The sequence below is a fragment of the Streptomyces sp. SS7 genome (genome assembly GCF_037993025.1).
Classification (GTDB): domain Bacteria; phylum Actinomycetota; class Actinomycetes; order Streptomycetales; family Streptomycetaceae; genus Streptomyces.
On the sequence record NZ_CP141223.1, the window covers coordinates 5,181,480 to 5,239,150 of the forward strand.

The window sequence follows — 57,671 nt, forward strand, 5'->3', positions numbered from 1 at the left end:
CCGGTAGCGGCGTTCCTTCGACGGCCTCAGGGAGAGGGGAAGTTCGGCGGCCACGACCCGTTTCTCGGTCAGCACGTCCGTGGCTCGGGTGAGAGTGGTGTGGGCGATGCCGCCGGCCGCGCGCGCGATGTTGGTGAAGGTCCGCTCCCCGGATCCGATGGCCCGCAGCACCTCCCTGCTCATCGCCTGTGGTGGAAACTCCGCGGCCAGTGAGCGTTCGGCGGATACGAGCAGGGCCGAGACGGGGTTGTCCAGCGAGTCGCGGAGGAACTCCCAGACGTCGGCCCCGGGCCGCCACTCCGCGCAGATCAGGGGGAGACCCCCGGTGACCGGCGCGGCGTCGAACGCGGCCGCCGGAGACAGGGCGAGCATCTCGCCGATGTCGGCGGGGTTCAGGGGCCCGACGATCATTTCCCGCCCCCGCTGGTGAAAGGGACGGTCGTAGCTGTTCAGCGCCTCCATCATCGACAGATCGGACCCGACGAGGAGGAGAAGTACCGGCTTTCGGCCGAGTAGCCGGTCCCATGCCCGCTGGAGCATGCCCTCGAAGGCGTCGATGCGGTCCATGAGATACGGAACCTCGTCGATGACCACCACGCTCGGGCTGTCGTCGGGAAGTATCTCCGCGAGCAGCCGAAAGGCGGTGTTCCACTGCGCCGGGGTCTCCTCGGAGAACAGTTCCCGCTCCGGCAGCGTGGATCGCCGTCCGGGATCAGCCCGAGAGCTCGCTTCCGGCCTCCAGCTGGTCAAACAACTGATCGACGGCGCCGGGGCGTGCCCAGTTCCGCGCCGACGGCAAAGGCCCGTCCGCCGTCCTTCTCGATAAGGTCGACGGTCTGCTGGGCGGCCTGCTTGTCGCGCCCGTAGTGCACGGCGGCCAGGGCCCATGTCAGGCATGTGGGTTCCTCCCTTGGCGCCGTGGGCGGCGCCGTCCGGCGCCGCCCACATCCTGTTGTTCACCTGCTGCGGGTCACTGTCACTGCTTCCAGAAGCCTTCGAGGTGGTAGGGGTCCTTGACCTCGTCGAAGCCGGTGGGGCGGAGTGTGTAGTCGCAGGTGAGGGTGCGGTAGGGGCCGGTCAGACCGCGTGCTTCCCACTCGGCGGGGTCCTCGTGGAGTTCGGTCTTGTGGATCAGCTCCCGGGCGATGGCGCCCTCGCTGACCGTGTCGACGAGCGGATCGCCGTCGAAGTGGATCTGGTGGGTGAGCATGTGATGGTCGTCGTGGGTGATGTGCGCGTGGATGTGCCTCGCGCGCGAGTTGGCCCGTCCCAGCATGAGCAGGAGGCCGTCGAACAGGCTGCCCGGCACCGCTGCGGTCTCCACGCCCGGCACGACGGTGCGGTACTCGTAGCGGCCCTCGGCATCCGTGACGATCTTGCCGCGCAGGTGGTACTTCGGCAGGTCGAAGTCGACGACGTCGAGGCCTTCCAGGGGGCCCGCCTGCTCGGGCGTCAGACCCGCGTAGCGGCCGTCGGCGGTGGTCTGCCAGAGATCGATGACCGCGCCGGGCAGCGGCTTGCCCGAGGTGGAGCGTACGGTGCCGGAGACGAACAGGGTCTCGCCGGGCTCGTCGGGCGCCATCGGCAGCACGCCGGGGTTGTCGATCTCCGGTGCCCCGGGCACGTAGGCGGGCCCGGTTGGGATCCAGGTGGAGGCGCCGTCCTTCTCCGGGTGGGCGTAGGCCCTGCCGTAACTGACTTCCATCGGGCGGATGCCGAGGAGCGAGATCGTCGCCAGCGGGAACTCCCCTGACGCGACCAGCTTCGTCACGTAGGTGATGGCCTGGCCCAGCTCCTCGAACGTGATGCCGTGCCTGAGCGCCACGTCCCCGAACGTCTTCTGGACATCGTCGAACACGACGCGCAGGCGCGGGTCGAACGCGATGTCGGTGTGGGGGGTGTCGGTGGTGGTCATGTCACTCCAGTCCGGCGTCGCCGTCGAGGGACGGCGCGCCTAAGGTCGGACAGCTGCTGTGCATGAGACGGGTGTGGATCATGAGAGGGGTGTGGATCAGGGGGTGGGTCATCCCCGTGTGTTCCAGACGAGGGGGGCCTTGCGGATCCAGGTGTCGTCCTCGATCGTCTGGACGAGGAACCGGGCGAGGTCGGCGCGGTTGATCCGGGCGCCGGGCTTTTCGGTGCCGGCCTCGGCGGCCCGTACGGGACCGCTGAGGGGCTTGTCGGTGAGGGCGACGGCGCGTGCCAGGGTCCAGTCGATGCCGGACGAGGCGCGGACCACCTGGTCGAGGCCGGTGTGGTCCGCGAAGCCCACCTTGACGTTCGACAGGTTGATGAACGCCTTGACCAGCGGGTTGAGCCGGGCCCAGTCGTCGCCCGCGCCCTGCGTGGACGTCAGCACGATGCGGCGGATGCCCTGCTCGCCCATGACGGTGAGCGTGTTGCGGGCGGCGTCGGTCATGAACATCGGCGGGCTGACCGGCTTGGCCCACGGGTTGTCGGAGGCGCGGGCGTTGGCCAGCGCGCTGATCACCGCCTCGGTGCCTTCGGCGGCCTTGCGGATGTCGTCGATGTTCGCCGGGGTGCCCTGGATCAGCTCGACGCCGGCCGGTGCCTGCACCTTGTCGGGGTTGCGGACGAGGGTGCGGACGTGGTGGCCGCGCCGGGCCGCGTGCTCCAGCACGTGGGCGCCGGTGCGGCCGCTGCCGCCGAGGACCAGGAGGCTACTCATGGTGATCAAACGCCTTTCGGGCAGGGGAGTGACCGGTGGGGGTCAGCTGTGGGCCGGTACGGCGCAGCCGTCGGGGCCGCAGACCGCAGCGTCGGCGCCGGTGCCGGGGGTGAGTGGGTGGGATGCGTTCCAGGCCGTGCGCAGCACGTCGAGAAGGCCGTCGCTGTCCTGGGCGCCGGGGATGCCGTACGTGCCGTCGACGACGATGAAGGGCGCGCCGGTGGCGCCCAGGCGCTGGGCGCGGGCGGCATCGTCGCGGACGTGGCGCCGGTAGCGGTGCTCGGTGAGCGCCCGGCGGGTGCCCTCGCGGTCCAGGGCGATCTCCTGGCCCAGGTCGACCAGGTCGTCCATGCTGAAGACGGGGCGGGCCTGGCCGAAGTAGGCGCGGAAGATCGCGTCCCAGGCTTCGCGGTTCTTGCCCTCGGCGGAGGCGTGGGCGAGGAACTCGTGCGCCAGGTCGGTGTTGGCGACCAGGTTGTCCAGCACCCGGTAGGGGGTGAGTCCCTCGGCCTCGGCCAGCGCCTCGATCCGACGGGTGGACGCCTCGGCCTGGGAGCCGCCCATGCCGTGCCGGCGCAGCAACGCGTCACGGACGCTGAACGTCTCATCCACGGGGAAGGAGCTGCTCAGCGGGAACGAGTGGTGGACGACCTCCACCTCGTCGCCGTGCTCGAACCGCTCCACCGCCCGGTCCAGACGGTGGCTGCCCAGTCCGCACCAGGGGCAGGTGACCTCGGCCCAGATCTCGATCTTCATGACGCGCTCCCAGTGCCTGCGCTGGACTCCTACGTTTTGTTCGTAGCGCCATGATGGGCCAGTATGGAAGCCGATACAAAAGGCACATGGCTGTTCGTGCCGGAGAGGAATGTGCGTCATGGAGGTCACCGGCAGTTCGGGCGGCGCGGCGGCGGTGGGGCCCTGTGCCCGCATCCCCGCCGAGCACATGGAGTTCATCCGGCAGGTCCTCGACCGCGTCGGCGACAAGTGGAGCCTGCTGCTCATCGCGGTGGTCGAGGCCGGCCCGCTGCGCTACACCGACCTGCAGCGCCAGGTCCCCGGAATCTCCCAGCGGATGCTCACCCTCACGCTCCGCCAGCTCCACGAGGACGGTCTGATCACCCGCACCGCATACGCGGAGGTTCCACCGCGCGTCGAGTACTCCCTCACCCCGCTGGGGCGCGGCCTCCACGAGATCGTGACATCCCTGATCGGCTGGGCCACCGACCACCACGACGAGATCCGCGAACACCGCGCCCGCGCCGCGGCACCAGCAGCCCGGTCCTGACCGCGGGATCAGCGACCGGCCGTCGACGCCGGGTGCAGCGCGGATGCCCGACGCATCGTCGAGCTTGCAACTCGTCACCTACCCGTCGGACAGGCCCTGGGCGCCGCTCATTTGTTCCCCCCTGGCAAGCTCGGATCGCCATGGGGCACCGCCCAAGTTCACCCGTTGAACTCGCACGGCGTGCCTTCCGCGGCCTCTCCGAAGGGCAGCGGCGCGACCTGACCATCCGGCTGGCCCGTGTTGAGCGGCAGAGTCTCTTGTACGAGCCTGGGCGCGAGTCGGCCCGCCGCGAGCACAAGTCGACCAAGTCCCGAGCCGGACGGCGCACCATCGGCCTGCCCGATCCGCTGATCAAGATTCTCCGCCAGCAGCCCAGGAAGCCCAGGAGCGGGAGTGGACCGCGGCGGGTGCCGACGGGGAGGGCAAGGGGTACGTCTTCGCCTCGCCGGTCGGCGGACCGCTGAGCCCCGACACCGACTTCCATGTCTGGAAGAGGCTTCTCCGGGACGCTGGCGTACGGGACAGCCGTCTCCAGGACGCTCGCCACACCGCCGCGACCGTCCTCCTGATCCTCGGCGTTCCTGACGTCGTGATCGACTCGATCATGGGTTGGGAGCCTGCGGGAGCGGCCCGGATGCGCGCCCGGTACATGCACGTGACCGGGACCATGCTTCGCAAGGTCGTACACCAGGTTGGCGACGCGCTCTGGGGCGACGTCTGACGCCCTGGGGACGCCGGCTCAGCTGGTCGCGAGGATCAGACTCAGTGCCAGCAAGGCAAGTCCTGCCACGGCTATGACACTACCGATGATCTTGAAGAATCCGGGGCTGAGGCTCTCGGTGTCCGCGAGGCTCAGATTGCCAGTGCGCTGGCTCTTCAGCTCCAGAGCGGCTCGTCGACGCGCCAGCGTTGTGTCAACGGCACCGCGCAGGTTGAACGCCCACCTCGCTCCGATGTAGACGGCTGCGGCCCCCAGGGCTGCGAGGAAGATCAGGACTGCTGTCGGGTCGGACGAGTCTGCGGCCGATGTAGTGGCGATCATGAGCATGACGTGCAGCATCGCAGGCGGCTGAATCGGATGTCACCGGATCGGCGAACTGAGACGGACAACGTCGAAGGGCCCCACCGCGAACGGTGGGGCCCTTCGACGTCGTGCCCGGTGAGGCACTGGCGGAGGATACGAGATTCGAACTCGTGAGGGGTTGCCCCCAACACGCTTTCCAAATGTTCGTCCGGGGTTCCTGGGCGTACGGGAACGTCCTGACCTGCGGTGGGGCGGGTAGAGGCGGAGCTTCGGAACGGTGCTGTACGCCGGTGAATGCAACCAGAACTGCAACCACGGAAGTGGAGCAGCGTGAGTGCGTCCAGTTTCTGCTCGTGGCTGCTGGTCAGCGGGGACTGGCCTCCTTACTGCCCGGTCTGCGACCAGGCCGCGGTGAGCGCGGTGACCGGGTCACTGTCGGCCTGTGCCGCGGGCCACCATTCGCCGTCGTCGTCCTGGAGGTAGGGGTACCAGCGGGCGTCGGGGCCGAGACGCAGCTGGATGCCGTGGTGGGTGAGGGTGAGGCGGTTGCGCCAGGCTCTGAGGTGTACGGGGGAGTCGGTCATCTCGACGAGGGCCGCGTCCAGGGCGGCGCGGGCGGCCTTCATCACCGTCGGGTCGGGAGTGTGGGGCTGTTCGGCGACGGTGATGCCCGTGGGGCCGCCGTGGCGCCAGGCGCGGGTGAGGCGTGCGAAGGCAGTGGGGTTGGTGCCGGTGTTCTGGATCAGGTGGTGGAACCACTCGGGTCCAGGGTTGCTTGCGGCGATGCGGACGGCGTCCTGGTGCTGGGTCAGGTGCAGGTCGGCGGTGTCGCCCGCGAGGAGCCTGGCGGCGCGCGCGGTGGCGTCGGCCATGAGGCGTTCCAGGTCCGCGGCGGCCAGGCCGGTACCGGGTGGCGGGGCGACGGGCAGTGCTGTGGTGTGGGCGGCGGGTTGCGGGAGTTCGGGCAGTTCGGGGGGCTCTTCGGCCCAGTGGGCGTACGCGGCGGTGGCCGGGATGCCGGCCGGTGCCGGTGGGGCGGCGGTTTCCTGTGCTGCCGTACGGAGTGCGCGCAGCCGGGCGAAGACCTCCTCGCGACCACGGCCGCGCAGCGCGAAGAGCACGAACGGGTCGGCGTCGATGGTGGCCGCGATGGCGTAGCAGAGCGCGGCGGCGTGCTTGCAGGGGTGTCCCCAGTCGGGGCAGGAGCACTCGGGGTCGAGTTCGGTGGGTTGCGGGAGGAAGGGGACGCCTGCCTGGCAGGCGTCGTCGACGAGTTCGGCGGGCATCTCGCCGTCGAGAAGTGCTGCGAGATGCCCGGCGCGGGCCGCGATCGTGTCGAGCAGGGTGTCCCACTGAGGGCCGGTGAGGACGGGCAGGTGGACCGATGAGCGGTACGGGCGCGGGCGGCTGCCCTGGACAGCGGCCTTGACCTGGCCCGGAGCGACGGTGACCGGGCCGACCATGCCTTTGCGGGCGTAGGTGCGTCCGCGCGAGAGCCGTCCGGCGTCCAGGGTGGAGTCCTCCAGGGCGGCCACCCACGCCTGGCCCCACCAGGTCGCGGCGAAGGCCCGCTTGCCGCGGGTGGGCGCACGGCGCGGGCCGGGGACAGCGGGGCTCATGACTACCTTCCCAGGGCGACGAGTTCGGCGAGGTCGGCGTCGGACAGTTCGGTGAGGGCTGCCTCGCCGGAGCCGACGACGGCGTCGGCGAGGGCGCGCTTGGCTTCGAGCAGCTTCGCCACCTTGTCCTCCACCGTTCCCTCCGCGAGGAGCTTGTGCACCTGGACGGGTCTGTCCTGGCCGATGCGGTAGGCGCGGTCGGTGGCCTGGTCCTCGACGGCTGGGTTCCACCAGCGGTCGTAGTGCACGACGTGAGTGGCGCGGGTGAGGTTGAGTCCGGTGCCCGCCGCCTTCAACGACAGCAGGAACACCGGCACTTCACCGCGCTGAAAGCGGTCCACCATCTCCTCGCGCCGCGCGACGGGGGTGGCACCGTGCAGGAAGAGAGTGGGGACGCCGCGCTCTGAGAGGTGCTTCTCCAGCAGAGCCGCCATCTGTTTGTACTGCGTGAAGACCAGCACGGATTCGCCTTCGGCGGTGATGGTGTCGAGAAGCTCGTCGAGCAGGTCGAGCTTGCCGGAGCGGCCCCGCAGAGGAGTGGACTGCCGCAGGTACTGGGCGGGGTGGTTGCAGATCTGCTTCAGCGCGGTGAGCAGCTTGAGCACCAGTCCGCGCCGGGCGATGCCCTCCGACTCCGCGATCTTCGCCATGGTCTCGCGGACCTGTGCCTCGTACAGGCTGGTCTGTTCGGCCGTCAGCGGGACGACGCGGTCGGTCTCGGTCTTGGGCGGCAGTTCGGGCGCGATGCCGGGGTCGGACTTCTTGCGGCGCAACAGGAAGGGACGTACGAGACGGGACAGGCGCTCGGCTGCCTCGGGGTCCTCGCCTGTCTCGATGGCGCGGGCATGCCGGTCACGGAAGGCGGTGAGGGTGCCGAGGAGCCCGGGGGTGGTCCAATCGAGCAGTGCCCAGAGCTCGGAGAGGTTGTTCTCCACGGGGGTGCCGGTGAGGGCGACGCGGGCGCGGGCGGGCAGGGCGCGCAGTTCGCGGGCGGTGACGGCGTAGGGGTTCTTGACGTGCTGTGCCTCGTCGGCGGCCACCAGCGACCAGGCTGGCTCGGCGAGCACTTCGCGGTCGCGGCGCAGCACCCCGTAGGTGACCAGGACGATCTCGTCGCCGGCCAGGCTCCCCAGGTGGCGGTCGCCGCCGTGGTAGCGGCGTACGGGGGTGAGTGGTGCGAATCTGGCGGCCTCGCGCTGCCAGTTGCCGAGCAGGGAGGCCGGGCAGACGACAAGGGTGGGGCCCGCGGTGGTGGGGTCGCTCTGGCGGTGCAGGTGCAGAGCGAGCAAGGTGATGGTCTTGCCCAGGCCCATGTCGTCGGCGAGACAGCCGCCGAGGCCGAGTGCGCACATCTCGGCCAGCCAGGCCAGGCCCCGCTTCTGGTACTCGCGCAACGTGGCTTTGAGGGCGGCGGGCTGGGGTACGGGGGTGCGGGACTCGGGGTCGCGGATACGAGCGACCAGGTCGCCGAGCGCACCGACCGCCGCACAGGGGACCCGGTCACCGTCCCGCTCGACCTCACCGGTCAGGGCGGCGCTCAACGCCTCCATGGGGGTGAGCGGTTCCATCCGGCGGCGCTTGGCGCGGGCCACCAGCCTCGGGTCGGCGACCACCCACTGGTCGCGCAGCCGGACGAGGGGGCGGCGTGATTCTGCGAGGGCGTCCATCTCGGCCTCGGTGAGCGGCTCGCCGCCGAGGGAGACCTGCCAGCGGAAGTCGAGGAGGGCCTCGGTGTCCAGCAGGCCGCCCGCGGTGGAACCGGGGGCGGTGCGCTGCCCGATTTCAGCGGTCGCGGTGAGTGCCTTGACCAGTTCGCGCGGCCAGTGCACGTCGACACCGGCCGCGCGCAGTGCGTCCGTGGCGTCACCGAGGAGTTCGAAGGCTTCGTCGTCGGTCAACCGGAGCTGATCGGGAGCGGCATCGTCGAGCAGCCTGCGCAGTGGGGGCCAGGCGCGGGCGCCGCGACGCAGGGCGAGCAGGGTCTCGGTCTCGGCGCGCGGGCCGAGTAGCCGCTCCGCTTCGGTCGGTTCGCTCCACAGCCGTGCGGCCTCGATGACGAGCGCCGGGTCCGCAGCGGTGTGCAGTTGCAGGACGGCCCGGAACTGCCGTCGGCGTCCTTCGGGTACGTCGACGCGCAGGGAGACACTGACATCGGCGGTGAGCGCAGCCTGGGTTTCCTCGGCCCATTCCCGCAAGGTGGGCACGGCACGGGCCTCGCGCCAGGCGTACGGCAGCGCTCCCATGGCGAGCGGCGCGGCCGGCGTACGGACCAGATCATCGGCGACGGCGTCGCAGAACTGGCGTACCAGCGCAGCCGGTTCGGCGATCCGTACCGGCGCAGGACCTGGCTCGGGCAGGCAGTGGGCGTGCGGCGGGAAGGCAGCGGCCAGGGCGTCCAGCGTCTGGCGCTGGGCGGCTGTGAAGGGACCCACCTGCCAGGTGTCGTAACCGGCGGGGGTGATGGCCGGGTGAAGGCGGCTGTCGGCTAGCAGCCGCAGCGCGAAGCGAGTGGCGGCCTGCCAGGCGGCGCCGGAGGGATGCGTCGGCTCCGCATTGGCCAGGGCGGAGACAGCGACGGCGACAGGCAGCGCGTAACCCTCGACCCTGCGCCGCCTGACCGAACGGCCGTGCGGCAGGACGAGCTCCACCGCCTCGGTCTCGAGGCCGGTGGGCGCCATACTGTCCCCGGCCGCTGCCTCGGTCGGCTTCCACAGCAGCAGCCGACCGAGGCGGGCGGGCTCACCGGGCAGGAACACCGCCGCCCAGCCGGCGCCGAGCAACTCCCTCACGAAGGCGGATGTTTCCTGCCGGGCCAGCGGCGGTGTGCTCCTCGCGCCCGTACCCGGCTCTCGTACGACGACTCGTGCCACTCTCTTCCGCCCTGTCGCTTGCCGGACCCTCCCCAGGCCCGCTCACTACCGAACCCCACCAGGCAACGTCACACGCTGGCAACCGTGGGCCTTAGCTTGACCGCTGGCGACGGCGCCACGGCGGATATGCCGCTGCTGAACACACCGGTCCTCAACCGGACGGTGCGGCGCTACGGTGAGGCCATGAGCACCTGGGAACCAGCCGCGCTGGAGGCGTTGATCGAAGAGGCCACCGTCGACGCCTATGGCCAGGACGAGCAGCTCACCGGCTTCTTCGCGATGATCGAGGAGAGCCTTGCCGTGCCGTTCACCACGACTGTTCTCGGCGTCGAGGTGAACGTGGTCGGTGTCGACCTGACCGACGACGGGCGCGTGGTCGCACGCTGTGCCCGGGGGTCGGTCCGACAGGACATCGGAATTCTGGACCTGCCGCTGCCGGAACCCGCCCCCGAGGGCTCGCGATGGATCGAGGCATACCGCTACTGGGCCCGCTGAACCGGCGCGTCGCACAAATGCCCAGCTGAGCTCCTGCTCGAACGGACAGTCGTCCCTACTGCCGCTGACCGGACCGACTGCGGGAAACAGAGAGCACTTAGCGCGCATACCGCAGTATGCTTGCCGCTATGGCTGACACCACACGTATCACGGTGACACTTCCCACCGAGCAGGTGGCGGAGCTGAAGAAGATCACGGACAACATCTCCGGCTACGTGGCCGAAGCGGTCGCCAGGCAGATCCGGCATCAGCTTCTGGGGGCTGACCTGCGCAGCCACACGGACGAGCACGGGGCCTTCAGTGAGGAAGAGCTGGCCGAGGCGCGGGCGCGGATCTTCGGTACCGCGCAGGCCGCCGGTGGCGCGAGCGCCGCGTGAGCGGGCACATTGAGACTGTAGTCCTGGACAGCGAGGGGCTGTCGGCCTGGGTGGCGCAGGACCGGAAGGTTCTGGCGATGTTCCAGGTGTTCCACGACATGGGAGCGGACCTTGTCGTCAGCGCCAACACCATCGTGGAGGTGAGCCACGCCAGGGTGAACCTGCCCCGACTGCAATGGGCGCTCTCCCGGGTCAAGGTGGAGCCGGTCACCGAGGCGGCGGCCAAGGCGGCGGCACAACTGCTCAAGGGCGCCGGCCTGCACGGACACAAGTACGCGATCGACGCCACCGTCGCGGAAGCGGCCTTGCGCCAGCCTGGCCCGGTCGCCATCCTCACCTCGGATGTCGATGACATGACCCGGCTGTGCGGCAGCAAGGTCCGGATGATCGGGTTCTGACCGCTGCCGTGACTCCGTCACGGAGCCTGCGTCGGTCGCCCCATGGATGCGCGCATGCGCCGCTCCCGCTTGACGGGTATGCCCCAAATGTCGCCTATAAATGCAACCGAAACAGCCGACTCGCGGTCTCGCCTGAACGGCCGTGAACGGGGCTGAATGAGAGGGAAACTGAGACGGAGACCGTGCATAACTCGGGTGACGGTTGGCTGCGGTCGGCGCTAGCGTGCGCCGGTGATCAGCAATGAGGGAGTACGGCTGGGTGCGGAGGCCGCGCATCGCCTGGCACAGACGGGCCTCTATGAGTTCGAGGCGGGGCTGACGGAGGCCGAGTTCACGCGCATCGAGCGCGAGTTTGGCTTCGAGTTCGCGGACGATCACCGGGCATTCCTTGCGGCTGGGCTACCGATCAACGTCCCTCCCGAGGACGGGCAGACCTGGTCCAGGCCCTGGCCGGAGTGGCGCGGCGGCGATTTGGACAGCTTGCGTCGACAGCTCGACTGGCCGGTCGAGGGTGTTCTGCTCGACGTTGAGCACAACGCGTTCTGGTACGAGGGTTGGGGTGAGCGTCCAGCCGACGCAACGGCGGCACTGGATACGGCGCGGCGTCATCTGGCGGAGGCGCCGGTGATGGTGCCCGTGTATGCCCACCGATACCTGCCTGCCGACCGGGGAGGCTTCGGGCATCCGGTGCTCTCGATGTGGCAGACCGACATCATCTATTACGGCCTGGACCTGGCCGACTACATGCACCAGGAGTTCGACGAGGCCCGGGGCGAGGTCGACGACAGCTGGAACCCGCGAGCGACGGCCCCCTTCTGGCGGGACCTTCTCTGACTCTTCGAGGAGCCCGGGCAGGCGGCGGGCGCCCTCAGCTTGGGAAGCTGCGAGCATTTGGGGCTGGCTTGGGTGCTGACCTGGGCGAACGGTGGATGCTTGGTCCCGCTGGGTTCTGCTGCTTTCACCGTGGTTCACCGTGGTTCACCGGTGTTCCCCGCCCCATCTGGTGCGTTTGTGGTGCGGTGCTGAGGATCGATCTGGTGCAGTGCGGGGCGTGGCCGCCTACTCGTAGACGACTGCGGCACTCAGGGCACGAGCGAAGAGAGTCCAGTCGCCGTTGGGGGGCATTTCCTGGTCGAAGTTCCTGTACCAACCAGGGGAAGCATCGATCCAGGCGGTCAGCGCATCCAAGAAGCGGTCCAGAGTGGCGTTCTCCCACTGGTCGCCCCGCTCCACGAAGTCGTCCCGGAGCTGGGCGATGAAGGCCACCAGCTCTTCCCTGCTCGTGACTTCGTCCTCAGGGTGGCCGGGCGGTAGCTGCAGCATGGCGCCACCCTAGCCATCACCTGAGGATCTTCGCCGATGGTGCTGCTGCAGGGGCCCATTCACACTGACGTGAATGGGCCCCTGCCCCGCGCTGCGCAGCGGGATTTGAACCCACGACCTCTTCGTCCCGAAGCAACTTGGGCGGGGGCTCTGCCTTGGGCTGGACTGCCTCTCACCTGCGCCGACAGTCCGTGGGTGTCCGTGCTTGTTCGCCGCTGTCTGTCGGCGTTGTCACGCAGTTAGACACTCACCTGAAGCTGGCCGCTGAGCCCGCCCTCAGGGGCCGAGCACGCCCAGCGCGCCGAGTATGAGGCAGACGGTACCGAAGAGAAAGAGCCCACCTGCGCCGATCATGGCTGCGCCGAGTCTCCTGGCGCCGGCACTCTTGCCTCTTTGCGGCACCAGCGAGCCCAATGCCTTCTGCCCGAAGTCGAGATACGCAGGTAGCTGTCCGGTCCGCCGCAGCATCCGCCCGACGCTGATGAGCGCTATACCAAAGATCAGCGTGAGCAGGCTCGTCTGGAGCTGATAGGCCGGTTCGTACCCGTCCGAAACAGCGGTGATCACGGAATTCCCCCCAAGATGTGCCGGGCGGCACTGCTGTCCGGCGGAAAGAAGCGCCCCATCTTGCCGGACGGCTACCCCTGGGGGAAACCCGTTCGGCCGGGGGGCTCTGACCTGGGGTTCGGGGTTGACGGCTGCGGCTCATCTGTCGTTGTCGGTCACTGTCGAGTGGCCTCGGGGAACGTCGGACGGCCCAGGGACGGCCCAGTATTGATCATCGCGGTCCGGTCGCGTTCTGGTGGCTGGGCGGGTATCCGCTCGTCGCGCTGCGGGTGCTCACCACCTACCGGGCCACGATGGACGCCTGCGGTCTGACGGTCCCGGCCTCGGCCGTCCGTCGGGCCACGGCTCGGCTCGTCGGGCGGGAAGCGGCTCCCGTACCGCCGCGTCGGTCGTTCCCGCTGCCGACCGGATCCGGGCTCGTCATGCGGCTCCGCATGGCAACCGGGCAGGCTCCGGAAGACTTCCTCGCCTCGGCCGACCGCTTGCGGCACGCCTGGGCGGCTCACGCCGTGCACATCCGTCCGACCAAGCCGGGGCGGCTGGAACTGCGGCTGATCGGCTGGGATGTCCTGGCAGACGTACGGCGTCCGCTCCGGTGGCAGAAGGGCGGCGGGCTGCTGTCCCTGCCGCTGGCGCTGCGGGATGACGGGCACTGGCACGTGCGGGACTTCCGCGCCGTGCCGCATGAACTCATCCTCGGCGCCACGCAGTCCGGCAAGTCCGTCTACCTGCGCAACCTGCTGTGCGGCCTCGCCCGGCAACCGGTCGTGCTCGTCGGAATCGACTGCAAGTGGGGCGTTGAACTGGCACCGTTCGCGCCCCGGTTGTCGGCGCTCGCCGACTGCCCGGACCGGGCGAACGACCTCCTTGACGTCCTGCTGGAAGAGATGGAGGCGCGGTTCCGACTGATCGGGCTCAGCTCCACGATCGGGCCGGACGCCGTCCTCACCTCGGACGTGTGGGGGCTGCCGGAGAAGGTACGGCCAGTGCCGGTCGTGGTCGTCGTCGACGAGGTGGCGGAACTGTTCCTCGCCGCGAGCCGGGACGACGAGAAGCGGCGCGACGCCATGGTCACCAAGCTCATCCGCATCGCCCAGCTCGGCCGCGCGGCCGGCATCTACCTCGAAGTGTGCGGACAGCGCTTCGGCTCTGAGCTCGGCAAGGGCGCGACCATGCTCCGGGCCCAGCTCACCGGCCGCATCTGCCACCGCGTCAACGACGAGTCCTCGGCGAACATGGCGCTTGCTGACATCTCCCCGGAAGCCGCGCTCGCCGCCACCGCCATCCCGGCCGAACGTCCCGGCGTCGCCATCGTCGGCGACTCCTCCGGCGGCTGGTCCCGCGCCCGCTCGCCCCATCTCACCCTCGACGAAGCGGCGGCTGTCTGCCGCGCCACCGCCGCCCTTGTGCCGCTGTTGCCCCGCCTCGACGCCTTCCGGCCCGCCATCGCCGCCGAGCCCTCTTCCGCGGCTGTTGCGCCCCTCGCCCGCCCGGTGACCGAGTAGCCGTAACTCCCTCCCCACGGTCGGCGTGACCGCCTCACGCCAAGTCCCTACCCCCCCATGCCTCGAACCGGAAGGAAGACGAGCCGATGCGTGCCCACTTCGCTCGCGTGGACGCTGTGATCGTCCAAGCCGTCATCGCAGGCGCCCTGTCCTTCTCCCACCTGCACGACCTGGCGGAGGCGGCCGGACAGGGTGGCTGGAAGGCGTGGGCCTACCCCGTCAGCGTTGACCTGCTGCTCGTCGCCGCCTGGCGCCGGATGCGCGAGCAGCAGCGTGCCGGACGCCCGGCCGAGGGACCGCGGCTGTGGTTCCTGGTCGCCCTGGCCGCGTCCCTCGGCGCCAACATCGCCACCGCCGGACTCCTCGACCTGGACCACGTACCCGCCTCGCTCCGCGTCGTGGTAGCTGGGTGGCCGGCCGTCGCCTTCTTCGGCGGAACGCTCCTCGCCCACACACCTCGCGCCCCGGACGCGTCAGCGGTCTCGGTGACTCCGGAGACGGACACCGAACCGCCCTCCGCCCCGGCTGCGGTCGACGAGCCACACCGTAACGCGGTCCCGGCGCCGTCCCCGCCACCGGCAACCGCCCCCGAGTCGACTCCCGAACCGGTCGCCGCCCCGACACCCGCCCCCACTGTCCTCCTCCCACCCGCCCTCGTCGACCGCGTCCAGGCGCTCGCCGAGCAGCACCGCGCCACCACCGGCGAACCGGCCGACCCCGACACGGTCCGCGCCCGGCTCGGACTGCCCCCGTCCATGACGCCTTCCGTCGCCGCCCACCTCTGAGAAAGGGACCCCTGTCATGCGCCCGGCCATCCGTTCCGCCCTGGAGTACGCCGCTGAGCTGACCCGCCGCAATCGGCTCGTCGAAGCCCTCGCCGTCGGCGAAGCCGCCATCAACCAGGCCACCGACGACGAACACCCCGAGATCCGCCAGTGGCTCGCCGACCACACCCACGACTTCACCGGAGAGGACACCCTGCGATGACCGGCCCCCGGTTCCGCAACGTCCGCCGCATCGGCCCCGTACAGGTCGCCTCGTAGCTCGCCCGCGGCCGCAACCGCCACCTCGCCGCCTGCACCGCGCCCCGCTGCACGTTCTCCGCCGAGTACGACAGCCGCACCGCCGCCGAACTCGCCGCCCGCACCCACCGCTGCAAGGCCTGAGGAGGAGATCACCGCCATGGATGTCCCCCTCTGGTTCGCCGTCCTCGTCGTCGCCGTCCTCGGCATCCAGCTCGCCCGCCCGCCCTGGTGGCTGGTCGCCCTGCTCCTCCTCGGCGGCTACCTCGTCGCCAACAGCGTCCTCGCCCCCGCCGTCGCCACCCTCCTCCGGAAAGTCGCGCAACAAGTCGGCGATGCGCTCTGGGTTCCGCCCGGAGCTCCCGATGCCGACGGAAAATCCAACTGAGACGGAAAGTGAGACGGACAACGTCGAAGGGCCCCACCGCAAGCGGTGGGGCCCTTCGACATCGTGCCCGGTGAGGCACTGGCGGAGGATACGAGATTCGAACTCGTGAGGGGTTGCCCCCAACACGCTTTCCAAGCGTGCGCCCTAGGCCTCTAGGCGAATCCTCCGCTGGGAACATTACATGACCGAGAGGAGTGCTCGCGAACTCGTTCCCGGCCGTCGGCATCGGGTACTGTTTGGGCAGCCCCTCACGCGGCGCTATCTGACTGAACTCCCCCAGGGCCGGAAGGCAGCAAGGGTAGGTCGGCTCTGGCGGGTGCGTGGGGGGCGCTCGCGTTGTCCCGGGGCGGGACCCGGGGCCGGTTGTCGGTGGGCGCCTATAACCTCGTAAGCGTGTCGTCTCTCGCGCTGTACCGCCGCTATCGCCCGGAGTCGTTCGCCGAGGTCATCGGGCAGGAGCATGTCACCGACCCGCTGCAGCAGGCGCTGCGGAACAACCGGGTCAATCACGCGTACCTGTTCAGCGGTCCGCGTGGCTGCGGGAAGACCACCAGCGCGCGCATCCTGGCCCGCTGCCTGAACTGCGAGAAGGGCCCCACGCCGACCCCGTGCGGGGAGTGCGACTCCTGCCGCGACCTGGCGCGCAACGGCCCGGGTTCGATCGACGTCATCGAGATCGACGCCGCTTCGCACGGTGGTGTGGACGACGCCCGTGACCTGCGCGAGAAGGCCTTCTTCGGGCCCGCGCGCAGCCGCTACAAGATCTACATCATCGACGAGGCCCACATGGTCACGTCGGCCGGTTTCAACGCGCTCCTCAAGGTCGTCGAGGAGCCCCCGGAGCATCTGAAGTTCATCTTCGCCACCACCGAGCCCGAGAAGGTCATCGGCACGATCCGGTCGCGGACGCACCACTACCCCTTCCGGCTCGTGCCGCCCGGCACGCTGCGGGACTACCTCGGCCAGGTGTGCCGGCAGGAGGCCATCCCCGTCGAGGACGGCGTGCTGCCGCTCGTCGTGCGCGCGGGTGCCGGCTCCGTGCGTGACTCGATGTCCGTCATGGACCAGCTGCTCGCGGGCGCGACCGACGTCGGTGTGACGTACGCCATGGCCACCTCCCTCCTCGGTTACACGGACGGCTCCCTGCTCGACTCCGTCGTCGAGGCCTTCGCCACCGGTGACGGCGCGGCCGCCTTCGAGGTCGTGGACCGGATCATCGAGGGGGGCAACGACCCGCGGCGGTTCGTCGCCGACCTGCTGGAGCGGCTGCGCGACCTCGTCATCCTCGCCGCCGTGCCGGACGCCGCCGAGAAGGGGCTCTTCGACGCGCCGGCCGATGTCATCGAGCGGATGCAGGCCCAGGCCGGCGTCTTCGGCGCCGCCGAGCTGAGCCGCGCCGCCGACCTGGTCAACGAGGGCCTCACCGAGATGCGCGGCGCCACCTCGCCCCGCCTCCAGCTCGAGCTGATCTGCGCCCGCGTACTGCTCCCCGCCGCCTACGGCGACGAGCGCTCCGTCATGGCCCGCCTCGACCGCATCGAGCGCGGGGTGAACTTCGCCGCCGGCGGCGTCCAGGGCATGCCCGCCATGGGGTACGTCCCCGGGCCCGAGGCCCATGCCGCCCCGGCCGCGCCCGGGGGCGCCCCTGTCCCCCCGGGAGGCGGAGCGGCCGCCGCGCGGGCGGCGGTACGGGGTGGCGCCGCCCCCGGGGGAGCGGTAGTGGGTGCGGGTGCGGCTCCCGGTTCCGGTGCTGCCGCCGGTGCGGCTGCCGCGGCGCCCTACGCCGGGCAGCCCCCGGCTCCCTTCCAGGGCCGGCCGCCCGCTCAGTCGCCGGCTCCGCCCGCCGCCGTGCCCCAGGCCGCCGCTCCCGCCCCGGCCCCGGCGCCCCCTTCCGCACCTCCCGCGCAGGCCCCCGCCGCCGAAGCCGCTCCCGCACCCGCCCCCGGCGCCTGGCCCACCGCCACCGCCGCCGGCAGCGGACGCCGGCCGGGCGGCTGGCCCACGGCCGCCCCCGCGGGCGGTGGAACGGTACGTCCCCCGGCGGCATCCGCTCCCAGCACCGCCCAGGCTCCCGTGGCCCCGCCCGCCTCCGGGGCCGGCCCCGCCGCGTACGCACCCCCGGCCGGCGGTCCCGACCCCCGCACGCTCTGGCCCAACATCCTGGAGGCGGTCAAGAACCGCCGCCGCTTCACCTGGATCCTCCTCAGCCAGAACGCGCACATCGCCGGCTTCGACGGCACCACCCTCCAGCTCGGCTTCGTCAACGCCGGGGCCCGGGACAACTTCGCGAGCAGCGGCAGCGAGGAGGTGCTGCGCCAGGCGCTCGGCGAGCAGTTCAACGTCCAGTGGAAGATCGAGGCGGTCATCGACCCGTCCGGCGGCTCGGCCCCCGCTCCGACCGGCGGTTACGGCGGTGGCGGCACCGGCGGCCCAGGCGCACCCGGCGGGTACGGCAGCCCGGGCGGTGGGTACGGCAGCCCCGGCGGCGCAGGCGCACCCGGCGGGTACGGCAGCCCCGGCGGCGGGTACGGCGGCGGCGCGCCGTCCGCTCCCTCACCGGCCTCCGGCGGCCCCACCTCCCAGGCCCAGTCCCCTTCCGCACCCCCGTCCCAGCCCGGCTCCGCGGCGGGCCCGGCGCCCGCGTCCCCGGCGCCCGCCCCGCCCCCGGCCCCGGAGCCGGTGGCCCCCGAGGACGACATCCCCGAGGACGACGACCCCGACCTCAACGAGTCGGCCCTCTCCGGCCACGAGCTGATCGTGCGCGAACTGGGCGCGACCGTGGTGGAGGAGTACACCAACGAGTAGGGGGTCCGCGGGGGTCCGGACCGTCGTCGTTCGTCGGATCCTATGAACTCGCCGCCCCTCGCCCCTCGGGCTCCCGCACAAGGGCGCCCGCCCCCTGCCGTTAGGCTGACCCCTGTGAACGTCCTCGTCATCGGTAACGGCGCCCGCGAACACGCCCTGTGCCGCTCCCTGTCCCTCGACCCCGCCGTGACCGCGCTGCACTGCGCGCCCGGCAACGCCGGCATCGCCGAGGTCGCCGAGCTGCACCAGGTCGACGCCCTGGACGGCGGCGCCGTGGCCGCGCTGGCGCGGGAGCTCGGCGCCGAGCTGGTCGTCGTAGGCCCGGAGGCGCCGCTCGTGGCCGGGGTCGCCGACGCCGTGCGGGAGGCGGGGATCCCGGTCTTCGGACCGTCCCGGGAGGCCGCCCTTCTGGAGGGGTCGAAGGCCTTCGCCAAGGAGGTCATGGCCGGGGCCGGCGTCCCGACCGCCCGCTCCTACGTCTGCACGACCGCCGAGGAGGTCGCCGAGGCCCTCGACGCGTTCGGCGCGCCGTACGTCGTGAAGGACGACGGTCTCGCTGCCGGCAAGGGCGTCGTCGTCACCGAGGACCTCGAGGCGGCCAAGGCGCACGCCGCGGCCTGCGACCGTGTGGTCATCGAGGAGTTCCTCGACGGGCCGGAGGTCTCCCTCTTCGCGATCACCGACGGCGAGACGGTCCTCCCGCTCCAGCCAGCCCAGGACTTCAAGCGCGCGCTCGACGGCGACGCGGGCCCCAACACCGGCGGCATGGGCGCGTACTCGCCGCTGCCCTGGGCGGACCCGAAGCTGGTCGAGGAGGTCCTGGAGACCGTCCTGCAGCCGACCGTCGACGAGATGCGCCGCCGCGGCACCCCGTTCTCCGGGCTGCTCTACGCCGGCCTCGCCATCACCTCCCGCGGGGTCCGCGTCATCGAGTTCAACGCCCGCTTCGGCGACCCGGAGACCCAGGTCGTGCTGGCCCGGCTGCGGACCCCGCTCGCCGGCGTGCTGCTCGCCGCCGCGAACGGCACCCTCGCCGACCTGGAGCGCCTGCGCTGGAGCGAGGACGCGGCCGTCACCGTCGTCATCGCCTCGCACAACTACCCCGGCACCCCGCGTACCGGCGACGCCATCACCGGCCTCGACGCGGTGGCCGCCGAGGACGCCCCGCACGCGTACGTCCTGCACGCCGGGACGAAGAAGGACGGCGAGAAGGTCGTCAGCGCCGGCGGCCGCGTGCTGTCCGTCACCGCGACCGGCACGGACCTCACCGAGGCGCGCGAGCGGGCGTACCGGGCCGTCACCCGCATCGGCCTCGACGGCTCCCAGCACCGTACGGACATCGCGGCGAAGGCGGCGGCGGGCGCGTAACACGCCCGCGACCGCACCGCATGCGCACCGCACTCCCAGCGCACCACCCAGGCCCCGGGCCCCTGGGGAACCCCTCGTGGGCTCCCCCGGAACCCGGGGCCTGATCGTTGCCCACCGTCCTTCACCTTTCCCCAAAGCCATTCCATCGAGTGAGCGCTGAGCCATCCGGCTGACGGAGGCCGGAGCGCCAACTAGGGTGCGGCGCAAGCATTCCGGCACTTGGCCCACCGGCATTGCGATGTCAGTCGCGGGTGCCACAGTGGGGGAGTGAGCAGGAGCAGGCCGGCCAGGACGGCGAGACGGTGAGGGGGTGAGTTCCGGTCGTGATCGGTACGGGAGGAGCGGAGGCGGGCGCGCAGAGTGCGCGGGCCCGGGCGCTGGCCGTGCTGCGGGTCCGCAGCCGGGCGCTCGCCGTCGCGCTGCTGCCCCCGGCCGCCGCCGTGATCCTCTTCGCCGGGGGGTCCACCGGACACCTCGTGGGCCCGGGCTGGGACACCGCCCGCTGGGTGGTCGGCGTGGTCGCGCTGGTCGTCCTGCTCGCCGCCGGTGTCGTGGGCCTGGTCGTCGCCCGCGCCCGGCCCGCCGTCAGCCCCACGGTCGCCGTCGCCGAGGAGGCGGCCCCCGATCTGTACCGGCTGGTGCGCGACCTCGCCGACCGTCTCGACGTCCCCGCGCCCTCCGCGATAGCGCTCACCCCGGACTGCGACAGCTGGCTGGAGGACCGCACCCACCCGTCCCACGGCCCGCCCGCGCCCCGGCGCGGCGACGAGATAGCCGGCGCGGGCCCGAGCCGCCACCACCTGTACCGTCGTACGGCGACGGCGCCGGTCCTGGTCATCGGCTCCCCCTTCCTGTGGTGGATGCGCGTCGGTGAACTGCGTGCCGTCCTCGCCCCGGTCGTCGCCGGTACGGGTCCTTCGGCGCACCCCGACATAGCTGCGGCCCGGCGCTTCGTGCGAGGGCTGGACGCCGCGGTGGCCGTCTCCGCCGACCGCGGACGCTGTCCCGCCGCCCGTCTGGTCTGCACCGGCATCGGCTGGGTCAGCCGGCTGATGCTGCGCGGCTGCCAGGTGCACGCCGCCGAGATGGAGCGGGGCGTGGCGGCCGCGGCGGCCGAACGCGCCCAGGCGGTGGACTACGGACTGCGGATCGTCGCCCAGGAGCAGGTCGGCCTCGCGTACGCGGGCTGGGACCGGCTGCTGACCCGGGTCGCGCTGCCGGCCTGGCGGATGGGCCGCTGGCCGTCCCGGCTGGACGCTGGTGTCGTGGCCGCGCTGACCGAGCTCTCCCGCCGGGACCGCCTGGCCGAGGGGTTCGCCTCCCGCCTCGGTGAGCGCCCCGCCTGTGACCTCCTCGAAGAGCCCGGCGCGGTGGACGAGGCCGCCTCCCTGCTCGCCGCCCGCCTCTTCCACGGCGGGCCCGCCGAGTGCGGCCCGGACTGGGCGCCGGTGGACTGGCAGGAGTACCCGGAGGAGGTCGTCGACCGTAAATGGCGCACCGACGCGGCCCGCCTCCACCGTGTCCTCGACGCCCTCGGCGTCCGCCCCGCCCCCGACCACACCTGCCCCCATCCGTCCGGCCCCACCCTGGCCCGCGTCCTGGACCACCTGACGTCCGCCGCCCCCGACCTACCGCCCTCCGGCGGCCTCCCGGCGGGGACAGCCACCCCTTCGGCGGCCGCCGCTTCCTCCACCCCAGGCGCCGCGTCCGTCACCCCACCCGACGGTGGCCAAAACGGCGCCGACCTCGGGCACGCCCAGCATGGCGCCCACCGCGGCGACGAAGACAGCCCCCACGGCGGTGGCCAAGGCGCTGTTCAGGACGGCGACGAGGAGGCAGGCGACGAGGCCGACGGCGGAGACGGTCTGCCCACCCCCCATCCCCATTCCTCCGCGCTCGCCGCGCGGCTCGGTTCGGAGGTGGCGCGGGAGGAGGCGACGGCGACCGCGGCGAAGCCCCCCGCGCCCAGCGGCGGCCAGGGCGGCCCCGACGGTCCGCTCTGGGAGGACGGCGCGCTTCCGCTCTTCCCGCTCCAGCCCCCACGCACCGACCGTGAACTGCTCGCCGACCACGTCACGGCGATGGTGTGCTGCGCCGCGATGGACACCGTCGGGGCGACCCCCGGTCTCGACTGGCTCGACGGCCCCACCCTCCTCGTCGACGGCGAGCGGGTGGCCGATCTCGCCCCCCGGGTGCTCAGCCTGGTGGAGGACGGTGACGCGAGCCCCCTGCGCGCCTGGCTGGTGGAACTGGGCATACGCCCCGAGAAGCCGGTACGCCTCGGCTGACCGCCCGACCCGCACGGACAACCCCGCCCGCTCGGAACGGACCCCCCGGTTCCACTTTCGGCCAATTCGCAACGAATAGTGACTGTCTGCGCGCGTTATGTGATGTGCTGGGATCGAACGCGCCCATGGCATGGGCGGGCGACATAGGACAGCCGACCAGCGAGAGCGACCGCACCGCCGGACGATCACGGGGGCACCAGGGAGGGGAGCGCCATGGCACCGGGACCGGACCACATCCGCCGCTGGGAGTCGGGAGCACTGGCCCACGCCGTGACGGATCCCTTCGGCCAGGGCCCCGTCCCCTGGCTGCGCGGCAGCGAGACGTACTTCGACGACACGGGCCAGGTCGTCCCCTGGTACGTCGACCCGGCCCCCGCGCCCGGCCCGGGCGGCGAGCGCGGGCCCAGGATCCCGGGCCCGCGCACCGCGCCCGGCCCGGCCTCCGCGTCCGGGGTCCCCCGCTCCGCCGACGACGTCCGCCGGCAGATCAAGGGCTTCACCTCCACCGGAGCGGTCGCCCCGGGCGAGGCCGTCGACTTCCACATCACGGTCGACCCGCCCCAGGAGTTCAGCGTCGACATCTACCGCATCGGCCACTACGACGGGGCCGGCGCCGCGAAGATCACCACCAGCCCGCGTCTCGCCGGCATCGTCCAGCCCCCGCCGCTGACCGCCGACCGCACGGTCTCCTGCCACCACTGGTGGCTCTCCTGGCGGCTCCAGATCCCCTCGTACTGGAATGTCGGGGCGTACGTCGCCGTCCTCACCACGGCCGACGGCTACCGCTCCCACATCCCCTTCACGGTCCGCGACCAGCGCCCCGCCGACCTGCTGCTGCTCCTGCCCGACGTCACCTGGCAGGCCTACAACCTCTACCCCGAGGACGGCCGTACCGGCGCCAGCTTCTACCACGCCTGGGACCGCGACGGCCGGCTGCTCGGCGAGGCCGACGCCGCGACCACGGTCTCCTTCGACCGGCCGTACGCGGGCGCGGGCCTGCCCCTGCACGTCGGCCACGCCTACGACGTCATCCGCTGGGCCGAGCGCTACGGCTACGACCTCGCCTACGCCGACGCCCGCGACCTGCACTCCGGCCAGGTCGACCCCACCCGCTACCGGGGCCTCGTCTTCCCCGGCCACGACGAGTACTGGTCGGCGACCATGCGCCGCACGGTCGAACTCGCCCGCGACAGCGGCACCTCCCTGGTCTTCCTCTCCGCCAACAGCCTGTACTGGCAGGTGGAACTGGGCCCGTCCCCGTCCGGAGTCCCCGCCCGGCTGCTCACCTGCCGCAAACGCAGGGGCCCCGGCAAGTCCGTCCTCTGGCGGGAGATCGACCGCGCCGAGCAGCAGCTGGTCGGCATCCAGTACGCCGGCCGGGTCCCCGAGCCGCATCCGCTGATCGTGCGCAACGCCGACCACTGGCTCTGGGAGGCCACCGGAGCCCAGGAGGGCGACGGCATCGAGGGCCTGGTCGCGGGCGAGGCCGACCGCTACTTCCCGCGCACCCCCCTCCCGCCCCACGAGGACCGCATCCTCCTCGCCCACTCCCCGTACACCGACCACGACGGCGTCCTGCGCCACCAGGAGACCTCCCTCTACCGCGCCCCCTCGGGCGCCCTCGTCTTCGCCTCCGGCACCTTCGCCTGGTCCCCCGCCCTGGACCGCCCGGGCCATGTCGACCCCCGCATCCAGCGCGCCACCGCCAACCTCCTCGACCGCATCTGCAAGCGCGACTGACACCTCCCCCGCCCCCTCCCGCCCCGGCCTCCCTGCCAGGGTCGGCGGACCCTCCGTCCTTGATCTGTCCCGACGTACGGGACAATCAAGGTTCAGGACGAAATCACGGGGAGGAACCGTGTCCGGATTCGTAGAAAAGCCCGAGCCCCTCCAGGTGCCGGGCCTGGTGCATCTGCACACCGGCAAGGTGCGCGAGCTGTACCAGAACGAGGCGGGCGACCTCGTGATGGTCGCCAGCGACCGTATGTCCGCCTACGACTGGGTGCTCCCGACCGAGATCCCCGACAAGGGCCGCGTCCTCACCCAGCTCTCCCTGTGGTGGTTCGACCAGCTCGCCGACCTGGTCCCCAACCACGTCCTCAGCACCGAACTGCCCCCCGGCGCCCCCGCCGACTGGGCCGGCCGCACCCTGGTCTGCAAGTCCCTGCGGATGCTCCCGGTCGAGTGCGTTGCCCGCGGCTATCTCACCGGCTCCGGCCTCCTCGAGTACGTCGAGTCGCGCACGGTCTGCGGCCTCGCCCTCCCCGAGGGCCTGGTCGACGGCAGCGAACTCCCCGCCCCGATCTTCACCCCGGCCACCAAGGCCGCCGTCGGCGAGCACGACGAGAACGTCTCCTACGAGGAGGTCGCCCGCCAGGTCGGCGCCGACACCGCCGCCCAGCTCCGCCAGGCCACCCTCGCCGTCTACGGCCGCGCCCGCGACATCGCCCGCGAGCGGGGCATCCTCCTCGCCGACACCAAGTTCGAGTTCGGCTTCGACGGCGACACCCTCGTCGTCGCGGACGAGGTCCTCACCCCGGACTCCTCGCGCTTCTGGCCGGCCGACTCCTGGCAGCCGGGCCGCGCCCAGCCTTCGTACGACAAGCAGTTCGTCCGTGACTGGCTCACCTCGCCCGAGTCCGGCTGGGACCGCAAGAGCGAGCAGCCCCCGCCGCCGCTGCCCCAGCAGATCGTCGACGCGACCCGCGCCAAGTACATCGAGGCCTACGAGCGCCTGACGGGCCTCACCTGGTCCTGACCCGGACGGCCCCCGTGACCTGCGGGGGCCACCGGTCCACCCGGACCGCCTCCCCCCGCAGGTCACGGGGGCGGACGAAATCCCGCACCCGAAAACGGCAAGCAAAAACCCCGGCCCACCGGACCGGGGTTTCACTGGAGCGGACGACGAGGCTCGAACTCGCGACCTCAACCTTGGCAAGGTTGCGCTCTACCAACTGAGCTACGTCCGCACTGCGCCGTGGCGCGAGGCCAACTATACCCAACCCCGCTCCCGAGCGAGACGCACCGCCGCGTGCCGGTTCTCCGCACCCAGCTTGGACACCGCCGACGAGAGGTAGTTCCGCACGGTCCCCTGCGACAGCCCGGCCCGCTCGGCGATCTCCGCGACCGGCGCCCCCTCGGCGGCGAGTTCGAGCACCTCGGCCTCACGCGAGGTCAGCGGCGAATCCCCGGCCGCTATGGCGTCGGCGGCCAACTCCGGATCGACGTAACGGTTTCCGGAGTGCACGGTCCGGATGATCTCCGCCAGCCGCTGAGCGCTCACCGTCTTCGGGACGAACCCCCGCACACCCGCCGCGAGCGCCCGCTTCAGATGCCCCGGCCGGCCATGGCTGGTCACGATCAGCACCCGGCAGCCGGGCAGTTCGGCCCGCAGCGATGTGGCGACCTTCACACCGTCCGCGCCCGGCATCTGGAGATCGAGCACCGCCACATCCGGTGAGTGCGCCCGCGCCATCGCCAGCGCCTCCGGTCCGGTGGCCGCCTCCGCGACGATCAGCAGATCGTCCTCCAAGGACAGCAGCGCGGCCAGCGCACCGCGGATCAGATGCTCGTCGTCGGCGAGCAGCACCCGCACCGTCATGAAGTGACCTCGCTCACCATGTGAGTTCTCTCCAGGGGGACCTCGGCCATGACCCGGAACACCCCGGGCCGGACGAACCCGGTCTCCAGCGTCCCGTCGACCTGCCGCAGCCGCTCCCGCAGCCCGGCGAGCCCCGAACCGCCCCCGCCGGCCCCGTCGCGCACGGCCTCGGCCCCGTCGTTCTCCACGGTCAGCACCACGCATCCTTCCGTGATCCGCAGCTCCACCGCACAGCGCCGGGCGTCTCCGTGCCGCAGCACGTTCGTCGTCGTCTCCCGCACCACCCAGCCGAGCGCCGACTGCACCTCACCGGGCAGCCCGTCCGCCTCCCCCCGCATCTCGCAGTCGATCCCGGCGGCCGCCAACACGCCCTGCGCCCCGGTCAGTTCCACCGAGAGATCGGCCTCCCGGTACCCCCGTACGACCTCGCGCACCTCCCGCTGGGAGTCCTGCGCTATCCGCTGCACCTCGATCATCTGCTCCACCGCCTCCGGCCGCTCCCGCCGGGCCAGCTGCACCGCCAGCTCCGCCTTCAGCGCTATCACCGCGAGGTTGCGCCCCATCACGTCGTGCAGATCCCGCCCGAAGCGCAGCCGCTCCTCGGCGACGGCGAGCCGGGCGCGGGTCTCGCGGGCCTCGTCGAGCTGGTAGACGGCGTCGAGCAGCCACACCGAGAAGAGCGCGGTGAAGGCGAGGAGTCCGGAGCCGAGGAACACGGCCACCACGCTGAGGACGGCGGCGGGCGGCGGCACGTTCAGCGGGAGGGAGACGACGCCCGCGCCGAGCGAGAAGCCGAACACTGTCGCGTACACCCGTCGCCGGTCCCGCACGCCGAGCGTGAGGACCCCTGTCCCTATGATCAGGACGACCCCGAAGACGGCACCCGCGGTGGTGTCGACGCTCTCACGGTGCGGACCCCGTTGGGCGATCCAGAGGGCCGCCACCGCGATGGCGGCGGTGAGCGAGCCGAGCGTCCAGAGCAGCCGCACGGGCTGGGGACGCCGGCCACGCGTCCAGTCCAGCCCCCGCGACACCATGAACATGCAGAGCACGGCATGCACTGTGACCATGGTCATCAGCGCGCCGCCGAGCCCGGGCCCCAGGGAGCCGAAGGCCGGCAGACTTATTCCGAGAATCTCGCTCACTCCGAAGAAGTGGAACGACCACCGCGTGTACGTCTCGAACTTCGCCGGTGTGCTCTTCCCCCGCCACCAGCGCCCCGGGCCGCGCATCTCTTCCCCTCGTCCCCCGTCTCAGCGCCGTGGTTCCCACCGGAACCACCGCCGTACAGCAAACACTGCCAGCACCGTCCAGGCCAGGCCTGTGGATATCGCCCCCAGCGCCTCGTAGGCGGAGAGGTCGCCGGTCCAGCCGCCGCGTATCAAGGTGATCGTCGGGGACAGCGGCAGCAGTTCGCAGAGCGAGGCGACCCGGTCGGGCAGCATCTCCAGGGGGACGGTCACCCCGGAGCCCATCATCGAGACCAGCAGGAACGGCATGGGGGTGACCTGGGCGCTCTCCACGGTCCGGGTCAGGGCCGCCGTGAGCGCCCCCAGCGCCGCACAGAGGGCCAGGCCCAACAGGAGTCCCAGGACGGCGAGATGCGGAGCCTTCGGCGCGGGCACGTCCAGCACCGCGCTGGAGGCCGCCACCAGGACGATGGACTGCACCAGCCCCGTCACCAGGACCGGCAGCGCGGTCCCGCCCAGGATCTCGGTGTCCCGCAGCTCGCCGGTGCGCAGTCGCTTCAGCACCAGTTCCTCGCGCCGGACGGTGTAGATGGCGGTCAGTGCCGAGTACACCCCGAACAGCAGGGAGAATCCGATCGCCGCCGGCAGCAGCACCAGACCGGTCGTCAGACCGACGTCCTGCACGTTCATGCTGTCGATCAGGGGCCCGAAGCTGAACGGCAGCGCGAGCGGCACCAGCACCGCCGTGAGCAGTGTGCTCCTGCTGCGTCCCAGCAGGGTCAGCTCGGCCCGGGCGAGGGCCGCCATCCGGCTCACCGGGGTCGTCACCGCGGCCCTCGACGCGGGGCCGGCCTGCGTGCCCCCGCTCCCGGCGCCCAGGGCCGTGCTCTCACCCGTCCCGTTGTTCACCGTGTTCCCGCTCATGCCACAGCCCCCTCGGTCCTCGTGCGCTCCGACGCCTCCCGGGCGATCCCCAGGAACGCCTCCTCCAGCGATGCCGACCGCACGTCCAGCCCCCGCAGCTCGACCCGTGCCCGCTCGGCCCACACCAGCAGCGCCGTCGCCGTCCGCTGCAACTCCCTGGTCCGCAGCCGGACCAGGCGTCCCTCGACCTCGTGACCGCACACGCCCAGCTCGCCGAGCGGGGGCAGGTCGCCGATGAAGTACCCCTCGGGCAGCTGGAAGACGATCCGGGAGGGCTCGGCCGCGGTCACCTCGGCCGGTGTCCCCGACGTGGCTATGCGGCCCTGGTGCAGGATGGCCAGCCGGTCGGCGAGCTGCTCGGCCTCCTCCAGGTAGTGCGTGGTCAGCAGCACCGTCGTACCGGAGGCGCGCAGGGCGCGGACCAGGTCCCAGGTGTCGCGGCGCCCCTCGGCGTCCAGGCCCGTCGTCGGCTCGTCGAGGAACAGCACCTCGGGGTCGCCGAGCAGCGCCAGCGCCAGGTCGAGGCGGCGCCGCTCGCCGCCGGAGAGCTGCTTGACCCGGATGTCCGCCCGGCCGGCGAGCCCGACCAGGGCCAGCGCCTCCCCGACGGGCCGGGCGCCGCTCACACAACCGCCCCACATCCGCGCGGTCTCGGCGACGGTCAGCTCGGAGGGGAAGCCGCCCTCCTGCAGCATCACGCCCGTGCGCGGCCGGACGGCGGCCCGCTCGGTGTACGGGTCGTGGCCGAGGACACGGACGTGTCCGGCGTCGGGGCGCGCGAGGCCCTCCAGCAGTTCGACGGTCGATGTCTTGCCGGCGCCGTTGGTACCGAGCAGCGCGAAGATCTCACCGCGGTCGACGTGGAAGGAGATTCCACGGACCGCATCGAACCCGCCCCCGTACACACGCCGGAGGCCGGTGACCTCAATCACGTGTTCATTCGTGTCCATGCCTCAAGGCTCCCGCCGGACAGGGCCCGACAGCAGTGCGAGCTGTCATCACTCCGTATGACAAATGTCAGGTGACGGCGGCACACGCAGGGGAACACATGATGACGAACACACGAAAAGACCCCGGTCCGATGGACCGGGGTCTCATTCCCGAGCGGACGACGAGGCTCGAACTCGCGACCTCAACCTTGGCAAGGTTGCGCTCTACCAACTGAGCTACGTCCGCATTGCCTCCGACCGGCTCTCACCGATCGGCGCGAGCACCAGCCTACCTGATCCACAACCGTGGTCAGGACGGCGATGCAGAGCGGGTGACAGGAATCGCACACTGCGCCTTCCCCCTGGAAGGGGGATGTTCTACTACTGAACTACACCCGCGTGGCCTCCGTGAGCTGGGCTTTTCGGCCCTGCCCGGCGGCGTGCTCCAGACATTAGCCGACCATGTGGGGGGTAACGCAAGTCGGTTGCCCCCGGGCCGTGCTGACGGACCCGGGGACGACCGCGGGAGCGGCTCGGACGGGCGCCGGGCTACTGCGCCTCGGCGAACGCCTCGTAGACCTTCTTGGGGATGCGGCCGCGGGCGGGCACCTCCATCTTGTTGGCCTGGGCCCAGGCGCGCACGGCCGCCGGGTCGGGCGCGACCTCCGTCTGCTTGTACGCCTTGCCGGACTTCGACCGCTTGCGGCCGGCCTCCACGTAGGGCGCGAGCGCCTTACGCAGTTTCTTGGCATTGGCTTCATTCAGGTCGATCTCGTACGACTTGCCGTCGAGTCCGAAGGCGATCGTTTCCGCCGCTTCCGAGCCGTCGATGTCGTCAAAGAGAGTGACCACGACCTTCTGCGCCACGAATATCGGTCCCTTCGTGCGACAGCTCTGCGGTGACGTGCCAAGACGTCACGGAGATGTCGACTGTCCGCCAGTTATGGGGCAAAGTATCGGCTATTGCCAATTCATTTGTACAGTGCCCGGCAATCCAATGTGAAGCCCGACTAAATCTGCCCGCGTGTCCCGGCGCAATAGGGAACACGGGTGCACCCCGGATCTTTCCCTGAACTTTTCGCGACAGCACTGGTCCGATACCTGATCGTGATGACGCTCACGTAGATTCCTACAACTCTATGCGCGTAGAAATTTTGTGCGGGTAGTCTGAAGGCACCTGTCGGAGACACCGCAGGAACCTGCTCAGCACCACACCACCGGGAGTGCCAGTGGCACGCGTCGTAGTCGACGTCATGCTCAAGCCGGAGATCCTCGACCCCCAGGGCCAGGCGGTGCAGCGCGCACTGCCGCGCCTGGGTTTCGAAGGCATCTCCGACGTACGTCAGGGAAAGCGATTCGAACTGGAAGTGGACGGCCCGGTCGACGAGGCCGCCCTCGCCCGCATCCACGATCTTGCGGAATCCTTCCTCGCCAACACCGTGATCGAGGACTTCACCGTCAAGGTGGAGGAAGTCGCGGAGGCCGCGAAGTGACCGCTCGTATTGGCGTCGTCACTTTCCCGGGCAGCCTCGACGACCGGGACACGCAGCGTGCGATCCGCCTCGCGGGCGCGGAACCGGTCGCCCTCTGGCACAAGGACAAGAACCTCCACCAGGTCGACGCGGTCGTCCTGCCCGGCGGTTTCTCGTACGGCGACTATCTGCGCGCCGGTGCGATCTCCCGCTTCTCGCCGGTGATGGAGACCGTCATCGAGCAGGCGAAGGCCGGTCTGCCGGTCCTCGGCATCTGCAACGGCTTCCAGATCCTCACCGAGGCCCATCTGCTGCCCGGCGGGATGCTCGGCAACGACCACCTCCACTTCATCTGCCGCGACCAGAAGCTGCGGGTGGAGAACGCGGAGACCGCCTGGACCGCCGACTACACGGCCGGCCAGGAGATCCACATCCCGCTGAAGAACATGGACGGCCGTTACGTCGCCGACGCCTACACGCTCGACAAGCTGGAGGCGGAGGGCAGGGTGGTCTTCCGGTACCTGGACTTCAACCCCAACGGCAGCCTCCGTGACATCGCCGGCATCACCAACGAGGCCGGCAACGTCGTAGGCCTCATGCCGCACCCGGAGCACGCCGTCGAGCCCCTCATCGGGTCCGGCCGCACCGACGGTCTCCCGTTCTTCACCTCGATCCTCAAGAAGCTGGTCAACGCATGAGCCGGACGCCTCTGGACACGGTCGAGCACGCGGCCGCGACCCCCGACGTCGAGCTGCCCTGGGCCGAACTCGGCCTGAAGAAGGACGAGTACGAGCGGGTGGTGGAGATCCTCGGCCGCCGCCCCACCGGCGCCGAGCTCGCCATGTACTCCGTCATGTGGTCGGAGCACTGCTCCTACAAGTCGTCCAAGGTGCACCTGCGCCAGTTCGGCGAGAAGGCGCCCCAGAGCGACGCGCTCCTCGTCGGCATCGGCGAGAACGCGGGCGTGGTCGACGTCGGCCAGGGGTACGCGGTCACCTTCAAGGTCGAGTCGCACAACCACCCGTCGTACGTCGAGCCCTACCAGGGCGCGGCCACCGGTGTCGGCGGCATCGTCCGCGACATCATCGCCATGGGCGCCCGCCCCGTCGCGGTCGTCGACCCGCTGCGCTTCGGCGCCGCCGACCACCCCGACACCAAGCGCGTCCTGCCGGGCGTCGTCGCGGGTATCGGCGGCTACGGCAACTGCCTGGGTCTGCCGAACATCGGCGGCGAGGTCGTCTTCGACGCCTGCTACCAGGGCAACCCGCTGGTCAACGCCGGTGCCATCGGCGTCATGCGGCACGAGGACATCCACCTCGCGAAGGCCTCCGGCGCCGGCAACAAGGTCATCCTCTACGGCGCCCGCACCGGCGGCGACGGCATCGGCGGCGCGTCGATCCTCGCCTCCGAGACCTTCGACGACGCCAAGCCCTCGAAGCGCCCCGCCGTCCAGGTCGGCGACCCCTTCCAGGAGAAGCTCCTCATCGAGTGCACCCTGGAGGCCTTCCGGGAGAAGCTCGTCGTCGGCATCCAGGACCTCGGCGCGGCCGGTCTGTCCTGCGCCACCAGCGAGCTCGCTTCCAACGGCTCCGGCGGTATGCGCGTCACCCTCGACGACGTCCCGCTGCGCGACTCGACCCTCTCGCCCGAGGAGATCCTCATGAGCGAGTCGCAGGAGCGCATGTGCGCCGTCGTCGAGCCGGAGAAGGTCGACCGGTTCCTCGAGATCTGTGACAAGTGGGACGTCATCGCCACCGTCATCGGTGAGGTGACCGACGGCGACCGCCTGGAGATCTTCTGGCACGGCGGCAAGATCGTCGACGTCGACCCGCGCACGGTGGCCCACGACGGCCCGGTCTACGAGCGCCCGTACGCCCGCCCGGAGTGGCAGGACGCCCTCCAGGCCGACGACGCGAACAAGCTGCCGAGGCCGGGGACGGGCGAGGAGCTCAAGGACCAGGTCCTCAAGCTCGTCTCGTCCCCCAACCAGGCCTCCAAGAAGTGGATCACCTCGCAGTACGACCACTTCGTCCAGGGCAACACGGTCCTCGCCCAGCCCGAGGACTCCGGCATGATCCGGATCGACGAGGAGTCGGGCCTCGGCGTCGCCATCGCGACCGACGGCAACGGCCGGTACGCCAAGCTCGACCCGTACCACGGCGCCCAGCTCGCCCTCGCCGAGGCGTACCGCAACGTCGCCACGACCGGAGCCAAGCCGCTCGCGGTCTCCGACTGCCTGAACTTCGGCTCGCCCGAGGACCCGGCCGTCATGTGGCAGTTCGCGGAGGCCGTCCGCGGTCTGGCGGACGCCTGTCTGCAGCTCGGCACCCCGGTGACCGGCGGCAACGTCTCCCTCTACAACCAGACGGGCGAGGTCGCCATCCACCCGACCCCGGTGGTCGCGGTCCTCGGCGTCATCGACGACGTCGCCCGCCGCACCCCGGTCGCCTTCCAGGAGGAGGGCCAGCTGCTCTACCTCCTCGGCGACACCCGCGAGGAGTTCGGCGGCTCTGCCTGGTCCCAGGTCGTCCACGACCACCTCGGCGGCCTGCCCCCGAAGGTGGACCTGGAGCGCGAGCGCCTGCTCGCCGACATCCTGATCTCCGCCTCCCGCGACGGGATGATCGACTCCGCGCACGACCTGTCCGACGGCGGTCTCGTCCAGGCGGTCGTGGAGTCGGCGCTGCTCGGCGGCAAGGGCGCGCGTCTGGTCGTACCGGACGGGCTCGACGCGTTCACCTTCCTGTTCTCCGAGTCCGCCGGCCGCGCCGTCGTCGCGGTCCCGCGCTCGGAGGAGGTCCGCTTCAACGACATGTGCGGCGCCCGGGGCCTCCCGGTCACCCGCATCGGTGTCGTCGACGGCGACACGGTGGACGTCCAGGGCGAGTTCGCGCTCAGCCTGGAGGAGCTGCGCACGGCGCACGAGGCGACCATCCCGGCGCTGCTCGCGTAGCCGAACAGCCGCCGCCGTACGACGAAGAGGGCCCCGACCACCGAAACGGACGCTGTTGGTAAATGCGGGGGCCTGAGTGACGACGGCCTGCATGACCCCGTTGGGGTTGTGCAGGCCGTCGTCGTGTTTCTGGGGTGGGTTCGTGTCGTTGCGTGGGGTGGATCTGGCGGAGATTCCTGAGGAGACGGCGCGGGTGGCTCGCGCGGTGTTCCCGAAGGGGTGTCTGGCGATGCGGGTGCGGGATGCGCTCGGGCCGGTCTTCGCCGATGCCGACTTCGAGGAGCTGTTCCCGGTGCGGGGGCGACCGGTGGTGTCGCCGGCCAGGCTGGCGCTGGTGTCGGTGTTGCAGTTCGCGGAGGGGCTGACCGACCGGCAGGCCGCGCACGCGGTGCGCTCGAGGCTGGACTGGAAGTACGCCCTGTCGCTGGAGCTGACCGACACGGGCTTCGACTTCTCGGTGCTCAGTGAGTTCCGTGCGCGGCTCATCGAGGGCGACGCGGGCGGGGCCGTGTTCGATGCGGTGCTGCGGGCGGCCGGTGAGGCCGGCCTGGTCAAGGCGGGCAAGCGCCAGCGCACGGACGCCACCCACGTACTGGCCGCGACGAGGGATCTGAACCGGCTGGAGTTCGTGGTCGAGACACTGCGGGCGGCACTGAACCAGGTCGCCGAGGTGGCCGGGGAGTGGCTGGTGACGATGGCGGCGCCGCAGTGGTTCGACCGCTACTCCGCCCGGCCGGAGGACACCCGTTTCCCCTCTCGGTGGGCTGCCCGTGTCGAGCACGGCGACCAGTGCGGAGCCGACGGGATGGTGCTGCTGCGCGCCATCCGGTCGCCCCAGGCTCCGCCCGCCCTGCGTGACCTGCCCGCGGTGGAGTTCCTGCGTCAGACATGGGTGCAGCAGTTCCACCATGTCGACGGCGTCGTGCGCTGGCGCGAGCCGAAGAACACACCGCCTGGCCTGATCCGCTTACGCACCCCGCACGAGCCCGAGGCCAGGACCGGCGCGAAGCGGGATCTGGGCTGGTCCGGCTACAAGGTCCATCTCAGCGAGACCTGCGAGCCCGACGCCCCGCACCTGATCACCCACATCCACACCACCACGGCGCCGGTGAGGGACGACGCCGCCCTGGAGGACATCCACACCGCTCTGGCCGGCCGCGGGCTGGTGCCGGACGAACACCTGGTGGACGCCGGATACGTCGATGCCGAGCAGATCCACCACGCCCGTCGCGATCACGGCATCAACCTCGTCGGACCGGTCGGGAAGAACACCATCCGGCAACAGACGGCAGGCGGCTTCTTCGACAGCACCCGTTTCACCGTCGACTGGGACCAGCGCCAGGCCGTCTGCCCCGGCGGCCACACCAGCGTCCAGTGGCGAGACGCCCGGAGCCAGTACGGCACCCCGGTCACCCGCGTCCGCTTCGCCGAACGCCACTGCGGACCCTGCGAACTGCGGACCTCCTGCACCACCGCCGAAACCGGCCGCAACCTGACCCTGCGGCCGAAGGCCGAACACGAGATCCTCCGGCAGGCCCGCAGCGAGCAGGACACCGACCACTGGCGCCGTCGCTACGGACACCGCGCCGGCGTCGAGGGCACGATCTCCCAAGGCGTCCAGGCGTTCGGCCTGCGCAGATCCCGCTACCGCGGGCTTGCCAAGACCCGGCTGCAACACCACTTCACCGGCGCTGCGATCAACCTGGCACGACTCGACGCCTGGCTCACCGGCCGGCCCCTTGCCCGCACACGAGTCTCACCCTTCGCAGCACTCCGCCCCGCTGGATGAGATCCAGCGGGGCGGATTTACCAACAGCGTCCACCGAAACGGCCGGGGCCCTCACCGCTTTCTGTTCCGGGGGAGCAGGGGGCCGCCCGGTTCGGCCCCTCTCGGGCGCCCCTGGACTCCAGTCGGGCCGCCCACGCGCCCGGCCGCCACCTTGGGCATCCCGTGGTGTCAGCCCGCCCAGGCCGACGGGGTCCCGCAGCTCGCGGACAGGCCTCCCCGGCGGCTCGCGGGTCCCGGTGGTGTCGAAGTGGTGGGAGGGACTGGCCACTCCCCCCGGAGCGGTGCCGTCCCCGACGGCTCGGGGCGTCAGCCGGGCGAGTGGGGCGGCTGGGTGGCCCGCCCGTGGGGGTCTCGGCCCCTGGCGGTATCGGCCGTAGCGGCATCGCCCGTGGGGCCTCGGGCGTCGGGAGGGTGGGGCGGGGACCGCCCGCGGCGGTCCTGCATCTCGTGCCGAGCGTGCCCCCGTCGGGGCCGGCCCCCGGCGTCCGGAGCGGGGCGTGCGTCGGCCGAAGCGCACCTCGGGCCGGTCGGCCCGATCCGCACCGCAGGGCCTAGGCTCACCGTCATGCCTGCGGCCAAGAAGCGCACCCGGACCTATGACCCCGTCAAGACCCGCGCGGCGGTGCTCGCCCAGCTGGGGAAGGTGCGGGAAGGGGTCGCCGGGCTCGGGGCCGAGCAGCTCGCACTGCCGACGCGGCTCGGTCAGTGGCGGGTGCGGGAGCTGGTGGCGCACATCGGCATGGCGCTCACCGCCATAGGGCGCGCCCTCGCCCTGCCGGAGCCGCCGAAGCAGGACGCCGTGCTGCTCGACTGGCCGTTCGCGACCTCCGCCAATGCCCCGGCCATCGACGACTTCACCCGGCGGCTGACCGCGGAACACCCCGACCTCGGCGGCTACCTGGCCGCCGTCGAGCGCGACCTCGTCGATCAGCTCGACACCCACCCCGGCACACGGCTGCTCCAGACCAACGCGGGCGCGCTGCCGCTCGGCGACTACCTCGTCACCCGCGCCGTCGAGCTGGTCGTCCACACGGACGACCTCAACGCCGCCGTGCCGGACCTCGCCGTCCCCCTGGACCGCCAGGCCCTCGCCGCCACCACCCGGCTCCTCGCGGACGCGCTCGCCGTCAAGGCGCCCGGCGGCGCGACGGAGGTGCGCGTGCCGCCGTACGCCGTCGTGCAGTGCGTCGAGGGCCCGCGGCACACCCGCGGCACCCCGCCGAACGTCGTCGAGACCGACCCGCTGACCTGGATCAGGCTGGCGACCGGACGGCAGACCTGGGCCGAGGCCAGGGACGCGGCGAAGGTCAGCGCGAGCGGCGAACGGGCCGATCTGGGAGCGCTCCTGCCGCTGATGTCCTGACCCGGCCCACGCAGAATGGTGTGCGACACCTCACTCGTGCATACGGAACGCGACCGCGCGAACCCCTCCGAGTTGCGTCACAGCCCGTCACAGGACCGCCGTATAGCGTGCCTGACCTGCGTAAACAAGTCGATCATGGATGGATCGGCCCAACGAAGATCCAGTTACCGGCAGGTATCGCCAATTCGGACCAGTGGTCGATCTCGCCTACACTCGGTGGCGTGCCACGTGGTGACGGTCGACTCAATCACGATCTGCTTCCCGGCGAGAAGGGCCCCCAGGACGCTTGTGGCGTCTTCGGTGTCTGGGCTCCGGGCGAAGAGGTCGCAAAGCTCACGTACTTCGGGCTCTACGCCCTCCAGCATCGGGGCCAGGAATCCGCGGGTATCGCGGTCAGCAACGGCTCCCAGATCCTCGTCTTCAAGGACATGGGCCTCGTCTCCCAGGTCTTCGACGAGACCTCGCTCGGTTCGCTCCAGGGTCACATCGCGGTCGGACACGCCCGCTACTCGACCACCGGCGCCTCCGTGTGGGAGAACGCCCAGCCGACGTTCCGCGCCACCGCGCACGGCTCGATCGCGCTCGGCCACAACGGCAACCTCGTCAACACCGCCCAGCTCGCCGAGATGGTCGCCGACCTGCCCAAGCAGGAGGGCCGCTCCCCGCGCGTCGCGGCGACCAACGACACCGACCTGCTCACCGCGCTGCTCGCGGCACAGGTCGACGAGGACGGCAAGCCGCTGACCATCGAGGAGGCGGCCCACCAGGTCCTCCCGCAGGTCAAGGGCGCCTTCAGCCTCGTCTTCATGGACGAGCACACCCTCTACGCCGGCCGCGACCCGCAGGGCATCCGCCCGCTGGTCCTCGGCCGCCTCGAGCGCGGCTGGGTCGTCGCCTCCGAGTCCGCCGCCCTCGACATCTGCGGCGCCAGCTTCGTCCGGGAGATCGAGCCGGGCGAGTTCGTCGCCATCGACGAGAACGGCCTGCGCACCTCTCGATTCGCGGAAGCGAAGCCCAAGGGCTGTGTCTTCGAGTACGTGTACCTGGCCCGCCCCGACACCGACATCGCCGGGCGGAACGTGTACGCGTCCCGCGTGGAGATGGGCCGCAGGCTCGCCAAGGAAGCCCCGGCCGAGGCCGATCTGGTCATAGCGACGCCGGAGTCCGGCACCCCCGCCGCCATCGGCTACGCGGAGGCCTCGGGCATCCCCTTCGGCAGCGGCCTGGTCAAGAACGCCTACGTCGGCCGGACCTTCATCCAGCCCTCGCAGACGATCCGCCAGCTCGGCATCCGCCTGAAGCTGAACCCGCTCAAGGACGTCATCAAGGGCAAGCGCCTCGTCGTCGTCGACGACTCGATCGTGCGCGGCAACACGCAGCGCGCGCTCGTGCGGATGCTGCGCGAGGCCGGCGCCGCCGAGGTCCACATCCGGATCTCCTCCCCGCCCGTGAAGTGGCCCTGCTTCTTCGGCATCGACTTCGCCACGCGCGCGGAGCTGATCGCCAACGGCATGACCATCGACGAGATCGGTACCTCGCTCGGCGCCGACTCCCTGGCCTACATCTCCATCGACGGCATGATCGAGGCGACCACCATCGCCAAGCCGAACCTCTGCCGGGCCTGCTTCGACGGCGAGTACCCGATGGAGCTCCCGGACCCCGAGCTGCTCGGCAAGCAGCTGCTGGAGACGGAGCTGGCCGCCGGCCCGGCCGCCACGGCCGCCGCCGACGCGATCCGCCGCCCGTAGACGGCCCGCAACCGCTGCCGTACGACACGAAAGTTCTCACCAGCCATGTCTGAGACCCCCCTCGCCGAGGGCGGCGCCAGCTACGCAGCCGCGGGCGTCGACATCGAAGCGGGCGACCGCGCCGTCGAGCTGATGAAGGAGTGGGTGAAGAAGACGCAGCGCCCCGAGGTCCTCGGCGGCCTCGGCGGATTCGCCGGCCTCTTCGACGCCTCCGCCCTCAAGCGCTACGAGCGTCCGCTGCTCGCCTCCGCCACGGACGGCGTGGGCACGAAGGTGGACATCGCCCGCCAGCTCGGCGTCTACGACACGATCGGCCACGACCTGGTCGCCATGGTCATGGACGACATCGTCGTGTGCGGTGCCGAGCCGCTGTTCATGACCGACTACATCTGCGTCGGCAAGGTCCACCCCGAGCGGGTGGCCGCCATCGTCAAGGGCATCGCCGAGGGCTGTGTGCTGGCCGGATGCGCCCTGGTCGGCGGTGAGACGGCCGAACACCCCGGCCTGCTCGGTGCGGACGACTTCGACGTCGCCGGCGCCGGAACGGGCGTCGTGGAGGCCGACCGGCTGCTCGGCGCGGATCGTATCCGCACGGGTGACACCGTGATCGCCATGGCGTCCTCCGGCCTTCACTCGAACGGGTACTCGCTGGTCCGGCACGTCCTGCTGAACCAGGCGGGCCTCGCCCTCGACGCCCGGATCGACGACCTGGGCCGCACCCTCGGCGAGGAGCTCCTGGAGCCCACCAAGATCTACTCGCTGGACTGCCTGGCCCTGACCCGTACGACGGACGTGCACGCCTTCTCGCACATCACCGGCGGCGGACTCGCGGCCAACCTGGCCCGGGTCATCCCCGACGGACTGCACGCGACGGTCGACCGCTCCACCTGGGCCCCGGCCCCGATCTTCGACCTCGTCGGCAGGACCGGCTCGGTCGAGCGCCTGGAGCTGGAGAAGACCCTGAACATGGGCGTCGGCATGATCGCGATCGTGCCCCAGGAGTCGGCGGACGTGGCCCTCGCCACCCTCGCCGACCGTGGCGTCGAGGCATGGGTCGCCGGCGAGATCACCGAGCGCGGTGAGCACACCGGCGGAGCCGAACTGGTCGGGGACTACGCGAGCTGAGCCCCGCGGGGCAGCACAAGACCCGGTCGGTGACCGAAGTCACCGACCGGGTGGATGCTCACAGCGAGGTCAAGCGCCGCGACGATGTTGGTGGGACGAATCGTCGTCCTCGTCGTCCTCGTCGTCCCCGTACAGCTCGGCGTACCGTGCGTACGGGTCGTCGTCTTCCTCATCGTCATCGTCCTCGAACGGTTCGCCATTCGGCGGCATGTTCGATGGCGATGCGCCCAGCTCTTCGGCCAGGCGTGAGAGATCCGTCCCGCCGCTGTTGTACTTCAGCTGGCGGGCGACCTTCGCTTGCTTGGCCTTGGCCCGGCCGCGCCCCATGGCTCGACCCCCTCAACGACGGGGCTCGCTGGCCCCAGGTTGACACGCGTTCATGATCCAGAACGGTCTCTCCTCGGAGAGCCCGTCGTAGGGCTCCCACGGTACCTGAGCCCACGCCCGTACGGTACGTCGCCCGTAGCACGCGCGTGTGCGCAGGGCCTGTGAGACGCCCCGTCCTCGCTGGTCAGTGGCGATTTTAACCACTTATCGGCGGCCGACCCGCCGGGAAGAGTGAGAGTTCTCTCTAACTTTCCACCCGGCGGTACCGACCAAACCCTCGGGACGCCTCCCTCGGCCCCGCTACCGGAACCTCACCATCCGCGCGTCCGGGCCGCCTCGTGCATCCGCTGCTCGGCGATCCGGTCCGCCGCCGCGGCCGGCGGAATCCCGTCCTCCTTCGCACGTGCGAAGATCGCGAGCGTGGTGTCGAAGATCTTCGACGCCTTCGCCTTGCAGCGCTCGAAGTCGAACCCGTGCAGTTCGTCGGCGACCTGGATGACCCCGCCGGCGTTCACCACGTAGTCCGGCGCGTAGAGGATGCCGCGGTCGGAGAGGTCCTTCTCGACCCCGGGGTGGGCCAGCTGGTTGTTGGCCGCGCCGCAGACGATCCGCGCGGTGAGCGCGGGGACCGACGTGTCGTTCAGCGCGCCGCCGAGCGCGCAGGGGGCGTAGATGTCGAGCCCCTCGGTGCTGATCAGCGCCTCGGTGTCGGCGGCGGCCGTCACGCCCTGCGGGTGCCGGTCGAGGACGCGGCGTACGGCGTCCTCACGGACGTCGGTGACGACGACCTCGGCGCCCTCGGCGCGCAGGTGCTCCACCAGGTGGTGGCCGACCTTGCCGACGCCGGCGACACCGACCCGGCGGCCGCGCAGCGAGGGGTCGCCCCAGGTGTGCTGGGCCGAGGCCCGCATGCCCTGGTAGACGCCGAAGGCGGTCAGTACGGAGGAGTCGCCCGCGCCGCCGTTCTCCGGTGAGCGGCCGGTCGTCCAGCGGCACTCACGGGCCACCACGTCCATGTCGGCGACGTAGGTGCCGACATCGCAGGCCGTCACGTACCGGCCCCCGAGAGAGGCCACGAAACGGCCGTAGGCGAGCAGGAGCTGTTCGGTCTTGATCGTGTCGGGGTTGCCGATGATCACGGCCTTCCCGCCGCCGTGGTCCAGACCGGCCAGGGCGTTCTTGTACGACATCCCGCGCGCGAGGTTCAGCGCGTCGGCGACGGCCTCCGCCTCGGTCGCGTAGGGGTAGAACCGGGTTCCGCCGAGCGCGGGGCCCAGCGCGGTGGAGTGGAGGGCGATGACGGCCTTGAGGCCGCTCTTGCGGTCCTGGCAGAGCACGACTTGCTCGTGACCCGTCTGCTCCGAGTGGAACAGGGTGTGCAGGACGCCGTTGTCTACGTCGGTCACGGTGGTGACTCCTGGGTAACTCGCGGCGATCGGGACGCAGGCGCCCCAGGGGTGGCGGGGGCCTGTGGGACGAGCGTAGAGCCTGCGCGGGCCGTCGAACGCGCACTCTTACGGATCACCTCCGTCCGGATGCCGGATGACCTCCTCCCGGAGTACACCCGTGCGACGATGCGCAGGCGTTTCCCGTGTCCCCGCGCGCGGGCCGATCAGGTTTCCCGGCCGGGTGGCGGGGGAGGGAGCAGGCGTGCCCAAGGTGTCGTCGGTGATCGTCCCCTATGCGTCCTACCTGCGCGTGTACGAGCCGCTGGCCGCCTTCCCCGAGCCCGAGCGCACCCACTGGACGCGCTACGCCCGCCGCCCCGACCGCCCCCTCCTACCAGGACGAGCTGCGCCGCTCGCTGGCCGACCTGCTGCCCACCCCGCCGGTGGCGGTGCCGGTGCACGAGAGCGGGGAGGCGTTCGTCGCCGAGATGGACGGGGTGCTGCACGTCTGCCCGTGGCGCACCCGGCTGCGCGGCTGGCAGGCCCTGTCCGAGCTGGGCGACGAACTGCCCCGTTCGGTTCTGGAGGTGGTGCTCCCGGAGGTCGTACGGGCCCAGGCGGCGAAGGACTACGAGCGCTGGCGCGAGCGCAATCCCGACGCGCGTCCCTGGATCCGCACGGCGACCTGGCAGGTGCCGCTGAACTGGTTCGTGCTCTTCTCCGACGAGGAGCGGGTGTACGAGAAGGGGACGGGGGAGTCCGCGCCCGTGCTGCGGTACCGCACGCCGATGGTGCAGGCCCGGCGGCGGACGGCCCGGGGGCTGCGCACGCTCAAGCAGTCCCTGGACGAGGGGCCGCTCATCGAGGGTCTGCTGGACGTGGGCCGCTGGCTGGAGGAGTTCCATCCGCGTTCGCTGGTGGAACTGGACTACGGCGGCCTGGTGCACACCCTTCCGGCCGGGCATCTGGAGGGCGACCACTCGGCGGCGGACGTCGCCGAGGGCATCGAGGCGCTGCGGGTGGGCGACGGGGCGGCGGCCGGCGAGGCGTACGGGCGGCTCGTCGAACGGTGGCGGGCGGTGCGGGACCGGCGTTCGGCCAATTAGGGGACCCCGTCGCACACCTGTCGGATCAGGCATGCTGTGATCTGACGATGTGACAGTAATGACAGCGCTTTCACAAAGTGACCTGCGTCACGGCCAAAAAGGGTCGAACAGCGTACGGTCAACCGCACTTCACGGAACTGACGGGACGTAGATCCCCGATCCGGGCTTATGACGCAAGGGTGACGGACCGCACGTACGCGGCCCTTGCGTAGCTTGCCCCTCCTCGTGCCAAAATAGGACAAGGAGTCCGGGGAGGGCTCCGTCCGCCTACTTATGCTCCACGGTGGGGGGAATCTCGGCATTGCACGCTTTGGGGGGTCTCGTGACTCCTGAGCGCCCCTGTGACTGATCGTCACAGGGGCGTGACTGTCCGCTATGGCATGGTCCATCGGCTTCCGTCGCCGATGAACACCTGGGGGGCAATTCCATCGGTTTGGCCGACGCGGCTGGACAGATGGTGTAGTTGTAGTGCCGAGGACAAGCCGTTCGTCCTATAACCGACTCGACTCGCGTCCGCCATTTCGGGCAACGCGGGTCAAGGTGCAGAATTTAGAGGAAAGAACCGAGAAGGTTCGGTTCTCCCGAGGAGGCCGCTCATGACCGCTCGCACCCCTGATGCTGAGCCGCTGCTGACCCCGGCTGAGGTCGCCACCATGTTCCGCGTGGACCCGAAGACGGTCACGCGGTGGGCGAAGGCCGGCAAGCTCACGTCGATCCGCACGCTCGGCGGACACCGCCGTTACCGCGAGGCCGAGGTCCGCGCCCTGCTGGCGGGTATCCCGCAGCAGCGCAGCGAGGCCTGAACAACTGAATAACCGGGCAACACGTCAGGTCCCCCAACCTGTGCGGACGCCCGAAACCTAGCTCCAAGCGACGTGGGTCCTGCCCCAACAGGCCCCTCGCCCATCGGGAACGTCGTCGATCGCGCTGGACTCCGCCGGGTCCAGCGCGATCTTTTTTGTGCGCTTGAGGCCGCCCGACGGTGCCTGCGCGGTCGGATGGGGTCGGTCTGTGAGCGAGCCTGTCGGAGTCTGGGGAGGCTGTGCGTGGGTTCCTGGAAACGCCTGACGCGGGGCTCCGGAGGTGTCCCGGGGGGTTCCTCCCCCGTGGTGCAATTGCACATATTAAATTGACCAGTTGTAGGAGACGGGTAAGAACGCCCGGTTCCAAAACTTATTCCGTGATGCCTGTCACATGCCAGTGGCCTTGTTGCGGTGCGTCCCGCTGCGCTAGTGGAGAGTCGGCAACTACCCCTGGCGGCAACGCCGTTGATCACGCGGTCGAGGAGGTCCCGTCCGCCGGGGTGTCCTCCAGTGCCTCCCCGGGGGCCTGGGCGCCCCCTGGAGCGCCGTCCAGGGCCAGCCGCAGCAGGCGGTGGCAGATCGGGCAGTGGCGGGTCAGATGCCCGTACGACGACGCGGCCGACAGATGCGCGCGGAGCAACGCCCGCGTCTCGTGCCTAGCCGATGCCGCCATACGCCACCTCCGGGAGGGCCGCACGGGAACGGGCCCTGAGTTCTGGGGTACCGAGCGAATGTGACGGCGTCAAGGGAGCCACCGGGTGGGCGGCCCGGGGGAGGGGGCAACCGGACACGGGGGAGCGCCCCGCACCGGGGGCCCCGCACCCGGCGACCGAGCGCACGAAGAGCCGTGTCCGAGGATCCGGGCTTTCCTGGTTGCGGTCCTGACGGGATTTGCTGTGCCCGATCGCGGCTCCGCCGCGGGCGCGGCCTCCGGGGGTTCGCCCTTCCGGGCCCGGGGGATGCGAGAAAGCCCGGATCCGAGGATCCGGGCTTTCCTGGTTGCGGTCCTGACGGGATTTGAACCCGCGGCCTCCACCTTGACAGGGTGGCGAGCACTCCAAACTGCTCCACAGGACCAGGCTTTGCGGCACTTCGCGCTGCGCTGTGCTGCGAGAAGGACTGTACAGGAGGGTGAGCCCGCTGGTCGAACTCACCCTCCGTGAGGGTCCCGTCACGGAGCGGCCGCGTCGATCGCCTTCACGATCCGCTTGTCCGAGACCGGGTACGCCGTGCCCAGCGCATGGGCGAAGTAGCTGACCCGGAGCTCCTCGATCATCCAGCGGATCTCCAGGACCGAGGACGGCACGGGCCGGCCCTGGGGCAGCTGCTCCAGGAGCCAGGCGAACTCGTCCTGCATCTCGTGGACCTTCTCCATGCGCGTGGTGTCCCGCTGGACCCCCGTCGGCATCTGCTGAAGCCGCCGGTCGGCGGCCACCAGGTAGCGCATGAGGTCGGGGAGCCTGCGCAGCCCCGCCCAGGTCACGAAGCCGGGCTTCACCAGGGCGTCCAACTGCTTGCGCACGTCCGTCAGGTTCGCGAGCAGCGCGGGGCTGCGCACGCTCTTCAGGCGCCGCTCACAGGCCTGCCAGGCGGCCAGCACCTGCTGCACCTGCCCGACGGTCCGCACGGTCGTGTCGACGATCTCCGCGCGCACCTTGTCGTACAGCTTCCGGTACGACTCCTCGTCCCACGCCGGTCCGCCGAAGTCGGCGATCAGCCGGTCCGCCGCCGCCATCGCGCAGTCGTCGAAAAGGGCCTGGATCGAACCGTGCGGATTGGCCGACAGAGCGAGCTTCTGAGCGTTCGTGAGCTTTTCGGAAGCGAACTTCGCAGGGTTGACCGGGATGTTGCGCAGAATGAGCCGCCGGGTGCCCTTCCACATGGCCTCCGCCTGCTCCGCCTCCGTGTCGAAGAGGCGTACGGAGACGGTGTCCCCGTCGTCGACCAGGGCCGGGTAGGCCTTCACCGGCTGGCCCGCGCGGCGGGTCTCGAACACCCGGGTCAGGGAGCCGATGGACCAGTCCGTCAGCCCCTCGCGCTCCAGCGACTCACCGCCCTGCCGTTCGGCGGTGGCGGCGGCCGCCTGGGAGATGGCCTGGCGCGCCTTCGGCTTCAGCCGCAGCTTCAGCGCCTCCAGGTCCTTGTCCTCGGCCAGCTTGCGCCGCCGCTCGTCGACGATCCGGAAGGTGATCCTCAGATGGTCGGGGAGCTTCGACCAGTCGAAGTCCTCCGCCTCGAAGGGGACGCCGACCATCCGCTTGAGATCACGGGCCATGGCGGTCGTGAGCGGCTCCTGGAGGGGGACCGCCTGGTCGAGGAAGCGCCGGGCGAAGTTCGGCGCCGGCACGTAGTTGCGGCGGACCGGCTTGGGCAGGGAGCGGATCAGCTCGGTGACGACCTCCGCCCGCAGGCCCGGAATCTGCCAGTCGAAACCGTCGTCCGTGACCTGGTTGAGGACCTGCAGTGGGATGTGGACCGTCACGCCGTCCGCGTCCGCGCCGGGTTCGAACTGGTACGTCACCCGGAACTTCAGCTGCCCCTGCCGCCAGGAGTCGGGATAGTCGGCCTTGGTGACCGCCTCCGCCGACTCACGGATGAGCATCTCCCGCTCGAAGTCCAGGAAGTCGGGCTGCTCGTGCCGCTTGCGTTTCCACCAGGAGTCGAAGTGGGCCCCACACACCACATGCTCGGGCACCCGCTGGTCGTAGAAGTCGAAGAGCGTCTCGTCGTCCACGACGATGTCCCGGCGCCGGGCCCGGTTCTCCAGCTCCTCGACCTCGCTGAGGAGTTTGCGGTTGTCGGCGAAGAACTTGTGGTGCGTCCGCCAGTCGCCCTCGACGAGCGCGTTGCGGAGGAAAAGCTCGCGGCTCGCCTCCGGGTCGATCCGGCCGTAGTTGACCTTCCGCTGGGCGATGATCGGTACGCCGTACAGCGTGACCTTCTCGAACGCCATCACGGCCGCCATGTCCTTCTCCCAGTGCGGCTCGCTGTACGTCCGCTTCAGGAGATGCCCGGCGAGCGGCTCGACCCACTCCGGTTCGATCTTCGCGTTGACCCGAGCCCAGAGCCGGGACGTCTCGACCAGTTCGGCCGACATCACGAACCGCGGCGTCTTCTTGAACAGCGCCGAGCCCGGGAAGATCGCGAACTTGGCGCTGCGCGCGCCCAGGTACTCGTTCTTCGCGCCGTCCTTCACGTCCTTCATGCCGACGTGCGAGAGCAGACCGGCGAGGAGGGACACATGGATGCTGTCCCCCGAGGCGTCCTGCTCGTTGAGCGGGAGGCCCATCTGCTTGGCGACCGTTCGCAGCTGCGTATAGATGTCCTGCCACTCACGGATGCGCAGGAAGTTCAGGTACTCCTGCTTGCACATCCGGCGGAAGGACGACGAGCCGCGCTCGCGCTGCTGCTCACGGACGTACCGCCACAGGTTGAGGTACGCCAGGAAATCGCTGGTCTCGTCCTTGAAGCGGGCGTGCTGCTGGTCGGCCTGGGTCTGTTTGTCGGCCGGGCGTTCGCGCGGGTCCTGGATGGACAGCGCGGCGGCTATCACCATGACCTCGCGGACGCAGCCGTTCTTCTCGGCCTCCAGGACCATCCGGGCCAGGCGCGGGTCGACGGGGAGCTGGGCCAGCTTGCGGCCGGTCTGCGTCAGCCGGTTGCGCGGGTCCTTCTGGGCCGGGTCGAGCGCGTTCAGCTCCTGGAGCAGCTGGACGCCGTCGCGGATGTTGCGGTGGTCCGGCGGGTCGATGAACGGGAACTTCTCGATGTCACCGAGGCCGGCCGCGGTCATCTGCAGGATGACGGAGGCGAGGTTCGTGCGGAGGATCTCGGCGTCCGTGAACTCCGGACGGGCGTTGAAGTCGTCCTCGCTGTAGAGGCGGATGCAGACGCCGTCGCTGGTGCGGCCGCAGCGGCCCTTGCGCTGGTTGGCGCTGGCCTGGCTGATCGGCTCGATCGGCAGGCGCTGCACCTTGGTGCGGTGGCTGTAGCGGCTGATCCGGGCGAAGCCGGGGTCGATGACGTACTTGATGCCGGGGACGGTGAGGGAGGTCTCGGCGACGTTGGTCGCCAGAACGATCCTGCGGCCGGTGTGCGGCTGGAAGACGCGGTGCTGCTCGGCGTGCGAGAGGCGGGCGTACAGCGGCAGCACCTCGGTGAACCGGTACTGCTTCTTCTCCAGCGCGTCCGCCGTGTCCCGGATCTCGCGCTCACCGGAGAGGAAGACGAGGATGTCGCCCCGGCCCTCGGCCTGGAGTTCCTCCACGGCGTCGCAGATCGCGGTGATCTGGTCCCGGTCGGCGTCCTCGGAGTCCTCCTCCAGGAGCGGCCGGTAGCGCACCTCGACCGGATACGTCCGTCCGCTGACCTCGATGATCGGGGCGTCGCCGAAGTGGCGGGAGAAGCGCTCGGGATCGATGGTCGCCGAGGTGATGACGACCTTCAGGTCGGGTCGGCGCGGCAGCAGCTGCGCCAGGTACCCCAGCAGGAAGTCGATGTTCAGGGACCGCTCGTGGGCCTCGTCGATGATGATCGTGTCGTAGGCCCGCAGCTCGCGGTCCGTCTGGATCTCGGCGAGCAGGATGCCGTCCGTCATCAGCTTCACGAAGGTGGCGTCCGGGTTCACCTGGTCGGTGAAGCGGACCTTCCAGCCGACGGCCTCGCCGAGCGGCGTCCGCAGCTCCTCGGCGACGCGCTCGGCGACGGTACGGGCCGCGATCCTCCTGGGCTGGGTGTGCCCGATCATCCCGCGCACCCCCCGCCCGAGCTCCAGGCAGATCTTCGGGATCTGGGTGGTCTTACCGGACCCGGTCTCACCGGCGACGATGACGACCTGGTGATCACGGATGGCGGCCGCGATGTCGTCCTTCTTCTGGCTGACCGGGAGCTGCTCGGGATACGTGACGGCCGGGACGCGGTCGCGCCTGAGGACCATCCGCTCCTCGACCCGGGCGACCTCGGCCTCGATCTCGGTGAGGACGGCGGCGCGGGCCTCCGGCTTGCGGATCTTGCGCGCGCCTTCGAGCCTGCGCCCGAGCCGGTGCGCGTCGCGCAGGGACAGCTCGGCCAGGCGGGGGGCGAGGGCGCCGAGGGCGGGGGCAGGGTGCGTAGACATACGCGGTCCAGGATCTCATCCCGGCCAAATACGTGGCGAACCTTTTTGGGCCCGCCTGCCGTACCCCCCGCTCCCGCCCCCGTCCTGCGGGCGTCACCGCACGTCGACGTAGTCCTCGGTCCCGCTGCCGACGAAGTGCTTGCTGTCCGGGTAGAGGAACACGGGCACCCAGGTGCCGTCCTTCTGGGCCTTGAAGCCCTTGCTGAAGGAACCGTTCGCCTTGGTGGTGACCGTGGACATCAGGTACCACGAGGTCGCGCCCTTGGGCCGGAAGAGGATCTGCACCTTCTTGCCGCCGTACGCCTTCCACGCGGTCGTACCGGGCTTCGCGTCCTGCAGCACGCCCGTGACGGTGATCGTGCGGCCCTTGCGGACCGGTTCGGGAGAGGCGTTCGCGCCCTTGACCCGGGTGAGGGAGCGGTTCTTGCGCAGGGGCTTGCTGGTGCCGCCCTTGATGTCCTTCGTGGTGGACCCGGCGTAGCGCAGCCGCCAGTACCCGTCGGCGTATCCGGGGATCCTGTCGACGATGAACTGTGAGCCGAAGCTGGTCTTCACGGTCTTCTTGGTGGTCCAGCCGGTGCTGCCGTTGGGCGAGTACTGGATGTCGACGGCCACCTGGCCGCTGAAGTAGTTCCCGACCACGTCGACGATGCCGGTGACCTCGAGCTCGGCGTACTCGTCCAGCCGGGCCGTGAACTCGGGGAAGCGCGTCGTCGAGGTGACGGCCACCTTCACGTCGACGTGCGCGGTGCGCTCGATCCACGCGTTGTACGGGTAGGGCGGGAAGCCCACCTCGTAGGTGGTGGTGCCGTACGCGTACGTGGACAGGGTGAAGCGGCCGTTCTCGTCCGTGGTCGCGTCGATCGCGTGCGAGGTGGAGCTGTCCTTGTAGTCCATCTCGACCGGGATGCCGGCCAGCGGCTTCCACTGGCCGCCGCTCTGGTACTCCAGGGTCCCGCTGACCTTGAGCGGGTCGTTGGCCGTGAGGTGGAAATCGGTCTTGTCGAGGACGAAGCGGGTGGGGGCGGCCTTGGGCGTGATGCTGCGGACGGGGCTGTACGCCCAGCCCGGCTCACCCTCGTACTGGGCGCGGGCCCAGCCGCCTTCCTGTATCTCCCTGGCGGCGGAGAAGTGCCCGTCGTCGTCCGTGACCGCCGTGGTCTCCAGGCGGCCGAGGTCGAGGTTCACGGTGGCGCCGGCGAAGGGCGAGGTCTCCCGGGTGCTCGGGTCGCGCATCACCATGGCGCCCGTGGCGGTGACGGTCTTGTTCTCGATGTCCGGCTCGGTCGGCGTGACCGTGAAGTCCGTGAACACGGGCTGCTTGCGGTAGCGCAGGGTGCCCGCGCCCTTCTGGACGGTGGTCTCGCCCGCCGCGTTCGTGGCCTCGACGTCGATCGTGTAGTCGCCGAGGGTGTCCAGGTGGACGGGCGGGGAGGACCAGACGCCCTCCCACTGGCTGACGTAGTACGTCTGCTTGAAGTCCGTGACCGTGGCGACCGGCGGTGCGGACTCGCTGCTGCCGACCGGGCGGAGAGCCACGGTGACCTTGTCGATCTCGCTGCCGTAGTTGAGCCGTACGTCGACGACCGACCAGTCGGCCTGGTCGCTGTACGCCTGGAGCACGTTCGGTCCCACGGCGTGCGCCGTGACGGGCAGGGCGAGTGTGGAGAACAGGACGGCGCCGGCCGTGACCAGCCCCCGTGTGATGCGTCTCAAGAACCCCCCTAGGTTCTCTGCGAGCTACATGAGCGACGAAAACCCCCTCCGGTGAGCCGGAGGGGGTTTTCGATCTGAGTGGCTGGGGCCGGGGTCGAACCGGCGACCTATCGCTTTTCAGGCGATCGCTCGTACCAACTGAGCTACCCAGCCACGAGGTTTCACGTGAAACCTCAGCGGTCCTGACGGGATTTGAACCCGCGGCCTCCACCTTGACAGGGTGGCGAGCACTCCAAACTGCTCCACAGGACCAAGCTGTTGTGTACGACAGTGTCGCACACGGTGTTGCGTGCCCCCAACGGGATTCGAACCCGTGCTACCGCCTTGAAAGGGCGGCGTCCTAGGCCGCTAGACGATGAGGGCTATCGGCCCGCCTGGGCGCTTCTCAGCGCGTCGGGGACGTGAGAAGCATATGGGATGGCGGGAGGGATCGCCAAAACGGTTTACGGGGAGGGGCTGGAAGGGGGCGTGGAGGAGGCCGGGGGCGGGGTCGGAGTGGGGGAGGCTCCGGGCTGGTTCTCCTTGGGGAGGTGGCGGCTCACCTCTGCCGTCGTCAGACCCAGGCCGCCCAGTCTGATCTCGTCCCAGGCCTGGAGGCGCTTGGTGCCGCGGTCGAAGTACAGGATCGACGCCTCGATGGGGTCGGGGTACTCGCCCTCGACGGCCCGCAGGCCGCTGCCGCCCGTCGAGCCCTCCACGCGCAGCCGGGTGCCGTTCTCCATGACCTCCGTCTGCTCGTGGTGGAGATGGCCGGAGAGGACCAGCGGGACCGTGCCGTCGGTGCGGCGGGCGGCGGAGGGCTCGTGGACGACGGCCACGTCGACCGGGGTGCCGGCCGCCGTCTCGCTGCGCAGTGCCTCCGCCAGGCGGTCCCCGGCCGCCTCCTCGGACGCCCCGGCGCCCGGCACCGAGGAGCGGTCGGGGGTGAACTGGGGATCGCCCATCCCCGCGAAGCGCAGCCCGGCGATGGTCTCGGCGCGGCCGTCGTCGAGGACGTGCACGTTCTTGATGCGGCCCAGGTAGCTCTGGGTGACGCGGGAGTCGTGGTTGCCGCGCACCCAGACGTACGGCGCGCCGAGGTCGGCGACGGGGTCGAGGAAGCCGTTCTCGGCGGACGTGCCGTGGTCCATGGTGTCGCCGGAGTCGACGATCACGTTGACCTTGTACTGCTCCACCAGCGAGGCGATGATCTTCCAGCTCGCGGGGTTGAGGTGGATGTCGGAGACGTGCAGGACGCGGACCGTGCTGGGGTCGGGCTGGTAGGCGGGAAGCGTCGAGGTGACGTCGTAGAGCTTGGTCACGTTCGTCACCAGCCGGGCCAGTTCCTGCTGGTAGACGTCGAACTCGGTGACGATGCTGCGCGCGTTGCCGACGAGCGAGGGCGCGGAGGAGAGCAGGCCGGAGAAGCGGGGTTCGAGGACCGACTTGGGGTTCCAGGTGGCGTACGCGGTGGCACCGGAGGCGGCGAGCAGGGCCAGGGCGAGGCCGCCGGCGGCGAGGGCGCGGCGCGGGCGCCGGTAGACGACGAGCCCGAGGGCGGTGGCCCCGGAGACGACGGCGACGCAGGACCGTACGGCGAGGTCGAGGGTGCCGTGCTGGACGTCGTGGGCGACCTCGTCCTGGAGGCCGGAGAGCCGCTCGGGGTGGTCGACGAGGGCCTGGGAGCGGGCGGGGTCGAGCTGGTCGACGTTCACGTCGAGGCGGACCGGGGCGGTGTGGCTGTCGAGGGAGAGAGCGCCCAGCGGGGAGACGTTGATCTTGGTGCCGCCGGTGAGGGAGGGGCGCAGGGTCATCGTCGTGTTCATGGGGCCGACCGGTACGCGCACGTTCCCGACGACCAGCAGCCCCAGCCAGGCACCCAGCAGGACGACCGCGACGAGACCGAGGACGCGGGACCAGGGGTGCGGGCGGGGCGCGAGGGCCAGGGCGGGGGCGGACGGGGCGGAGGGCGTACGGGGGACGCGGACACGGACGCGAGCCATTGGTGCCGTATGCCCGGGTGTGCGTCCGGGTATGCGGCAGGCCGGCGTCCGTCCGGCGTCCGTCCGGCGGTCGGGTCGGCCGTCGGGTCGGCGGTCCGCGCCGACCGGTTCTCCTCCCAGGAGGGTGGTGTACCCGACAATGGGCCTGTGCTGGAGATGACGCGCGAGGAGTTCGAGGAACTGGTCGCCGAGGCGCTGGACCGGATTCCGCCGGAGTTGACGCGGCTGATGGACAACGTCGCGGTGTTCGTCGAGGACGAGCCGCCGGCGGACGATCCCGAGCTGCTCGGGCTGTACGAGGGCACTCCGCTGACGGACCGCGGGGAGTGGTACGCGGGGGTGCTGCCGGACCGGATCACGATCTACCGGGGGCCGACGCTGCGGATGTGCGCGAGCCGGGAGGAGGTCGTCGCGGAGACCGAGGTGACGGTGGTGCACGAGATCGCCCACCACTTCGGCATCGACGACGCACGGCTGCACGCCCTCGGCTACGGCTGACGGCCGCGCCCGGCGCGCTTGGTGAACGGGGCGCGTGTCCTCCCGCGGGCGGCGGGAGTTGGTGAGGTGACTCATCTCGCGCCTGCACCGGAGGTGGCCCCGTGCGCCCCATGTACGTACCCGTTCGTCTGGCCGCCACCGTCCTGGCCGTGACCGCCGCCGCCGGCTGCATGAGCGTGGGGAACGACGCGGAGGGCCCGGTCAAGCCGTCGCACTCGGCGGGGCGGCACGGCGGCGCGGAGCCCGACGGCGGTCCGGCGGGGGTGGGTGGCGGCTACCTGGGCGCCGTCGGCGGGGACGGCAAGCACGGGCACGGCAAGCACCGGGGCAAGCACGGGGCGAGCGCCTCCGCCTCCGCGAGCGCCTCGCCGTCCGCCGGTGGAAGCGCGTCGGCGTCGGCGGGCCCGGTCAAGCCGGGGCGGACGGTGCAGCCCGGCGAGCCCGCGCCGACGAACGCGCAGCCGACGGCGCCCGGCTCGCCCGCCCCGGAGCCGCCGGCGCCCTCCCCCGAGCCGCCGTCCCCGGCACCGGACCCGACGGTCGCGGAACCCTCGTCCTCCGCGCACGAGGAGACCGGCGGCGGAACGGGCGCCCAGCTGCTCCAGCGGGAGCCGGCGCCGGAGGCGGGGGCACTGGTGTAGCCCCGGGCCGCGCCCTGGGCCGCACCCTGGGTCGCCGGGTGGCGTGACGAGGGTCTCCCCGGTGTTCGGGGGTCTTGATTTGCCTTCGGTGGGGCAGGGTGCGTATGGTGGTAGATCGTTTGATCCCATTTGCCCGGCGCCACCACAGAGCGCGCCGTGTGGCGCGTACTCTCCCTTGCCGTGGCGGACCGCATTGAGGCGGTCGTAATGCGAACACGGAGTTGACGGGCGCGTGCCGACGAGACTCCGGAAGGTTTCGCTTACGCATGTCCATTTCCAGTGCCGATCACGCTGTCCTGACCGAGGACACCCAGGCCGCCGAGGCCTCCCAGGCCATCGAGAACCAGGCCCTCGAGGCGCTCGAGAACCTCGGTGACGCCGACCTCGACGACGAGATCCTCGACATCGTCGAGGTGACCGACGAGATCGACGAGACCGACGCGGCCGACCAGGCCGACGAGACCCCCGAGATCACCTTCGCCGACCTGGGCCTGCCCGAGGGCGTCGTGCGCAAGCTCGCGCAGAACGGTGTGACGGTCCCCTTCCCGATCCAGGCCGCGACCATCCCGGACGCCCTGGTCGGCAAGGACATCCTCGGCCGCGGCCGCACCGGCTCCGGCAAGACCCTCTCCTTCGGTCTGCCGACCCTGGCCACGCTGGCCGGCGGTCACACCCAGAAGCACAAGCCGCGCGCCGTCATCCTCACCCCCACCCGTGAGCTGGCGATGCAGGTCGCCGACGCGCTCCAGCCGTACGGCGACGTCCTCGGCCTGAAGATGAAGGTCGTCTGCGGCGGCACGTCGATGGGCAACCAGATCTACGCCCTGGAGCGCGGGGTCGACATCCTCGTCGCCACCCCGGGCCGGCTGCGCGACATCATCAACCGCGGCGCCTGCTCCCTCGAGGACGTGCAGATCGCCGTCCTCGACGAGGCCGACCAGATGTCCGACCTGGGCTTCCTGCCCGAGGTGACGGAGCTGCTCGACCAGGTGCCGGCCGGCGGCCAGCGCATGCTCTTCTCCGCGACCATGGAGAACGAGATCAAGACCCTCGTCGACCGCTACCTGAACAAGCCGGTCTCGCACGAGGTCGACGCCGCCCAGGGCGCCGTCACGACCATGTCCCACCACATCCTGATCGTGAAGCCCAAGGACAAGGCGCCGGTCACCGCCGCGATCGCCTCCCGCAAGGGCCGCACCATCATCTTCGTCCGCACCCAGCTGGGCGCCGACCGCGTCGCCGAGCAGCTGCGCGAGGCGGGCGTGAAGGCGGACGCGCTGCACGGCGGCATGACGCAGGGCGCGCGGACCCGCACCCTCGCCGACTTCAAGGACGGCTACGTCAACGTCCTCGTCGCGACCGACGTCGCCGCCCGCGGCATCCACGTCGACGGCATCGACCTGGTCCTCAACGTCGACCCGGCCGGCGACCACAAGGACTACCTGCACCGGGCCGGCCGTACGGCGCGCGCCGGGCGCACGGGCACGGTCGTGTCCCTCTCCCTGCCGCACCAGCGCCGGCAGATCTTCCGGCTGATGGAGGACGCGGGCGTCGACGCCGCGCGCCACATCATCCAGGGCGGTGCCGCCTTCGACCCGGAGGTCGCCGAGATCACCGGCGCCCGTTCGATGACCGAGGTCCAGGCCGAGTCCGCGGGCAACGCCGCGCAGCAGGCCGAGCGCGAGGTCGCCCACCTCACCAAGCAGCTGGAGCGGGCGCAGCGCCGCGCGAGCGAGCTGCGCGAGGAGGCGGACCGCCTGGTCGCCCGGGTCGCCCGCGAGCGCGGCGAGGACCCCGAGGCGGCGGTGGCCGAGGCGCAGGAGCAGGCCGAGGCCGAGGTGCAGGCGGCGGTCGAGGCGGCCTCCGTCCCCGAGCAGCCGGTCGCGCGTGACATCGACCGGGCCGCGCGCGAGGAGCGCACGCCGTCCACGCCGTCGTACGAGCGCCGTGAGCGCCGTGACGACCGCGGTGGCCGTTCCTTCGAGCGCCGTGACGACCGTGGTGGCTTCCGCCGTGACGACCGCGACAACCGGGGTGGCGGCTTCAACCGTGACAACCGTGGTGGCGGCTTCAACCGCGACAACCGCGACAACCGGGACCGTGACGACCGGGGCGGCCGTTCCTTCGAGCGCCGTGACGACCGTGGTGGCTTCCGTCGTGACGACCGCGACAACCGGGGTGGCGGCTTCAACCGTGACAACCGTGGTGGCGGCTTCAACCGCGACAACCGCGACAACCGGGACCGTGACGACCGGGGTGGCCGTTCCTTCGAGCGCCGTGACGACCGTGGGGGCTTCCGCCGTGACGACCGCGACAACCGGGGTGGCGGCTTCAACCGCGACAACCGCGACAACCGGGACCGTGACGACCGCGGTGGCCGTTCCTTCGAGCGCCGCGACGACCGGGGCTTCGAGCGCCGTGACGACCGTGGCGGTTTCCGCCGCGACGACCGTGCCGGCCACCGTGGCAGCGACCGTCCGTTCAACCGCGACCGCCGCGACGACCGCCCGGGCTTCCGCTCCGGCGGCCACGACCGCCCGTTCGGCCGCCGTGACGACCACCGCGGTGACCACCGTGGCAGCGGCTCGTTCGGCCGCCGTGACGACAAGCCGCGCTGGAAGCGCAACGGCTGACGCAGCCCCGTAGCCGGCTGACCGAAGGGCCCGTACGACTCCCCGTCGTACGGGCCCTTCCGGCATCCCGGCTGGCGACCGCACTTTTCAGCCAAGTTGTGACGTGTGTCACGCCCTCCGTGCGGGCATTGCTGGGGGCATGACAGATGAAGGCACAGGCGGCGGCCTCTCGGACGAGGAGCGGCTGGCCCAGCTCGGTTACACGCAGGTTCTCGCCCGCCGCATGTCGGCGTTCTCCAACTACGCGGTCTCCTTCACGATCATCTCCGTCCTCTCCGGCTGTCTGACCCTCTACCTCTTCGGGATGAACACCGGCGGCCCCGCGGTGATCACCTGGGGCTGGGTGGCCGTGGGCCTCATGACCCTCTTCGTGGGTCTGTCGATGGCCGAGATCTGTTCGGCGTACCCCACCTCCGCGGGCCTGTACTTCTGGGCCCACCGCCTCGCCCCGCCGCGCACGGCCGCCGCGTGGGCGTGGTTCACGGGCTGGTTCAACGTGCTGGGCCAGGTCGCCGTGACGGCGGGCATCGACTTCGGCGCGGCGTCCTTCCTCGGGGCGTACCTCAACCTCCAGTTCGGCTTCGAGGTGACACCGGGGCGCACGGTCCTGCTGTTCGCCGGGATCCTCCTCCTGCACGGTCTGCTGAACACCTTCGGCGTGCGGATCGTCGCGCTGCTGAACAGCGTCAGCGTGTGGTGGCACGTGCTCGGCGTCGCGGTGATCGTCGGCGCCCTGGCCTTCGTACCGGACCACCACCGGTCCGCGTCCTTCGTGTTCGGCGAGTTCGTCAACAACACGGGCTGGGGCAGCGGTGTCTACGTGGTGCTGCTCGGCCTCCTGATGGCCCAGTACACCTTCACCGGCTACGACGCCTCGGCCCATATGACCGAGGAGACGCACGACGCCGCCACGGCCGGTCCCAAGGGCATCGTCCAGTCGATCTGGACCTCCTGGATCGCCGGCTTCGTCCTCCTGCTCGGCTTCACCTTCGCCATCCAGTCCTACGACGGCGCCCGCAACTCCCCGACCGGCGCACCGCCCGCCCAGATCCTCCTCGACGCGCTCGGCGCCACGGCGGGCAAGCTGCTGCTCCTGGTGGTGATCGGCGCCCAGCTCTTCTGCGGAATGGCCTCGGTGACCGCCAACAGCCGCATGATCTACGCCTTTTCGCGGGACGGCGCGCTGCCCTGGTCGCACGTCTGGCACACGGTCAGCCCGCGCACCCGGACCCCGGTGGCGGCGGTCTGGCTGGCGGCGGGCGGTGCGCTCGTCCTCGGCCTGCCGTACCTGATCAACGTCACGGCCTACGCGGCGGTCACCTCCATCGCGGTGATCGGCCTCTACATCGCCTACGTCATCCCGACGCTGCTGAGGGTCCGCAAGGGTGCGGCCTTCGAGCGGGGGCCCTGGCATCTGGGCCGCTGGTCGGAGGCGATCGGCGTGGTGTCGGTGGCGTGGGTCGTGGTGATCACCGTGCTGTTCATGCTGCCGCAGGTCTCCCCGGTCACCTGGGAGACCTTCAACTACGCCCCGGTCGCCGTCCTGGTCGTCCTCGGTTTCGCGGGCGGGTGGTGGCTGGCCTCGGCCCGCACCTGGTTCCTCAACCCCGACCACGAACGGACCGCCGCGCGCGAGGCGGCCCGGGCCGCAAAGACCCCCTGACCGGCCGATCCCCGCCGGTTCCCACCCCGCGGCGCGGCCGTGTCCCCGATACCCGATCGGAGACACGGCCGGGTCCGGCTATGCTCGGGGAGGCAACATCGCCTGGGCCCTTAGCTCAATTGGCAGAGCAGTGGACTTTTAATCCATTGGTTGTGGGTTCGAGTCCCACAGGGCCTACGGATGCAGGGGGAGGGAAACCCCTTCTGACCTGCTGTGCAGCGTCCATGTCGGCTTTGGTCGGCTCGGGCGCTGTGGCGTTTCCGGAGTTCTGCGTGAGCGGATGTTCGAGCAGAGCGGCGAGGCTAGCGTCGGCCGGTCTCCTCGGAGGGCTTGGTCGACTCAACCGTGTCCCTACCGAGGGGCCCGTTCTTTCATGCCCGCTTCCTGCACCGCACGGGCGTCCGAACCACCCTGGCCGCCGTTCGAACGCAATCCGATTGGCCACAACGCTCTTAGCGGCCGCCCACTTAGAGTGGTGGAGTGTCCTCAGGAAACCATGTGGTCGCGCGTAATGTGCGGCTTCTCAGAGAGCAGCGCGGTCTGTCGCTGGCCGAGTTGGCCCGGCAGGCCGGGCTCGCCAAGCAGACGTTGTCCAAACTGGAGAGGGGTGCGGGGAACCCCACCGTGGACACGTTGTTCTCCATCTCGACGGCGTTGGGTGTGCCGGTGACCAGGCTGGTG

Annotated in this window: 46 protein-coding genes, 9 tRNA genes, 1 other RNA gene and 4 pseudogenes (2 of these 60 cut by a window edge); 32 read left to right on the forward strand and 28 right to left on the reverse strand. The window is 70.9% G+C overall.

The window, feature by feature from the left end; translation table 11 throughout:
- From U5640_RS23960 to U5640_RS23975, 4 genes and pseudogenes are all read right to left on the reverse strand, one after another.
- Nucleotides 1-702 (reverse strand): annotated as a pseudogene (locus U5640_RS23960) (DUF234 domain-containing protein) (its annotated part extends 464 nt beyond the left edge of the window); the annotation flags it as partial.
- A gap of 274 nt (nt 703-976) precedes the next feature.
- Nucleotides 977-1,915, reverse strand: a complete 939-nt coding sequence (locus U5640_RS23965; protein WP_340377809.1) for a catechol 1,2-dioxygenase — start codon at nt 1,913-1,915, stop codon at nt 977-979.
- Between the two features lie 108 nt (nt 1,916-2,023).
- Nucleotides 2,024-2,689: an NAD(P)H-binding protein gene (locus U5640_RS23970; RefSeq protein WP_340377810.1), complete on the reverse strand. Its 666-nt coding sequence runs from the start codon at nt 2,687-2,689 to the stop codon at nt 2,024-2,026.
- 42 nt (nt 2,690-2,731) lie between these two features.
- Nucleotides 2,732-3,445 (reverse strand): DsbA family oxidoreductase, encoded by a 714-nt coding sequence (locus tag U5640_RS23975; RefSeq protein WP_340377811.1) that lies wholly within the window; start codon nt 3,443-3,445, stop codon nt 2,732-2,734.
- A 118-nt stretch (nt 3,446-3,563) separates the two neighbouring features.
- Here U5640_RS23975 and U5640_RS23980 point away from each other — a divergent pair, with 118 nt between their 5' ends.
- Together U5640_RS23980 and U5640_RS23985 are read left to right on the forward strand one after the other, a co-directional pair.
- Nucleotides 3,564-3,974, forward strand: a complete 411-nt coding sequence (locus tag U5640_RS23980) for a helix-turn-helix domain-containing protein (protein ID WP_340377812.1) — start codon at nt 3,564-3,566, stop codon at nt 3,972-3,974.
- 284 nt (nt 3,975-4,258) lie between these two features.
- Nucleotides 4,259-4,695: pseudogene (locus tag U5640_RS23985) on the forward strand (tyrosine-type recombinase/integrase); the annotation flags it as partial.
- Between the two features lie 18 nt (nt 4,696-4,713).
- Here U5640_RS23985 and U5640_RS23990 read toward each other — a convergent pair.
- The 3 genes from U5640_RS23990 to U5640_RS24000 form a co-directional block, all read right to left on the reverse strand.
- The gene (locus U5640_RS23990; RefSeq protein WP_340377813.1) at nt 4,714-5,022 is read right to left on the reverse strand and encodes a hypothetical protein; all 309 of its coding nucleotides are present in this window, start codon (nt 5,020-5,022) and stop codon (nt 4,714-4,716) included.
- A 359-nt stretch (nt 5,023-5,381) separates the two neighbouring features.
- A complete protein-coding gene (locus U5640_RS23995; RefSeq protein WP_340377814.1) occupies nt 5,382-6,617 on the reverse strand; it encodes an SWIM zinc finger family protein in 1,236 nt (411 codons plus the stop codon).
- 2 nt (nt 6,618-6,619) lie between these two features.
- A complete protein-coding gene (locus U5640_RS24000; protein WP_340377815.1) occupies nt 6,620-9,406 on the reverse strand; it encodes a DEAD/DEAH box helicase in 2,787 nt (928 codons plus the stop codon).
- 264 nt (nt 9,407-9,670) lie between these two features.
- Here U5640_RS24000 and U5640_RS24005 point away from each other — a divergent pair, with 264 nt between their 5' ends.
- The 4 genes from U5640_RS24005 to U5640_RS24020 all read left to right on the forward strand — a co-directional run bounded on the left by U5640_RS24005 (nt 9,671) and on the right by U5640_RS24020 (nt 11,591).
- Nucleotides 9,671-9,982 (forward strand): calcium-binding protein, encoded by a 312-nt coding sequence (locus tag U5640_RS24005; RefSeq protein WP_340377816.1) that lies wholly within the window; start codon nt 9,671-9,673, stop codon nt 9,980-9,982.
- Between the two features lie 128 nt (nt 9,983-10,110).
- On the forward strand, nt 10,111-10,359 hold the full coding sequence (locus tag U5640_RS24010) for a hypothetical protein (protein WP_340377817.1): 249 nt from the start codon (nt 10,111-10,113) through the stop codon (nt 10,357-10,359).
- Nucleotides 10,356-10,757, forward strand: a complete 402-nt coding sequence (locus tag U5640_RS24015; RefSeq protein WP_340377818.1) for a PIN domain-containing protein — start codon at nt 10,356-10,358, stop codon at nt 10,755-10,757. Before U5640_RS24010 ends, U5640_RS24015 begins: the two co-directional genes overlap by 4 nt.
- Before the next feature lie 231 nt (nt 10,758-10,988).
- Complete coding sequence (locus U5640_RS24020) at nt 10,989-11,591, forward strand: hypothetical protein (protein ID WP_340377819.1); 603 nt, start codon at nt 10,989-10,991, stop codon at nt 11,589-11,591.
- A 225-nt stretch (nt 11,592-11,816) separates the two neighbouring features.
- Here the strand turns inward: U5640_RS24020 and U5640_RS24025 are convergent, their stop codons facing one another.
- Nucleotides 11,817-12,080, reverse strand: coding sequence for a hypothetical protein (locus U5640_RS24025; RefSeq protein ID WP_340377820.1), 264 nt, complete (start codon nt 12,078-12,080; stop codon nt 11,817-11,819).
- Nucleotides 12,081-12,356: 276 nt separating this feature from the next.
- Nucleotides 12,357-12,647, reverse strand: coding sequence for a hypothetical protein (locus tag U5640_RS24030; RefSeq protein WP_340377821.1), 291 nt, complete (start codon nt 12,645-12,647; stop codon nt 12,357-12,359).
- Nucleotides 12,648-12,853: 206 nt separating this feature from the next.
- Here U5640_RS24030 and U5640_RS24035 point away from each other — a divergent pair, with 206 nt between their 5' ends.
- From U5640_RS24035 to U5640_RS24055, 5 genes and pseudogenes are all read left to right on the forward strand, one after another.
- Entirely contained in the window at nt 12,854-14,152 is a 1,299-nt protein-coding gene (locus U5640_RS24035) for an FtsK/SpoIIIE domain-containing protein (protein ID WP_340385287.1), read from the forward strand.
- Nucleotides 14,153-14,238: 86 nt separating this feature from the next.
- Nucleotides 14,239-14,937 (forward strand): DUF2637 domain-containing protein, encoded by a 699-nt coding sequence (locus U5640_RS24040; RefSeq protein ID WP_340377822.1) that lies wholly within the window; start codon nt 14,239-14,241, stop codon nt 14,935-14,937.
- A 16-nt stretch (nt 14,938-14,953) separates the two neighbouring features.
- Nucleotides 14,954-15,139, forward strand: a complete 186-nt coding sequence (locus U5640_RS24045) for a hypothetical protein (RefSeq protein WP_340377823.1) — start codon at nt 14,954-14,956, stop codon at nt 15,137-15,139.
- Nucleotides 15,136-15,318: pseudogene (locus tag U5640_RS24050) on the forward strand (mobile element transfer protein). Before U5640_RS24045 ends, U5640_RS24050 begins: the two are co-directional and overlap by 4 nt.
- A gap of 16 nt (nt 15,319-15,334) precedes the next feature.
- On the forward strand, nt 15,335-15,562 hold the full coding sequence (locus tag U5640_RS24055) for a hypothetical protein (protein WP_340385713.1): 228 nt from the start codon (nt 15,335-15,337) through the stop codon (nt 15,560-15,562).
- 79 nt (nt 15,563-15,641) lie between these two features.
- Here U5640_RS24055 and U5640_RS24060 read toward each other — a convergent pair.
- Nucleotides 15,642-15,729 (reverse strand) — tRNA-Ser (locus U5640_RS24060).
- Nucleotides 15,730-15,801: 72 nt separating this feature from the next.
- Here U5640_RS24060 and ffs point away from each other — a divergent pair.
- The 6 genes from ffs (at nt 15,802) to U5640_RS24090 (ending at nt 24,781) form a co-directional block, all read left to right on the forward strand.
- Nucleotides 15,802-15,900, forward strand: an RNA gene (ffs, locus tag U5640_RS24065) — signal recognition particle sRNA small type.
- 55 nt (nt 15,901-15,955) lie between these two features.
- Nucleotides 15,956-18,367, forward strand: a complete 2,412-nt coding sequence (locus tag U5640_RS24070) for a DNA polymerase III subunit gamma and tau (RefSeq protein WP_340377824.1) — start codon at nt 15,956-15,958, stop codon at nt 18,365-18,367.
- A 114-nt stretch (nt 18,368-18,481) separates the two neighbouring features.
- Nucleotides 18,482-19,735, forward strand: coding sequence for a phosphoribosylamine--glycine ligase (gene purD / locus U5640_RS24075; RefSeq protein ID WP_340377825.1), 1,254 nt, complete (start codon nt 18,482-18,484; stop codon nt 19,733-19,735).
- 323 nt (nt 19,736-20,058) lie between these two features.
- Nucleotides 20,059-22,023 carry a hypothetical protein gene (locus U5640_RS24080; protein ID WP_340377826.1) on the forward strand — a complete coding sequence of 655 codons (1,965 nt, stop codon included), beginning with the start codon at nt 20,059-20,061 and terminating at the stop codon, nt 22,021-22,023.
- A gap of 213 nt (nt 22,024-22,236) precedes the next feature.
- Complete coding sequence (locus U5640_RS24085; protein WP_340377827.1) at nt 22,237-23,763, forward strand: N,N-dimethylformamidase beta subunit family domain-containing protein; 1,527 nt, start codon at nt 22,237-22,239, stop codon at nt 23,761-23,763.
- A 118-nt stretch (nt 23,764-23,881) separates the two neighbouring features.
- Nucleotides 23,882-24,781, forward strand: coding sequence for a phosphoribosylaminoimidazolesuccinocarboxamide synthase (locus U5640_RS24090; RefSeq protein ID WP_340377828.1), 900 nt, complete (start codon nt 23,882-23,884; stop codon nt 24,779-24,781).
- 135 nt (nt 24,782-24,916) lie between these two features.
- Here U5640_RS24090 and U5640_RS24095 read toward each other — a convergent pair.
- From U5640_RS24095 to U5640_RS24130, 8 genes are all read right to left on the reverse strand, one after another.
- A tRNA-Gly gene (locus tag U5640_RS24095) sits at nt 24,917-24,992 on the reverse strand.
- A 23-nt stretch (nt 24,993-25,015) separates the two neighbouring features.
- A complete protein-coding gene (locus U5640_RS24100) occupies nt 25,016-25,624 on the reverse strand; it encodes a response regulator transcription factor (protein ID WP_340377829.1) in 609 nt (202 codons plus the stop codon).
- A complete protein-coding gene (locus U5640_RS24105) occupies nt 25,621-26,856 on the reverse strand; it encodes a histidine kinase (protein ID WP_340377830.1) in 1,236 nt (411 codons plus the stop codon). The genes U5640_RS24100 and U5640_RS24105 overlap by 4 nt, the downstream gene beginning before the upstream one ends.
- A gap of 21 nt (nt 26,857-26,877) precedes the next feature.
- A complete protein-coding gene (locus U5640_RS24110; protein ID WP_340385289.1) occupies nt 26,878-27,621 on the reverse strand; it encodes an ABC transporter permease in 744 nt (247 codons plus the stop codon).
- A gap of 113 nt (nt 27,622-27,734) precedes the next feature.
- Nucleotides 27,735-28,688, reverse strand: a complete 954-nt coding sequence (locus U5640_RS24115) for an ABC transporter ATP-binding protein (protein WP_340377831.1) — start codon at nt 28,686-28,688, stop codon at nt 27,735-27,737.
- Nucleotides 28,689-28,841: 153 nt separating this feature from the next.
- Nucleotides 28,842-28,914 (reverse strand) — tRNA-Gly (locus U5640_RS24120).
- Nucleotides 28,915-28,994: 80 nt separating this feature from the next.
- Nucleotides 28,995-29,066, reverse strand: a tRNA-Gly gene (locus U5640_RS24125).
- 150 nt (nt 29,067-29,216) lie between these two features.
- Nucleotides 29,217-29,534: an Lsr2 family protein gene (locus U5640_RS24130; RefSeq protein ID WP_055631821.1), complete on the reverse strand. Its 318-nt coding sequence runs from the start codon at nt 29,532-29,534 to the stop codon at nt 29,217-29,219.
- 362 nt (nt 29,535-29,896) lie between these two features.
- Here U5640_RS24130 and purS point away from each other — a divergent pair, with 362 nt between their 5' ends.
- The 7 genes from purS to purM all read left to right on the forward strand — a co-directional run bounded on the left by purS (nt 29,897) and on the right by purM (nt 39,117).
- Entirely contained in the window at nt 29,897-30,160 is a 264-nt protein-coding gene (purS, locus tag U5640_RS24135; RefSeq protein ID WP_015659417.1) for a phosphoribosylformylglycinamidine synthase subunit PurS, read from the forward strand.
- Nucleotides 30,157-30,837 carry a phosphoribosylformylglycinamidine synthase subunit PurQ gene (gene purQ / locus U5640_RS24140; RefSeq protein ID WP_340377832.1) on the forward strand — a complete coding sequence of 227 codons (681 nt, stop codon included), beginning with the start codon at nt 30,157-30,159 and terminating at the stop codon, nt 30,835-30,837. Before purS ends, purQ begins: the two co-directional genes overlap by 4 nt.
- Nucleotides 30,834-33,092 (forward strand): phosphoribosylformylglycinamidine synthase subunit PurL, encoded by a 2,259-nt coding sequence (purL, locus tag U5640_RS24145; protein WP_340377833.1) that lies wholly within the window; start codon nt 30,834-30,836, stop codon nt 33,090-33,092. Before purQ ends, purL begins: the two co-directional genes overlap by 4 nt.
- A gap of 142 nt (nt 33,093-33,234) precedes the next feature.
- The gene (locus U5640_RS24150) at nt 33,235-34,881 is read left to right on the forward strand and encodes an IS1182 family transposase (protein WP_340377834.1); all 1,647 of its coding nucleotides are present in this window, start codon (nt 33,235-33,237) and stop codon (nt 34,879-34,881) included.
- A 565-nt stretch (nt 34,882-35,446) separates the two neighbouring features.
- Nucleotides 35,447-36,244, forward strand: coding sequence for a sterol carrier family protein (locus U5640_RS24155; RefSeq protein ID WP_340377835.1), 798 nt, complete (start codon nt 35,447-35,449; stop codon nt 36,242-36,244).
- A 221-nt stretch (nt 36,245-36,465) separates the two neighbouring features.
- Nucleotides 36,466-37,992, forward strand: coding sequence for an amidophosphoribosyltransferase (gene purF, locus U5640_RS24160; protein ID WP_340377836.1), 1,527 nt, complete (start codon nt 36,466-36,468; stop codon nt 37,990-37,992).
- Nucleotides 37,993-38,037: 45 nt separating this feature from the next.
- Nucleotides 38,038-39,117 (forward strand): phosphoribosylformylglycinamidine cyclo-ligase, encoded by a 1,080-nt coding sequence (gene purM / locus U5640_RS24165; protein WP_340377837.1) that lies wholly within the window; start codon nt 38,038-38,040, stop codon nt 39,115-39,117.
- A 69-nt stretch (nt 39,118-39,186) separates the two neighbouring features.
- Here the strand turns inward: purM and U5640_RS24170 are convergent, their stop codons facing one another.
- Complete coding sequence (locus U5640_RS24170; RefSeq protein ID WP_340377838.1) at nt 39,187-39,444, reverse strand: DUF3073 domain-containing protein; 258 nt, start codon at nt 39,442-39,444, stop codon at nt 39,187-39,189.
- Nucleotides 39,445-39,755: 311 nt separating this feature from the next.
- Nucleotides 39,756-40,850, reverse strand: coding sequence for a Glu/Leu/Phe/Val dehydrogenase dimerization domain-containing protein (locus U5640_RS24175; RefSeq protein WP_340377839.1), 1,095 nt, complete (start codon nt 40,848-40,850; stop codon nt 39,756-39,758).
- A 244-nt stretch (nt 40,851-41,094) separates the two neighbouring features.
- Between U5640_RS24175 and U5640_RS24180 the strand changes: the two are divergent.
- Both U5640_RS24180 and bldC read left to right on the forward strand, forming a co-directional pair.
- A pseudogene (locus tag U5640_RS24180) lies at nt 41,095-41,938 on the forward strand (hypothetical protein).
- 596 nt (nt 41,939-42,534) lie between these two features.
- Entirely contained in the window at nt 42,535-42,741 is a 207-nt protein-coding gene (bldC, locus tag U5640_RS24185; protein WP_003949541.1) for a developmental transcriptional regulator BldC, read from the forward strand.
- Between the two features lie 469 nt (nt 42,742-43,210).
- On the opposite strand, the gene U5640_RS24190 is transcribed toward bldC, so the two are convergent.
- The 8 genes from U5640_RS24190 to U5640_RS24225 all read right to left on the reverse strand — a co-directional run bounded on the left by U5640_RS24190 (nt 43,211) and on the right by U5640_RS24225 (nt 51,555).
- A complete protein-coding gene (locus U5640_RS24190; protein ID WP_340377840.1) occupies nt 43,211-43,414 on the reverse strand; it encodes a DUF6274 family protein in 204 nt (67 codons plus the stop codon).
- Between the two features lie 329 nt (nt 43,415-43,743).
- Nucleotides 43,744-43,818, reverse strand: a tRNA-Asp gene (locus U5640_RS24195).
- Between the two features lie 94 nt (nt 43,819-43,912).
- Nucleotides 43,913-47,857: an ATP-dependent RNA helicase HrpA gene (gene hrpA, locus U5640_RS24200; RefSeq protein ID WP_340377841.1), complete on the reverse strand. Its 3,945-nt coding sequence runs from the start codon at nt 47,855-47,857 to the stop codon at nt 43,913-43,915.
- 93 nt (nt 47,858-47,950) lie between these two features.
- Entirely contained in the window at nt 47,951-49,573 is a 1,623-nt protein-coding gene (locus tag U5640_RS24205) for a hypothetical protein (RefSeq protein ID WP_340377842.1), read from the reverse strand.
- Between the two features lie 79 nt (nt 49,574-49,652).
- A tRNA-Phe gene (locus U5640_RS24210) sits at nt 49,653-49,726 on the reverse strand.
- A 24-nt stretch (nt 49,727-49,750) separates the two neighbouring features.
- Nucleotides 49,751-49,825 (reverse strand) — tRNA-Asp (locus U5640_RS24215).
- 38 nt (nt 49,826-49,863) lie between these two features.
- Nucleotides 49,864-49,936, reverse strand: a tRNA-Glu gene (locus U5640_RS24220).
- Between the two features lie 80 nt (nt 49,937-50,016).
- Nucleotides 50,017-51,555, reverse strand: coding sequence for a metallophosphoesterase (locus tag U5640_RS24225; protein WP_340377843.1), 1,539 nt, complete (start codon nt 51,553-51,555; stop codon nt 50,017-50,019).
- Between the two features lie 147 nt (nt 51,556-51,702).
- Between U5640_RS24225 and U5640_RS24230 the strand changes: the two genes are divergently transcribed.
- From U5640_RS24230 to U5640_RS24255, 6 genes are all read left to right on the forward strand, one after another.
- Nucleotides 51,703-52,053, forward strand: coding sequence for a metallopeptidase family protein (locus tag U5640_RS24230; RefSeq protein ID WP_109004752.1), 351 nt, complete (start codon nt 51,703-51,705; stop codon nt 52,051-52,053).
- A gap of 101 nt (nt 52,054-52,154) precedes the next feature.
- Nucleotides 52,155-52,694, forward strand: coding sequence for a hypothetical protein (locus U5640_RS24235; protein ID WP_340377844.1), 540 nt, complete (start codon nt 52,155-52,157; stop codon nt 52,692-52,694).
- 266 nt (nt 52,695-52,960) lie between these two features.
- On the forward strand, nt 52,961-55,327 hold the full coding sequence (locus U5640_RS24240) for a DEAD/DEAH box helicase (protein WP_340377845.1): 2,367 nt from the start codon (nt 52,961-52,963) through the stop codon (nt 55,325-55,327).
- A gap of 139 nt (nt 55,328-55,466) precedes the next feature.
- Nucleotides 55,467-56,990: an amino acid permease gene (locus U5640_RS24245; protein ID WP_340377846.1), complete on the forward strand. Its 1,524-nt coding sequence runs from the start codon at nt 55,467-55,469 to the stop codon at nt 56,988-56,990.
- A gap of 104 nt (nt 56,991-57,094) precedes the next feature.
- Nucleotides 57,095-57,167 (forward strand) — tRNA-Lys (locus tag U5640_RS24250).
- Nucleotides 57,168-57,470: 303 nt separating this feature from the next.
- A protein-coding gene (locus tag U5640_RS24255) for an XRE family transcriptional regulator (protein ID WP_340377847.1) crosses the window boundary here: on the forward strand, nt 57,471-57,671 show its start. It continues 393 nt past the right edge of the window; 201 of the gene's 594 nt are visible here — the first part of the coding sequence; it begins with the start codon at nt 57,471-57,473; the stop codon falls past the right edge of the window.

Bases quoted from the DNA above. Each gene is read 5' to 3' on its own strand.
- U5640_RS24105 (WP_340377830.1), bottom strand. From the start codon at position 26,856: ATGCGCGGCCCGGGGCGCTGGTGGCGGGGGAAGAGCACACCGGCGAAG.
- U5640_RS24190 (WP_340377840.1), bottom strand. From the start codon at position 43,414: ATGGCGGCATCGGCTAGGCACGAGACGCGGGCGTTGCTCCGCGCGCAT.
- U5640_RS24005 (WP_340377816.1), top strand. From the start codon at position 9,671: ATGAGCACCTGGGAACCAGCCGCGCTGGAGGCGTTGATCGAAGAGGCC.
- U5640_RS24170 (WP_340377838.1), bottom strand. From the start codon at position 39,444: ATGGGGCGCGGCCGGGCCAAGGCCAAGCAAGCGAAGGTCGCCCGCCAG.
- U5640_RS23965 (WP_340377809.1), bottom strand. From the start codon at position 1,915: ATGACCACCACCGACACCCCCCACACCGACATCGCGTTCGACCCGCGC.
- U5640_RS24115 (WP_340377831.1), bottom strand. From the start codon at position 28,688: ATGGACACGAATGAACACGTGATTGAGGTCACCGGCCTCCGGCGTGTG.
- U5640_RS24025 (WP_340377820.1), bottom strand. From the start codon at position 12,080: ATGCTGCAGCTACCGCCCGGCCACCCTGAGGACGAAGTCACGAGCAGG.
- bldC (WP_003949541.1), top strand. From the start codon at position 42,535: ATGACCGCTCGCACCCCTGATGCTGAGCCGCTGCTGACCCCGGCTGAG.
- U5640_RS24045 (WP_340377823.1), top strand. From the start codon at position 14,954: ATGCGCCCGGCCATCCGTTCCGCCCTGGAGTACGCCGCTGAGCTGACC.
- purL (WP_340377833.1), top strand. From the start codon at position 30,834: ATGAGCCGGACGCCTCTGGACACGGTCGAGCACGCGGCCGCGACCCCC.
- U5640_RS23980 (WP_340377812.1), top strand. From the start codon at position 3,564: ATGGAGGTCACCGGCAGTTCGGGCGGCGCGGCGGCGGTGGGGCCCTGT.
- U5640_RS24055 (WP_340385713.1), top strand. From the start codon at position 15,335: ATGGATGTCCCCCTCTGGTTCGCCGTCCTCGTCGTCGCCGTCCTCGGC.
- hrpA (WP_340377841.1), bottom strand. From the start codon at position 47,857: ATGTCTACGCACCCTGCCCCCGCCCTCGGCGCCCTCGCCCCCCGCCTG.
- U5640_RS24010 (WP_340377817.1), top strand. From the start codon at position 10,111: ATGGCTGACACCACACGTATCACGGTGACACTTCCCACCGAGCAGGTG.
- U5640_RS24100 (WP_340377829.1), bottom strand. From the start codon at position 25,624: ATGACGGTGCGGGTGCTGCTCGCCGACGACGAGCATCTGATCCGCGGT.
- U5640_RS24110 (WP_340385289.1), bottom strand. From the start codon at position 27,621: ATGGCGGCCCTCGCCCGGGCCGAGCTGACCCTGCTGGGACGCAGCAGG.
- U5640_RS23995 (WP_340377814.1), bottom strand. From the start codon at position 6,617: ATGAGCCCCGCTGTCCCCGGCCCGCGCCGTGCGCCCACCCGCGGCAAG.
- U5640_RS23970 (WP_340377810.1), bottom strand. From the start codon at position 2,689: ATGAGTAGCCTCCTGGTCCTCGGCGGCAGCGGCCGCACCGGCGCCCAC.
- U5640_RS24245 (WP_340377846.1), top strand. From the start codon at position 55,467: ATGACAGATGAAGGCACAGGCGGCGGCCTCTCGGACGAGGAGCGGCTG.
- U5640_RS24240 (WP_340377845.1), top strand. From the start codon at position 52,961: ATGTCCATTTCCAGTGCCGATCACGCTGTCCTGACCGAGGACACCCAG.
- U5640_RS24155 (WP_340377835.1), top strand. From the start codon at position 35,447: ATGCCTGCGGCCAAGAAGCGCACCCGGACCTATGACCCCGTCAAGACC.
- U5640_RS24040 (WP_340377822.1), top strand. From the start codon at position 14,239: ATGCGTGCCCACTTCGCTCGCGTGGACGCTGTGATCGTCCAAGCCGTC.
- purM (WP_340377837.1), top strand. From the start codon at position 38,038: ATGTCTGAGACCCCCCTCGCCGAGGGCGGCGCCAGCTACGCAGCCGCG.
- U5640_RS24225 (WP_340377843.1), bottom strand. From the start codon at position 51,555: ATGGCTCGCGTCCGTGTCCGCGTCCCCCGTACGCCCTCCGCCCCGTCC.
- U5640_RS24085 (WP_340377827.1), top strand. From the start codon at position 22,237: ATGGCACCGGGACCGGACCACATCCGCCGCTGGGAGTCGGGAGCACTG.
- U5640_RS23975 (WP_340377811.1), bottom strand. From the start codon at position 3,445: ATGAAGATCGAGATCTGGGCCGAGGTCACCTGCCCCTGGTGCGGACTG.
- U5640_RS23990 (WP_340377813.1), bottom strand. From the start codon at position 5,022: ATGCTCATGATCGCCACTACATCGGCCGCAGACTCGTCCGACCCGACA.